Source organism: Bacillus sp. PAMC28748 (assembly GCF_014250415.1).
In the GTDB taxonomy this organism is placed as follows: Bacteria; Bacillota; Bacilli; order Bacillales; family Bacillaceae; genus Bacillus; species Bacillus licheniformis.
Genome location: NZ_CP060192.1, coordinates 2056325 through 2113995, shown reverse-complemented (window position 1 = coordinate 2113995; position 57671 = coordinate 2056325). Strand labels below are relative to the sequence as shown.

General features: G+C 48.6%; 52 protein-coding genes (2 of these 52 running past the window's edge). 19 read left to right on the top strand and 33 right to left on the bottom strand.

What is annotated here, in order from left to right; translation table 11 throughout:
• The 4 genes in view from lpdA to H7F26_RS10680 are tightly spaced (at most 22 nt apart) and all read right to left on the bottom strand, a layout consistent with a single transcriptional unit that may run on beyond the window.
• Positions 1-1031: the 5' portion of a dihydrolipoyl dehydrogenase gene (lpdA, locus tag H7F26_RS10695; RefSeq protein WP_003179861.1), read on the bottom strand. It extends 346 nt beyond the left edge of the window; only the first 1031 of its 1377 coding nucleotides appear in the window; the start codon lies at positions 1029-1031; its stop codon lies off the left edge, out of view.
• An 18-nt stretch (positions 1032-1049) separates the two neighbouring features.
• Complete coding sequence (locus tag H7F26_RS10690; protein WP_003179858.1) at positions 1050-2183, bottom strand: dihydrolipoamide acetyltransferase family protein; 1134 nt, start codon at positions 2181-2183, stop codon at positions 1050-1052.
• A gap of 22 nt (positions 2184-2205) precedes the next feature.
• Positions 2206-3240, bottom strand: coding sequence for an alpha-ketoacid dehydrogenase subunit beta (locus tag H7F26_RS10685; RefSeq protein ID WP_003179856.1), 1035 nt, complete (start codon positions 3238-3240; stop codon positions 2206-2208).
• Positions 3241-3261: 21 nt separating this feature from the next.
• On the bottom strand, positions 3262-4236 hold the full coding sequence (locus H7F26_RS10680) for a thiamine pyrophosphate-dependent dehydrogenase E1 component subunit alpha (RefSeq protein WP_061565929.1): 975 nt from the start codon (positions 4234-4236) through the stop codon (positions 3262-3264).
• A 209-nt stretch (positions 4237-4445) separates the two neighbouring features.
• Between H7F26_RS10680 and H7F26_RS10675 the strand changes: the two genes are divergently transcribed.
• From H7F26_RS10675 to H7F26_RS10655, 5 genes are all read left to right on the top strand, one after another.
• A complete protein-coding gene (locus tag H7F26_RS10675; protein ID WP_003179852.1) occupies positions 4446-4997 on the top strand; it encodes a DJ-1 family glyoxalase III in 552 nt (183 codons plus the stop codon).
• Positions 4998-5267: 270 nt separating this feature from the next.
• On the top strand, positions 5268-5642 hold the full coding sequence (locus tag H7F26_RS10670; protein ID WP_009329034.1) for a Na-translocating system protein MpsC family protein: 375 nt from the start codon (positions 5268-5270) through the stop codon (positions 5640-5642).
• 175 nt (positions 5643-5817) lie between these two features.
• A complete protein-coding gene (locus tag H7F26_RS10665; RefSeq protein ID WP_003179847.1) occupies positions 5818-7350 on the top strand; it encodes an NADH dehydrogenase subunit 5 in 1533 nt (510 codons plus the stop codon).
• Positions 7347-9968: a DUF2309 domain-containing protein gene (locus H7F26_RS10660; RefSeq protein WP_003179844.1), complete on the top strand. Its 2622-nt coding sequence runs from the start codon at positions 7347-7349 to the stop codon at positions 9966-9968. The genes H7F26_RS10665 and H7F26_RS10660 overlap by 4 nt, the downstream gene beginning before the upstream one ends.
• Before the next feature lie 11 nt (positions 9969-9979).
• The gene (locus H7F26_RS10655) at positions 9980-10486 is read left to right on the top strand and encodes a carbonic anhydrase (RefSeq protein WP_003179842.1); all 507 of its coding nucleotides are present in this window, start codon (positions 9980-9982) and stop codon (positions 10484-10486) included.
• A gap of 33 nt (positions 10487-10519) precedes the next feature.
• Here the strand turns inward: H7F26_RS10655 and H7F26_RS10650 are convergent, their stop codons facing one another.
• The 5 genes from H7F26_RS10650 to H7F26_RS10630 all read right to left on the bottom strand — a co-directional run bounded on the left by H7F26_RS10650 (position 10520) and on the right by H7F26_RS10630 (position 16193).
• The gene (locus tag H7F26_RS10650; protein WP_003179841.1) at positions 10520-11362 is read right to left on the bottom strand and encodes a PRD domain-containing protein; all 843 of its coding nucleotides are present in this window, start codon (positions 11360-11362) and stop codon (positions 10520-10522) included.
• 42 nt (positions 11363-11404) lie between these two features.
• The gene (locus H7F26_RS10645) at positions 11405-12781 is read right to left on the bottom strand and encodes a sucrose-specific PTS transporter subunit IIBC (protein WP_003179839.1); all 1377 of its coding nucleotides are present in this window, start codon (positions 12779-12781) and stop codon (positions 11405-11407) included.
• Between the two features lie 493 nt (positions 12782-13274).
• Positions 13275-14477 carry an MFS transporter gene (locus H7F26_RS10640; RefSeq protein WP_003179838.1) on the bottom strand — a complete coding sequence of 401 codons (1203 nt, stop codon included), beginning with the start codon at positions 14475-14477 and terminating at the stop codon, positions 13275-13277.
• Positions 14478-14581: 104 nt separating this feature from the next.
• Complete coding sequence (locus tag H7F26_RS10635) at positions 14582-14902, bottom strand: YckD family protein (RefSeq protein ID WP_011197663.1); 321 nt, start codon at positions 14900-14902, stop codon at positions 14582-14584.
• A gap of 76 nt (positions 14903-14978) precedes the next feature.
• Positions 14979-16193, bottom strand: coding sequence for a macrolide family glycosyltransferase (locus H7F26_RS10630; RefSeq protein WP_026080787.1), 1215 nt, complete (start codon positions 16191-16193; stop codon positions 14979-14981).
• Positions 16194-16300: 107 nt separating this feature from the next.
• Between H7F26_RS10630 and H7F26_RS10625 the strand changes: the two genes are divergently transcribed.
• Complete coding sequence (locus H7F26_RS10625) at positions 16301-16876, top strand: TetR/AcrR family transcriptional regulator (protein WP_003179830.1); 576 nt, start codon at positions 16301-16303, stop codon at positions 16874-16876.
• Between the two features lie 29 nt (positions 16877-16905).
• Here the strand turns inward: H7F26_RS10625 and H7F26_RS10620 are convergent, their stop codons facing one another.
• From H7F26_RS10620 to H7F26_RS10595, 6 genes are all read right to left on the bottom strand, one after another.
• A complete protein-coding gene (locus tag H7F26_RS10620; protein ID WP_026080786.1) occupies positions 16906-17631 on the bottom strand; it encodes a YfjL-like protein in 726 nt (241 codons plus the stop codon).
• Positions 17606-18190, bottom strand: a complete 585-nt coding sequence (locus tag H7F26_RS10615; protein WP_017474112.1) for a hypothetical protein — start codon at positions 18188-18190, stop codon at positions 17606-17608. The genes H7F26_RS10620 and H7F26_RS10615 overlap by 26 nt, the downstream gene beginning before the upstream one ends.
• The gene (locus tag H7F26_RS10610) at positions 18180-18326 is read right to left on the bottom strand and encodes a hypothetical protein (RefSeq protein WP_173400516.1); all 147 of its coding nucleotides are present in this window, start codon (positions 18324-18326) and stop codon (positions 18180-18182) included. Before H7F26_RS10610 ends, H7F26_RS10615 begins: the two co-directional genes overlap by 11 nt.
• 430 nt (positions 18327-18756) lie before the next feature.
• On the bottom strand, positions 18757-19236 hold the full coding sequence (locus H7F26_RS10605; protein ID WP_011197658.1) for a DUF6884 domain-containing protein: 480 nt from the start codon (positions 19234-19236) through the stop codon (positions 18757-18759).
• Positions 19237-19285: 49 nt separating this feature from the next.
• Positions 19286-20692 carry a 23S rRNA (uracil(1939)-C(5))-methyltransferase RlmD gene (rlmD, locus tag H7F26_RS10600; protein ID WP_017474111.1) on the bottom strand — a complete coding sequence of 469 codons (1407 nt, stop codon included), beginning with the start codon at positions 20690-20692 and terminating at the stop codon, positions 19286-19288.
• A 2-nt stretch (positions 20693-20694) separates the two neighbouring features.
• A complete protein-coding gene (locus H7F26_RS10595) occupies positions 20695-21558 on the bottom strand; it encodes a DNA-3-methyladenine glycosylase family protein (protein ID WP_017474110.1) in 864 nt (287 codons plus the stop codon).
• A gap of 133 nt (positions 21559-21691) precedes the next feature.
• Here H7F26_RS10595 and corA point away from each other — a divergent pair, with 133 nt between their 5' ends.
• Entirely contained in the window at positions 21692-22651 is a 960-nt protein-coding gene (gene corA / locus H7F26_RS10590) for a magnesium/cobalt transporter CorA (protein ID WP_003179814.1), read from the top strand.
• A gap of 57 nt (positions 22652-22708) precedes the next feature.
• Positions 22709-23305 carry a hypothetical protein gene (locus tag H7F26_RS10585; protein ID WP_003179812.1) on the top strand — a complete coding sequence of 199 codons (597 nt, stop codon included), beginning with the start codon at positions 22709-22711 and terminating at the stop codon, positions 23303-23305.
• Positions 23306-23489: 184 nt separating this feature from the next.
• Here H7F26_RS10585 and H7F26_RS10580 read toward each other — a convergent pair whose 3' ends face one another.
• The 3 genes from H7F26_RS10580 to H7F26_RS10570 form a co-directional block, all read right to left on the bottom strand.
• Positions 23490-24593: a glycerol dehydrogenase gene (locus tag H7F26_RS10580; protein ID WP_003179810.1), complete on the bottom strand. Its 1104-nt coding sequence runs from the start codon at positions 24591-24593 to the stop codon at positions 23490-23492.
• A 176-nt stretch (positions 24594-24769) separates the two neighbouring features.
• Entirely contained in the window at positions 24770-25561 is a 792-nt protein-coding gene (gene pdaA, locus H7F26_RS10575) for a delta-lactam-biosynthetic de-N-acetylase (protein ID WP_011197655.1), read from the bottom strand.
• Positions 25562-25670: 109 nt separating this feature from the next.
• The gene (locus H7F26_RS10570) at positions 25671-25856 is read right to left on the bottom strand and encodes an SE1561 family protein (protein ID WP_003179806.1); all 186 of its coding nucleotides are present in this window, start codon (positions 25854-25856) and stop codon (positions 25671-25673) included.
• A 143-nt stretch (positions 25857-25999) separates the two neighbouring features.
• Between H7F26_RS10570 and yfkAB the strand changes: the two genes are divergently transcribed.
• Positions 26000-27121: a radical SAM/CxCxxxxC motif protein YfkAB gene (gene yfkAB / locus H7F26_RS10565; protein WP_003179804.1), complete on the top strand. Its 1122-nt coding sequence runs from the start codon at positions 26000-26002 to the stop codon at positions 27119-27121.
• Positions 27122-27149: 28 nt separating this feature from the next.
• On the opposite strand, the gene H7F26_RS10560 is transcribed toward yfkAB, so the two are convergent.
• The 3 genes from H7F26_RS10560 to H7F26_RS10550 form a co-directional block, all read right to left on the bottom strand.
• Positions 27150-27941: a YfkD famly protein gene (locus H7F26_RS10560; protein WP_003179802.1), complete on the bottom strand. Its 792-nt coding sequence runs from the start codon at positions 27939-27941 to the stop codon at positions 27150-27152.
• Between the two features lie 66 nt (positions 27942-28007).
• A complete protein-coding gene (cax, locus tag H7F26_RS10555) occupies positions 28008-29063 on the bottom strand; it encodes a calcium/proton exchanger (RefSeq protein ID WP_003179800.1) in 1056 nt (351 codons plus the stop codon).
• Between the two features lie 104 nt (positions 29064-29167).
• Positions 29168-29548 carry an OsmC family protein gene (locus H7F26_RS10550; protein WP_017474108.1) on the bottom strand — a complete coding sequence of 127 codons (381 nt, stop codon included), beginning with the start codon at positions 29546-29548 and terminating at the stop codon, positions 29168-29170.
• 100 nt (positions 29549-29648) lie between these two features.
• Here H7F26_RS10550 and H7F26_RS10545 point away from each other — a divergent pair, with 100 nt between their 5' ends.
• Positions 29649-30827, top strand: coding sequence for an MFS transporter (locus H7F26_RS10545; RefSeq protein ID WP_003179795.1), 1179 nt, complete (start codon positions 29649-29651; stop codon positions 30825-30827).
• Positions 30828-31022: 195 nt separating this feature from the next.
• On the opposite strand, the gene H7F26_RS10540 is transcribed toward H7F26_RS10545, so the two are convergent.
• The 3 genes from H7F26_RS10540 to H7F26_RS10530 are packed head-to-tail and all read right to left on the bottom strand — an operon-like array spanning position 31023 to position 32677.
• Positions 31023-31838, bottom strand: a complete 816-nt coding sequence (locus H7F26_RS10540) for a YihY/virulence factor BrkB family protein (RefSeq protein WP_003179792.1) — start codon at positions 31836-31838, stop codon at positions 31023-31025.
• Complete coding sequence (locus H7F26_RS10535; protein ID WP_003179790.1) at positions 31835-32185, bottom strand: hypothetical protein; 351 nt, start codon at positions 32183-32185, stop codon at positions 31835-31837. The genes H7F26_RS10540 and H7F26_RS10535 overlap by 4 nt, the downstream gene beginning before the upstream one ends.
• A 21-nt stretch (positions 32186-32206) precedes the next feature.
• Positions 32207-32677 (bottom strand): low molecular weight protein-tyrosine-phosphatase, encoded by a 471-nt coding sequence (locus H7F26_RS10530; RefSeq protein WP_003179788.1) that lies wholly within the window; start codon positions 32675-32677, stop codon positions 32207-32209.
• A 183-nt stretch (positions 32678-32860) separates the two neighbouring features.
• On the opposite strand from H7F26_RS10530, the gene H7F26_RS10525 reads away from it, so the two are divergent.
• Together H7F26_RS10525 and H7F26_RS10520 are read left to right on the top strand one after the other, a co-directional pair.
• Positions 32861-34219 carry an alanine/glycine:cation symporter family protein gene (locus tag H7F26_RS10525; protein WP_003179786.1) on the top strand — a complete coding sequence of 453 codons (1359 nt, stop codon included), beginning with the start codon at positions 32861-32863 and terminating at the stop codon, positions 34217-34219.
• A 122-nt stretch (positions 34220-34341) separates the two neighbouring features.
• Positions 34342-34524, top strand: coding sequence for a DUF1128 domain-containing protein (locus tag H7F26_RS10520; protein WP_031314520.1), 183 nt, complete (start codon positions 34342-34344; stop codon positions 34522-34524).
• A gap of 40 nt (positions 34525-34564) precedes the next feature.
• Here H7F26_RS10520 and H7F26_RS10515 read toward each other — a convergent pair whose 3' ends face one another.
• Positions 34565-35080: a type 1 glutamine amidotransferase domain-containing protein gene (locus tag H7F26_RS10515; RefSeq protein WP_003179783.1), complete on the bottom strand. Its 516-nt coding sequence runs from the start codon at positions 35078-35080 to the stop codon at positions 34565-34567.
• A 228-nt stretch (positions 35081-35308) separates the two neighbouring features.
• Here H7F26_RS10515 and H7F26_RS10510 point away from each other — a divergent pair, with 228 nt between their 5' ends.
• Positions 35309-39646 (top strand): multifunctional 2',3'-cyclic-nucleotide 2'-phosphodiesterase/3'-nucleotidase/5'-nucleotidase, encoded by a 4338-nt coding sequence (locus H7F26_RS10510; protein WP_016886260.1) that lies wholly within the window; start codon positions 35309-35311, stop codon positions 39644-39646.
• A gap of 41 nt (positions 39647-39687) precedes the next feature.
• Here H7F26_RS10510 and H7F26_RS10505 read toward each other — a convergent pair whose 3' ends face one another.
• On the bottom strand, positions 39688-40371 hold the full coding sequence (locus H7F26_RS10505; RefSeq protein ID WP_003179779.1) for an NAD(P)H-dependent oxidoreductase: 684 nt from the start codon (positions 40369-40371) through the stop codon (positions 39688-39690).
• 130 nt (positions 40372-40501) lie between these two features.
• Between H7F26_RS10505 and H7F26_RS10500 the strand changes: the two genes are divergently transcribed.
• Complete coding sequence (locus H7F26_RS10500) at positions 40502-40894, top strand: winged helix-turn-helix transcriptional regulator (RefSeq protein WP_003179777.1); 393 nt, start codon at positions 40502-40504, stop codon at positions 40892-40894.
• Here H7F26_RS10500 and H7F26_RS10495 read toward each other — a convergent pair.
• The 5 genes from H7F26_RS10495 to H7F26_RS10475 all read right to left on the bottom strand — a co-directional run bounded on the left by H7F26_RS10495 (position 40891) and on the right by H7F26_RS10475 (position 46639).
• Positions 40891-41802: an alpha/beta hydrolase gene (locus tag H7F26_RS10495; protein ID WP_011197653.1), complete on the bottom strand. Its 912-nt coding sequence runs from the start codon at positions 41800-41802 to the stop codon at positions 40891-40893. The two genes, H7F26_RS10500 and H7F26_RS10495, sit on opposite strands and share 4 nt — an antisense overlap.
• 80 nt (positions 41803-41882) lie before the next feature.
• Entirely contained in the window at positions 41883-43178 is a 1296-nt protein-coding gene (locus H7F26_RS10490; RefSeq protein WP_003179773.1) for a nucleotide sugar dehydrogenase, read from the bottom strand.
• A gap of 85 nt (positions 43179-43263) precedes the next feature.
• Positions 43264-44328 (bottom strand): Gfo/Idh/MocA family protein, encoded by a 1065-nt coding sequence (locus H7F26_RS10485; protein WP_003179771.1) that lies wholly within the window; start codon positions 44326-44328, stop codon positions 43264-43266.
• Positions 44325-45434, bottom strand: a complete 1110-nt coding sequence (locus H7F26_RS10480; protein WP_003179769.1) for a DegT/DnrJ/EryC1/StrS family aminotransferase — start codon at positions 45432-45434, stop codon at positions 44325-44327. The genes H7F26_RS10485 and H7F26_RS10480 overlap by 4 nt, the downstream gene beginning before the upstream one ends.
• A 122-nt stretch (positions 45435-45556) precedes the next feature.
• Complete coding sequence (locus H7F26_RS10475) at positions 45557-46639, bottom strand: glycosyltransferase (RefSeq protein WP_003179768.1); 1083 nt, start codon at positions 46637-46639, stop codon at positions 45557-45559.
• Between the two features lie 194 nt (positions 46640-46833).
• Between H7F26_RS10475 and H7F26_RS10470 the strand changes: the two genes are divergently transcribed.
• From H7F26_RS10470 to H7F26_RS10450, 5 genes are all read left to right on the top strand, one after another.
• Positions 46834-49077: a glycosyltransferase gene (locus H7F26_RS10470; RefSeq protein ID WP_016886287.1), complete on the top strand. Its 2244-nt coding sequence runs from the start codon at positions 46834-46836 to the stop codon at positions 49075-49077.
• Positions 49078-49231: 154 nt separating this feature from the next.
• Positions 49232-50605, top strand: a complete 1374-nt coding sequence (locus H7F26_RS10465; protein WP_017474312.1) for a glycosyltransferase — start codon at positions 49232-49234, stop codon at positions 50603-50605.
• Positions 50606-50671: 66 nt separating this feature from the next.
• On the top strand, positions 50672-51646 hold the full coding sequence (locus H7F26_RS10460; RefSeq protein WP_003179761.1) for an NAD-dependent epimerase/dehydratase family protein: 975 nt from the start codon (positions 50672-50674) through the stop codon (positions 51644-51646).
• A 17-nt stretch (positions 51647-51663) separates the two neighbouring features.
• A complete protein-coding gene (locus H7F26_RS10455; RefSeq protein ID WP_016886263.1) occupies positions 51664-52206 on the top strand; it encodes an acyltransferase in 543 nt (180 codons plus the stop codon).
• The gene (locus tag H7F26_RS10450; RefSeq protein ID WP_003179756.1) at positions 52203-53294 is read left to right on the top strand and encodes a DegT/DnrJ/EryC1/StrS family aminotransferase; all 1092 of its coding nucleotides are present in this window, start codon (positions 52203-52205) and stop codon (positions 53292-53294) included. Before H7F26_RS10455 ends, H7F26_RS10450 begins: the two co-directional genes overlap by 4 nt.
• A gap of 177 nt (positions 53295-53471) precedes the next feature.
• Here H7F26_RS10450 and H7F26_RS10445 read toward each other — a convergent pair whose 3' ends face one another.
• Together H7F26_RS10445 and H7F26_RS10440 are read right to left on the bottom strand one after the other, a co-directional pair.
• Complete coding sequence (locus tag H7F26_RS10445) at positions 53472-55757, bottom strand: NTTRR-F1 domain (RefSeq protein WP_228767665.1); 2286 nt, start codon at positions 55755-55757, stop codon at positions 53472-53474.
• A gap of 233 nt (positions 55758-55990) precedes the next feature.
• Positions 55991-57671, bottom strand: partial view of an NTTRR-F1 domain gene (locus H7F26_RS10440; RefSeq protein WP_185855270.1) — the 3' portion only. It continues 1511 nt past the right edge of the window; only the last 1681 of its 3192 coding nucleotides appear in the window; its start codon lies off the right edge, out of view; the stop codon is at positions 55991-55993.

The following is a 57671-nucleotide window of genomic DNA, read 5'->3' as shown; positions in this document are numbered from 1 at the left end:
TAGATGCAGCGCGGAATAATGTCACTGTTGACCTTCATGTCTCTGCCTGAGGCATGGGATGCGGCGACGGTTCCTTCGTGAAAAGCGGCATGCGCCAGCTGAACCCCGCCTGTGATATCCCCGCACGCATAAATATGCGGGATGTTTGTCTGCATATGCTGGTTGACATGAATCCCTTTCCTGTCATATTGGACTCCGATATGGTCAAGCTTCAGATCATCAGTCCTCGGCTTTCGGCCGACGGCGACGAGACATCGATCAGCTTGAATATTAAAGCTGTCATCGCCATTTTTCAGAAAGACGCGCTGCCTGGCAGGATCAAGACGCTCCACTTGTACAGATGTGAAAACACGGACGCCGGACTCCTCGAGACTTGTGCGAAGAAAGGCGGCAATATCCGGATCTTCCTCAGGCAGAATCTGTTCCGCCTGCTCGGCTATGATCACATTCGCTCCCAGCCTGCTGTATATACTGGCAAATTCACAGCCGATGATTCCTCCGCCGATAATAAAAATCGTTTCAGGGATGGACGGCAATGACATGGCATCTCCGCTGTGGATGATCCAGCTCCCGTCAAAAGACGCAAAAGGCAGTGCGGCAGGTGCTGCCCCTGCCGCTATAATCACATGCCCGGCATTGATGACCTCCTGTTTTCCGTCCTTTTCAACAAGTATGTCGTGTTCGGACAAAAACGATGCTTTTCCTTGCAGAACCTTGATTTTATTTTTATTCATCAAATATTCAATACCCCCGGCGAGCCGCTGAATGATCTCTCTCTTACGGCTTTGGACGGCCTCCCACTGAACCGTCGGGCTTTCGCCTGACAGCCCGATTCCGAATGCGCCGGCGGATTTTATTTTCTCGAACATATCTGCGCTTTCAAGAAGCGCTTTGGTCGGTATGCATCCTTCATTTAAACACGTTCCTCCGAGGGAACCATCTTCAATCAGGATGACTTCTCTGCTATTTTTGGCCGCTGTAATCGCCGCCACGTAACCCGCAGGTCCCCCTCCTATAATTGCAAGTGTCACAGTCTATCCACCTTCTCTCTATAAAAGAATTGATGCCGGATCTTCCAAATAGTTTTTCACATCTGAAAGGAATGCTGCAGCAGGCGCACCATCAAGCGCGCGGTGATCAAAAGTCAGACTGAGCGGCAGAATGGCGCCCTTTGTCAGTTCTCCGTCTTGATAAACGGGTGCCGAATACATTTGGCCGACTCCGAGTATCCCGGTTTCCGGCGGATTCAAGATCGGGGTAAAGTGCTCGACACCATATGCGCCGAGGTTTGTAATCGTAAATGTCGATCCTTCTATTTCATCGTGTAGAAGCCGGCCTTCCCGCGCTTTTTTGGCGTACCATTTGATTTTCTTGGCCAATTCGATCAGCGGGAGTCGCTCGGCATGGCGGATGACGGGAACGGCCAGGCCTTCGTCCAAAGCGGCCGCCACTCCTAAATGAACATGCTCAAAGGTCGCAAGCCTTCCGTCTTGATAAACACTGTTCATGGCCGGATGATCCAAAAGCGAAAAAACAGCTGCCCTGGCGGCAAAATCAGTGATCGTCAGCTTCGTATCGTATCTGGATTGAGCGGTTTCATTAAGCTGTTTTTGCAGGACTGTTAATTTCGTGATGTCCGCCTTCATCGTAATCGTCAGCTGGGCGCTGTTTTGCAGGCTTTCCGTCATTCTTGCGGCTATCGTTTTCCTCATCGGGCTTGCCGGCGGCCGCTCTTCAGCTTCAGCCTTAGCCGCCTGCTTGTTCGGCCGGCCGGGAAGCGCCTGCAACACATCCGCTTTCGTAATTCTCCCCCCGGGGCCTGTGCCCTTCAGCGTTTTGATGTCTATATTTGCGCTTTGCGCAATTTTGCGCGCAGCCGGAGAAATTTTAATCCGTTCTTTCGTGGGATCCGGCTGTTTTGTTTGGCTCTCCTGCGTTTGTTCGTTTTCATTTCCGATGCGGCAGATGACGGTTCCCGGCGGCACTCCCTCTCCTTCAGATACTTGGATGTCCAACACGGTTCCGTTTGCCGGAGATTCGATTTCCATTTCGATTTTTTCGGAATTGATGCTGGCAATGCTTTCTCCTTTTTCAACGGCTTCCCCGACTTTTTTATTCCAGACGGAAACCGTACCTTCTTTCATCGACATCCCCAATTTCGGCATGACCACTTCGACAGCCATGTTCTCCTCTCCTTTCCAATCTTTACACCGTATGTGTTGATGTTTCTCCGAGCATCTCAAGCACGGTGTTCACGACTTTTTCCGGCGTCGGCAAATACAGGTCTTCAAGAGGCGGTGAAAATGGCACCGGCGTATGCGGAGCCGTCACCTTTTTAACCGGTGCGTCAAGCGAATCAAATCCTTTATCTGCCGCCAATGATGCGATATCCGCGGCGATGCTGCATCTCGGATTGGCCTCATCGACGATCACAAGCCTGTTTGTTTTTTCTACGGATGCAAGGACGGCCTCTTCATCAAGCGGCGAAAGGCTTCGCGGATCAAGGATTTCGGCTTCGATTCCCCGCGCTGAGAGCTGTTCCGCCGCTTGAAGCGCCGTATGAACCTGTTTGCCGATCGCAACAATCGTTACATCGGCGCCTTTCCGCTTGATATCTGCTTTTCCGATTGGAAGCGTGTAATATTCTTCCGGCACATCGCCTGTCATGTTGTACAGCGTTTTGTCTTCAAAAAAGATAACCGGGTCCTGATCTTCAATCGCAGCGAGCAATAATCCTTTTGCGTCGTACGGGGTCGACGGCACAATCACTTTCAGTCCGGGAATGCTTGTAAATAGGGCATACAAGCTTTGCGAATGCTGGGCGGCCGCCCTAAAGCCGGCGCCGTGGGTCGTCCGGATCGTAATCGGAACTTCCGCTTTGCCGCCAAACATGTAGCGGAATTTCGCTCCCTGGTTCAGCACCTGGTCCAAACATGTTCCGATAAAATCGTTAAACATCAATTCCGCGATCGGCCTTAAACCGGTTGAAGCAGCAGCCATGGCTGCGCCGATGTACCCCGCTTCACTGATCGGCGTATCAAGGACGCGCTCCCGTCCAAATTCCTGAACAATCCCTTTCGTGACGCCGAGCACACCGCCCCATGCTTCATCATCCTGCAGATGATCGACATTCGCTCCTCCTGCGACATCTTCCCCCATTAAAATGACGTGATCGTCCCTTCTCATCGCAAGTTTGATCGCTTCATTCAATGCGGCTGACATGCTGATTTCCCTCGTCATGTTTCCTTCCCCCTTCATGAATTAATAGGATACATATACATCCGTCAGCAGTTCGGTTTCTTCCGGATAAGCGCTTTTTTCGCTGAATGCGACCGCTTCCTCGACCGCTTCTTCAACTTCTTTTTCAATCCGCGACTGCTCTTCTTCACTCATCAGCCCTTTTGCCAGCAGTTCGCTTTTGAACACGGCAATGGCATCTTTTTCTTCCTGATGCACCGCTTTTTCTTCATTTGTTTTGTAGCGCTGGGCATCTCCTTCAAAATGGCCGTAGTTCCGGTATGTCATACACTCAATGAGCGTCGGTCCTTCTCCGTTTTTGGCACGCTCTATCGCCCGGCCCGCAGCCTGGAAGACCGCGGCCGCATCTTTTCCATCAACGCGAACGCCCGGAATCCCATAAGCGGCCGCACGATCTGCGATCGACTCGCAGCTTGACGCATAGGAAAACGGAGTCGCTTCGCCATACCCGTTGTTTTCGGCGACAAATATGACAGGGAGCTTCCAGATGGCGGCAAGGTTGATCCCTTCGTGAAATGTCCCCTGGTTGTTGGCGCCGTCGCCAAAAAAGCAAACGCTTACATTTTTAGTCTTTTTATACTTTGCAGTGAGAGCTGCTCCGCAGGCCAAAGGAAATCCCCCGCCGACGATTCCGTTTGCGCCTAGCATCCCTTTGTCAAAGTCTGCAATATGCATCGATCCGCCTTTTCCTTTACAAAGTCCTGCAGATTTTCCGTATATCTCGGACATCATGCCTTTCAAGTCGCACCCTTTTGCAATGCAGTGCCCATGGCCGCGATGTGTGCTCGTGATGGTGTCTTCATCATTCAGATGAGCGCAGACGCCCGCAGCGACCGCTTCTTCTCCGGCGTAAAGATGGACAAAACCCGGCAGTATTCCTTTAGCAAACAGCTGATGAACCTGATCTTCGAAATAGCGGATTTCCAGCATTTTTTGATACATCCACACTGCTTTTTCCTTTGTCAGTGCCTCTTCCATATGAAAAAACCTCCTGTCTTTTTTACTCACACGTTATGATGCAAAAATCGTGCCAGCTCTCCGAAGCGAACATAAGCCGCTTTTCAGGCGGACATCCTTTCAGAACAAGAGACAAAACGAGACAGGTGTCTCAATTTGTCTACTTCGTCAGTTGCGGAAATGTCGTTGCCGCGGTTAGAATGAACGGTAGAGACGAAGGAGGTTTTTTCATGAAGAAAGCGTATGTTTTTTTAATCGACGGATTCGAAGAAATTGAAGCGATAGCAACAATTGATGTTTTACGAAGGGCAGAAGTTGAGACCGTCACCGTCTCGCTTGATCCATCGCGCAGCGTGAAAGGCGGACATGACATTGTCGTCGAGGCAGACGTCATGTTTGACGATGCTGATTGGCAAGAAGCGGATATGCTGATTCTTCCGGGCGGAAATGTAGGCAGCAAAAAAATGCTGGAGCATCAAGCTCTGCATAAGACGCTGACAGAAGCGGCAAATGCAGGAAAATATGTTGCCGCCATTTGTGCGGCAACGATGACGCTCGGAAAAACGGGGCTTGTCAGCGGAAAAAAAGCGACCTGCTATCCGGGAGTTGAAGAACATTTAACAGGGGCGGATGTCACCGCACATGAAAACGTCGTCGTTGATGGAAATATCATTACTTCCAGAGGGCCGGCGACCACGATCCCGTTTGCCCTCAAGCTTGCCGAACTGCTGAACGGCAAGGAAAAAGCCGGTGCAGTCGCCAAGGGAATGCTCGTCTGCTAAGACGGCATTCCTCTTTTTTATCCAATAAAAGAACGGTATTGACATCATAAATCTTAAAAGATATGATATTTAAAAAGTAATTCCGTAAAATCAATAATCGTAATCTCATGCAAAAGAGCTTTAGCATTCGGCTATAATCCCATTATGGTCGCATGAAAAAGCAACCTTTACCATGCATGACATTAACATTTTGATAGGACGGTATATTTCATTTTCCCTATTCTCTTGTATAAGGAAAAGAAATATACCGTTTTTCAGGAGGATATAGCATTGGAAAAACAGAAAGTGACGAAGGGGTCTTTGGAGGCGGAGATAAGCAAAGCCTTAACCCAATGGGAAAAAGACTATTTGGGACGCGGATCCGTATCTGTTAAAACAGATATTATAAGAAATATGGTCATCGTTTCCCTGAACGGTATTTTGACGCCCGCCGAATACGAACTTTGCAGTACAAAAGAAGGCCTGCTGTCAATTAAAAGAACCCGCTCCGGTTTGGTGGAATCGGGTATAGAGCAGCTGAGCCGCATGATGAAGAAGCTGACCGGTGAAGAGACGATCAGCTTTCATACGGATATCAGCACGCGCACAGGCGAACGGATTATGGTGTTTAAATTGGCAAACGACCTGCAAAAAAAATTGTCATAGAAAAACGGAAGATCTTTAAAGCATGAACATGAGTTAAAGATAAGCCGGTATCATTCAGAAAGATTGGCTGAAATAGGCCAGTCCTGAATATACCGGCTTTTTTTACGTTTTCAGAAAGGAAGGCAAGATATGAAACAGTATGTTCTATTCCATCATCCCGACGGAGGGATGCCGGATGTTTGATATGCTAGATTCTTTATTTTGGCTGAAAATATTTTTCGCGTCGCTTGCGCTTTGTATGTTCAGCGCACTGCTCGTCCTGAATCGAAAGGTTCCATTGGCATATGTACGGATTCATGCCAAAATCATCGCCCTGCCTCCGCTTGCCGCGCTGGCAGCATTGATAACGGCAAATCCCGGGCAGGCTGAAGCTTCTTGGCGCTTGGATTCGCTTGCTTGGCTGATCGCCTTGTTTGTCTTGACTATCGGCTTCATCGTCCAGCGCTACTCTGTCCGGTATTTATTCGGCGACCGCTCCTACCGTAAATTTTTTGTGCTGCTGACGCTTACGACAGGAGGAGCTTCATGCGCCTGGCTGAACGATGATCTTCGCTGGCTCCTTTTATGCTGGGGGATCACGCTGCTCGGCTTGACTGCGCTAATCGGCTTAAACAGCGCGTGGCAGGCGGCGAAAAATGCCGCTTTGTATGCGGGCCGGATCTTTGCGCTCAGCTGGCTGGCGATAGCAGCTGCCGCTCTTTGGCTGTCTCTTTCGACGGGACACTGGCGATTATCATCCGCCATAGCGGAAGAAAGCCTTGTACAGCTCAGCTCATGGGAGAAAACCGGAATCGGCCTCCTCGTCATTTTAACGGTGATGATTCCTGCGGCACAGTGGCCGTTTCATCGTTGGCTGCTCGATTCAGCAATCGCTCCGACTCCCGTTTCCGCAGTCATGCACGCCGGACTTGTAAATGTAGGCGGCGTCATGCTGACTCGTTTTGCACCGATGTTCAGCGGTGATGTACTGCAGCTTATTCTGCTTGTACCCGCCGTCCTTTCCGTCTTGCTCGGAACGGGCATGATGATCGTCCAAACGGACTACAAGCGGCAGCTCGCAGCTTCAACGGTCGCGCAGATGGGTTTTATGCTCGTCCAATGCGCATTAGGGGCCTATATTGCGGCTGTTATTCACCTCATTTTGCACGGCCTGTTCAAAGCCGCCCTTTTCCTGCAAGCCGGATCAGCGGTGCGCCGTTATGAATCGTTCGCATCTAAACCGGGCAGACCGGCTCTTTTTTGGAACATGATAGGCGGCGTCTTTGCTCTTGCTCTCGTCATCGGAATCTGGGCCTCAGCTGCGGACGATGGCTATCAATTGATCAGCGCCCTTGTTTTAGGCTGGGCACTGTTCATTGCTTGGAGGCAGCTTGTCACAGCCAATTACGGACGCGTCACACGAATTGCCGGACTTTTCATTTTAACAGGGGCTTCACTCGCGTTTGCCATCATTCATTCCGTTTTACACGGGCTCCTGAAGGATGCTGTTGTACAGGGGGCTGAGCCGCCTGCAATGGCGGCCGTTTTGACGGCAGTCGTTTTGTTAGCCGGCAGTGCGGCCGGCGCGTTGATCGTTCGGCAGCGCTTTGCATGGTCCGGCGCACTTTATTTACGTCTTGTGAAAACGGGTGAACCCCATTTCGAATCGGTCGAAGAACGGCCGAATTATCTTGACCAATATCTTACTCAGGGAGGTCGCCAATCATGAAAGCAGCACCCACATTGTCTAAACAATTGATATTCCAATATGAACATCAGACTGCGGACTTTAATATGGATGAGTTGGTTCAATCAGCAGCACGGGTCATCGCGCCGCTTTGGCCGATTGAAACCTTTGCCGCTCGTCATCCGTGGATGGGCCTTGAAGAACAAACATTTGAACAGACGGCCCGGCAGCTTAAACAGCAGCTTCATGTTGATATCTACCCAAAGTCCTCCATTTTCCGTTCCGCAAAACAACGGGGAGAAATCGTTGAGACGATTCTTGAAAAAAAGCTGATCAATTGGCTCGATTCACATCAGCCCGGCATGCAGAGGGAAACAGCGGAGGCATTTTGCAAAGCCGCCCTCAAGCTGGACGAAATACCTGGACAGCTCTTGAGATCCCGGCAAGTGAAAAAGCTTGCCAAACAAGCGGCCCGCGGGACAATCGATGGCCGAAAAACAAGCTTTATCAAACCGCTCAGCGTTTTTGCCGGACAGAAAAGTGCTCACCTCCTTGACCATCATGTGATTAAATGGTGCAAGCTGTTCCTTGATGAATCACAATCGGCATGGCGGCTTCCGCATCGTGAGAAAGGGTTTTACAGCGCATGGCGGCAGCTTGTTGAACATGATCCCGCTCTGTCGCGCGCAGAACGCCAACGCCTGAATGGATGGCCGGAAGAGCCGCGGGACGCTATGAAAAAAGCGCTCCGAGCGTTTGATATTTCCAATGCAGACGTTCAGGCATACCTTGAAGCTCATCTGCTTTCTCTGCCGGGATGGGCCGGGATGATGCTTTGGCGTTCTCAGCAATCGCAGGACGAAGAAGAACTGCTGCTCGAGTATTTGGCTGTCCGGCTTTCAATGGAATGGATGCTTATTGAGCCTTATTTACCGATGCCTAAGCCGAATCCTGAAAAAGAGATGCAGCTCGTTCCTTTGATTGCGTCCTGGCTGCATTGGGGCGGCCTTACGCCTGAAGAATGGCTCGAACTTTCCGCAGCAGAGCAAAAAGCGAGATTAACACTCGCCCGCCGCTTTGATGATATAACGCGCAGGCGTCTCTGGCTGGAAGCTTGGGAACAAACATACGCCGCTGAGGTAAGGAAGCTCATCACGGCAAACAAACCTGCCGCTGCTGACAAAAGCGAAACGGTGCTGGCCCAATTCGCATTTTGTATTGACGTCCGTTCAGAGCCGTTCCGCAGGGCATTGGAAAAGTCAGGCCCTTTTGAAACATATGGAACAGCGGGCTTTTTCAATATGGCAATCGAAACGTGCGAACTAGGCACTAAACACAGCCACAGCTCTCTGCCGGTCATCCTAAAACCGCAGCATCGAGTAGAAGAAACGGCCGAAGAATTACCCTTTAAGTCGTATCAAGAACATAAAAAAGCGGCAGCCTCACTGAGCTCCGCCTTTAAAACGATGAAACAGAATCTATTGGCGGGCATGCTGCTTCCCGAAGTGAGCGGGCCTTGGCTGAGCCTGCAAATGGCCGCGCGCAGCCTTGTCCCCCGCGCAGCCGGGCAAGCATTCAGAAATGCGCGGAAAACATGGCTGAAGAAGCCTCAGACAAAGCTCTCGCTTGATCGCATGGAAACATCTGAAGCCGGCATTCCAGTCGGATTTACGGAAGAAGAAAAAGCCGCTTATGCCAGACAGGCATTGAAGATGATGGGCATCACAGACCGGTTCGCTCCGCTGGTTGTCATTTGCGGGCACGGCAGCAGAAGCACGAATAACCCTTATGCCTCTGCACTGGACTGCGGCGCCTGCGGGGGCGCCTCAGGCGCTTTCAACGCACGCGTCCTAGCCGCTTTATGCAATCTTCCAAGCGTCAGACAGAGGCTTCGCTCCGACGGCATTTTTATTCCGGATGATACGGTATTCGCTGCCGCAGAGCACATTACAACTTTGGATGAACTGCACTGGCTCTATGTACCTGAGCTGCCGGCTAAAGCTCAACAAGCGTTTGACCGCATCAACTCTGTGCTTCCCGATGTGAGCCGTACTGTCGGAGCCGAACGCTTAGAAGAGCTGCCGCAGCTCGGCTATCAAAATCCGCGGAATGAAGTTGAGCGCTTCGCCGAAGATTGGAGCGAAATCCGTCCCGAATGGGGGCTGGCCCGAAATGCCTCATTCATCATCGGCACACGCCGGCTTACACGGGGGGCCGACCTTGAGGGAAGGGCTTTTCTGCACAGCTATGACTGGCGGAATGACGAGGACGGCTCCATCCTTAGCGGCATCATTTCAGGGCCTGGAACAGTGGCCCAATGGATCAATCTGCAGTATTACGCGTCAACCGTTGCACCGCATTATTATGGAAGCGGAAATAAAGCAACTCAAACCGTCACTGCCGGTCTCGGCGTTATGCAAGGAAATGCAAGCGATCTTTTGGCCGGTCTCCCATGGCAGTCCGTCATGCGGTCAGATGACGAAATCTATCATGCGCCTCTCAGGCTGCTGATCGTGATTGAAGCGCCGGATGATGATATCGAACGGCTCCTTGACCGCGATCACAGCTTCCGGCAAAAGGCGGAGAACGGATGGATTCATCTGGCATCTATTAATCCGGAGGGAAAATGGAAGAACTGGACAAACACGATAAATGAATGAGGTGAAATGTCATGGAAGAAAACAAAAAAATACTCATGATTATCGGAATGGAGAAACAGCTTGAACAGACCATCTGCCGGGCAGCAAATATTCAGCCGGAGGACGCCCTCGTTTTAAAAAGCGTCTTCCCTGATATTTCACAGCCCTACGGTGATTTCATGAGGGATATCATCACCCTTGTCCACCGGAACAAAGCGGAAGAAATCTGGATTGTCCGCGACAAATACGAACCATCGGCAGATGAAGATATTTCTGACCTTTTAAATAGAGACAAAGATTTAAAAGATAGAATGCAAACTTTAGAGTACCTTTTCCAAAACTGCAGTCCGGAATTTACGCAAGGCAGCATTGATGAATGGCTGTCACCGAGCGAAAACGTGGCCGAAGGTGTACAAAAAAGCGTCGCCGCCATCCGCAGGCACCCGTTAATCCCTTTGCACGTCAAAGTGAAAGGATTTCTAATCGATAAATCGGTTTTAACGGAAGTTGAAGCTTTAAACAAAAACGGAGCCCGTTAACAGGGCTCCGTTTTGTCTTAAACGCAGGCATCTTTACACGACAGCAGACCGCTGATAAAATCTCTGAATATGCATGGTAATGTAGCACAGCTCTTTTTCCGGAAATTCAAAGCCATACTCCCGCTTCACAAATGCCCCGATTTCTTCTGCGCACATAAACGCTTGTCCAAACTTCTTTTTAATGAGGCTGATCATCTCACCATCCATTTCGTAAAATGTCTCTCCCGACTCGATATGCTGAATGGCGAAACGGAGATGGTTGACAAGCCGCTCATACGAAATCGTCTCATCCTTTATTTTAATGTTGAGTTTGTTTTCGATGATCTCGATAATATCCTTGATCATCGTTGTGAGATCGAGCGTTTTTGTCATATCTCCCGCGTTTGTTTTGGCTGTGTGGATATGCAGCGCAATATTGGCGACTTCATCCTCGGGGATATCGATCTTCAGCTTTTCTTTAATGAGAGCCTTTGCCCAGCGGCCGATTTGAAATTCTTTCGTGTAGAGGACTTTGACTTCTTGAAGCAGCGGATTTTTAATGACCATTCCCTTGCTTAACCGTTCTATCGCGAAGGATAAATGATCTGAAAAGGCGACATGGATTCGCTCATTGATTTTGATCCCGAGCTCTTTTTCCGCATAAGAAATAATATCCTCCGCCACCTGAATATGATCTTCCGGCAATGTTTTTAAGATCTCCTCGAATTGGCGGTATTCTGATGAATCTTTCATCACGAATATTTTTTCAATTTTAGATCTGTCGACAATATCATTCTTCTTTTTTTGAAATGCGATTCCGGACCCTAATACGATCTTTTCCTCGCCGCGATCCTTTACGACGAGCGCATTGTTGTTTAAGATTTTTTTTACTTTCATAGCTGCCTTCCTTTCATCCTGTTTTAATGAATGAAAACGGAATTATTCTTTTTCATCTTTAAAGCCAAGACACAAAGTCGCAATGAATGCTGAAATCACCGCAATCGCAAAAGCGATTAAATAATGAATGAGATTGGCGGTGCCAAGAGGGAGAATAATTGAAATCATCGGGATGCCGGACAATCCGTAAGAATTTGCCGCCACGTGTGTGAAGACGGCGTATGCACCTCCGAGTGCGCCTCCGATCGATGCGCCGATAAACGGCCTGACGAGTTTCAGGTTGACGCCAAACATGACCGGTTCGACGATTCCCAAAAAGGCCGTGAGAGAAGCCGGAATCGCAATCTTTCTGATGCCGGCATTCTTTGTTTTCAAAAATACGGCGAGTCCCGCTCCTCCCTGCGCGACATTGGCCATCGACCATATTGGAAGCAGAAAATTGACCCCGTATTCGGGATCTGCGAGCAGCGACGCTTCAATCACATAAAAACTGTGGTGAAGGCCGCTCAAAACGAGTAAGGCGTAAAGCCCGCCAAATAAAAATCCGGCGCACGCCCCCGCAAAATGATAAACAAACCCGAGACAGTCGCTTATGAAATGGGCGATCATCAGTGAGAGCGGGCCCATGATAAACAGCGCGGCAAACCCGGAAGCCATGACTGTAATAAACGGGGCAACGATCAAATCTAAAGAACTGGGGACGATTCTTTTCAAGAATTTTTCGATTTTGCTCATCATGTAGACGGATAAGAGAATCGGAATGACTGTCCCCTGGTATCCGATCAAAGGGACTTCAAGGCCGAATACTTCGATGGATTCCGGCTTTTGGCTGCCGAGCATTGAAGGATCGAGCAAATCAGGATGGGTCAAAATACCGCCGATGACGGCGCCTAAAAATGGATTGGCTCCAAACTGTTTAGCCGCACTGAACCCGATCAGCACAGGCAAAATGACAAACGCTGAGCTTGAAAAAATGTCGAGCATTTTCATCAGCGGGCCGCCATAAGCGCCGAGGCTGAATTCTTTAAGCACACTAATGAGACCCATGAGCAATCCGCTCGCAACGATTGCAGGAATGATCGGCACAAAGATGTCTGACAGCCTTTTGGCAAATCGCGTCAATACGTTCATGTTCGGCCGCGCCTCCCGACGGGCTTCTTCAAAAGGAGCCGGATCGCTGTATTGGATCATTTCCTTATAAATTTTATTGACCACACCTGTACCGAAAATGATCTGGAACAAACCGTATCTGAAAAAAGTCCCCTGCACAGACTCCATCTTTTCAATAGCAGCTATATCGATTTTTTCTTCATCCCTGACATTGAAGCGCAGCCTTGTCGTACAATGGCTGATGCTGATGATATTCTCCGCGCCTCCAATGAGGGGCAAGAGTTCTCTTGCAATCTCTTTATGCTGCACCCGCACCTACCTCCTCCAATTTTTCTATCCTATCAAATCAACAGAAGACGATCAAAATGAAAAATGTGTCATTACGTCTAAAGCCCCCTGGCGAAAGAAACAAAAAAAGACCTAAAACATGCGAAAGCATCAGCCGATAGGCGCAAAAAAGCACACTAAGGGCTGCGGTTCCTTTAGCACATTTTAGGTCTTGCCTGCCTTACCAGTAACAATCCCGGCGATATTGGTTCTTAATATGATTCTATTCTCTTCGGCCATGGACATCAATAGTGCAAACCACCTATATATCCTGCATATATAAAAAAGAGAAGGCGCTACAAGCGCCTTCTCTACGTATTCAGGTGGCAATTGCGCGTTCCTTGCAGCCGGGCCGTTCTTCCCCCTTCTAAACCCATACTGTCAATCTCAATGTTTTCATAATGGCTTTCTTTTTCAATTCAATCAACTCTTTCCAAATTTTCGCGTCCGTCTATTATGACGCAGAATTCAGACATTAGGCAAGCTCTTTCTGCTTCGTCTCGGTCCCCAAAAAGATGATGGCTGCGACGGCCGCAACAACGGCGATGCAGAAGATGAAAAAGATCATTGAAATCTCTGTTCCCCGGGCGACGAGATAGCCGACAAGAAGCGGGCCCAGGATGCCGCCGATTCGGCCAAAGCCGGCTGCCATTCCTGCGCCGGTCCCCCTGATTGACGTCGGGTATTGTTCCGGGGTATAAGCGTAAAGCGCACCCCACGCACCAAGGTTGAAAAATGATAAAAACATGCCTGACACAAGCAAAAGCGCCAGCGATTCAGCCGATCCGAAGAAGTAGGCGCTGACAGCCGTCCCCAGCAAGTAGACGGTAAGCACCATTTTCCGACCGGCTTTTTCAATCAGCCATGCCGCGGAGAAATAGCCGGGCAGCTGAGCCAGCGTCATAATCAGGACGTACTCAAAGCTCTTGATCATGCTGAATCCTTTCATCACCATGACGCTCGGCAGCCAAAGAAACATGCCATAGTAGGAAAAGACGACGCAAAACCAGACGATCCACAGCATGGCCGTAGGCCGGGCATATTTGCGGGACCAGACGCTTTTCACATTTTCCATGATGGTCGGCTTCCTTTCCTGCGCAAGCTTCTCATATTTCGGAGAATCCGGCAGGGCAATCCGCAAATATAAGGCGTAAAAAGCCGGTATCGCAGTTATCAATAAAGCAATCTGCCAGCCGTAGGCCGGAATAATAAAATACGAAATGAGCGCTGCAGCCAGCCAGCCGAATGCCCAGAAACTTTCGAGCAGGACGACGACTCTTCCCCTCCGATCAGGCGCAACGGTTTCAGATACGAGCGTAGATGCGACTGGAAGCTCTCCCCCGAGCCCCATTCCGACGAAAAAGCGCAGCACTAAAAATGCCCACAATGTCGTCGTTAAAGCGGACAACCCGCTGCCGATCGAGAAAAACAGCAGCGTAATAATAAAAACATATTTTCTTCCGACGCGGTCAGCCAAAAGGCCAAAGACAAATGCCCCGACAGCCATGCCGATTGAGTTGACGCTGCCGATCCAGCTCATTTCCTGCGGCGTCAACTTCCATTCCGCGTGCAAAGCGGCGATAATAAACGATAATATACCAACGTCCATGGCATCAAAAAGCCAGCCGAGGCCTGCGATGCCAAGCAGTCTGCGCTCTGAAACAGGACGGTTCTTCATACTCACAACACCTCTTTTACTCTCTTAGCAGTTTACATGAGTATTAGTTTACACCTGTCTTTACACTTTTGTCACGAAGAAAATGAGGCGCCGTCTTTTTCAGTTTAATGAATGTGATGCGGGCGAAACTTTTCTTTATGGTGCTTCCACTTTGGCAAAAATCCGTCTTCCCGCTCTTTTTCATAGCGCTTTTCAATATGAGACTTGATTTCCTTTCCCCTTTCCTGATCAAGTATTCCGTACTCCACATACTTATTGATCAGCTGTTTTTTCTTTTCCATAATGTCCTTTTGCAAAGAAGCCAGTTCATTTTTCTGCTTGTCCGTCAACTCTTGATAAACGCGTGTTTCCCCGTAGGCAGAGGGCATGACAGCCGTACATGACAGCGGAATGACGAGAAGCAGGCAAACGCACAGTTTGCGCATCATGCAACATCCTTTCTGATCTATGATTCATTCTATTTTTTTCTTTTTTGCGGTGTTTATGCATAAAAAAAGCCGCTTAGTAGCGGCTTTCTGTTATGGCTGCAGCGGCTTTTTTCCGCGCCGTATATTCATCAATACGCGCCAATGCATCTTTAATGTCCATGCAGTTGCTGAAGCTTTCATCAATTTTTTGAATACCTTCCTGATATTTTCCGTCAGTGAGCACTTGTTCTGCTGCATCTCTCAATCTTTCAGCATTCACTTCTTCTGCAAACAGAGGATATCCCGCATTCAGCTCTTTCAAGCGCTGGGCGATCATCGGCTGATCTTTATCATGCGGAAGCACGACCATCGGGACACGGTAATGGATGCCTTCATTGACGCTGTTCATGCCGCCGTGCGTGATGAACACATCGGCCTCTTTAAGCACCTCTAATTGCGGCACATACGGGGCGATGATAAAATGCTCCGGCACTTCTTTAATTTCCGCGTAGTCCGATTTTTCGCCAGCGGCGATGACAACCTTGCCGTCGAAATCACGGAAAGCATCAATGCACATATTGAAAAAATCCGCAGTTTTGCCAAGTACGGTTCCCATTGAAATATAAATGACTTTCTCATTCTTCAACGATTCTACCGGAAAATCGGTCTTGTCCAGGCGCTTTGGAAAACGCGGGCCGATAAACAGCACATCATCCCCAAAACGGCCGCTGTCAGGCTGAAAATACCGGCTTGTATACACAACGGTCAGCTCCGCCTGATTGCTCATAAACTGTCCTGTATGCCTAGGCGAGACGCCGTACTTTTCTTTCAGTTCCGTAAGCAGGTCCTCACATTCTTTGTCCAAGTGCAGCTCCGCGCCTGAATCCGGATGCAACGGCAGAATCTTCATATGTTCTTGTCCGAAGAGAAATGAAGCCGACGAAGCGATTCCCGGAATGTTCAAATAATCCCTGACCAATTCACCCGCACCGAATGTGTCATAATACACGACATCGAACGAAATGCTTTTGGACAGCTCTTTTACAATGTCTAGAATATACAGCGAGGTTTTGAGATGAATTTTTAAAAATTCAAGAAGGCCGGACGGTGAATTCGGATCAATATGCGCGTTTCTCACCAGATCTTTGTATAAATGAACGGTAGCTCCGACGCCCTCCAGCCTGTCTTTATACTTTTCTGTTGAAAGATAGTGCACATTGTCGCCTCTGTCAGCAAATGCTTTGGTGATCCCTAATGTAGGATTGACATGACCTTCCGCCGGAAAATTGACGATTAGAATATTTTTCATGATCATAACTCCTTTTTATCCTTTTTGAAACAGGTTGACATCAATTGAGCGCCTGATTAGACTGATGTTAGTTACTACTAACTATCATAAAATGGGGGTAAACACCTTTGCAAGAGACGAACGAACGGATCATATCTGCTGCTTTAGACTTAATGCAAAAATACGGATTCAAGTCGGTGACAATAAAGGATATCGCGCTTCATTCAGGCGTCAGCGAGATGACGGTCTACCGCCACTTCAAAACTAAGCTTGGACTTTTGGAAGCGGCCGTTCAACAATTTTCTTATATACCAGCCTTTCAGCGCGTATTTGAAAACGATATCACTTGGAACCTGGAGAAAGACTTAACATTGATTGCAGAATCGTATTTGCTTCATATGGAAAAAAACAAGCCGCTCTACCTTATCGCTGTTCAAGACGGCGGAAGGATGACTGATCTTTTCGGTTCTCTGTTAAAGCATATGGAGGAGCTCCTTTGTTATTTAACAGACTACTTTCGGACGATGCAGGACAAAAACCTGATGAAAAAGGGAGATGCAGATTCACAGGCCTTCGCTTTTCTGTCATCTTTATACGGATACTTCTCGTCTGGCGCATTGGCTGGCGGCCGTTTTCAAAAAGTCGCTAAAGACACTTATATTAAACAGATAACCGCCGCCTTCTGCGGCGGCTTGCATGTATGATATCATCCTTCAAACTGAAGGATGGATCGTTAATCATTTAGCTCTTCAACATCCTTCAGCTTGATTTCCGTATTTTTTTCAAAGGAGGTGCTGTATTTAAGATAGCCGATCTCCTCGTCTTTAATATCTTCCCCATCAAAAATGTTGGCATTAATCGTCACGCTTTCGTAGTCGTACCCTTCTTCATTCAACAGGCGCTGAATCTTTTGCGCCGTATTGTATACTTCTTTTCGGCCGGCATTTTCGGCATCAAGTAAAATATGAATCTGCATCGGCTTGTCTAAGCGGATGCTTTTCTCCCATTTTGCGTCATTTTTCAGCTTTCCTTTTAATACTTCCACATGCACGTCAACGTCTTTCAGTTGGTCTATGCTTTTTGATAAAAGCGCTTTGATTTCTTTTCCTGCTTCTTCTCCAAGCCGCTCCATCAGCGGTTCATTGAGGTTCTCTTCATAGATTCCGTCCGTGTATACTTCAGGTTGAACAAACCCTCTCAAAGTAAGCAGATAGGGATCTTTGCGCTTTGGATCACCGGTGTCAGTGACTTCAAATACATATTCCGTGAACTTGAAATTATAGATGCCGCTGTCGATCCGCAAGTCTTTTTCAGGATAGCGGTCAGTCAAATAATGCTCAAGCGCCGTTTGAGACAGCTTCTTGCTTACGGGATTTCCGTTGAAGGCGTTGTAAGCGGCAAGCACAAAGGAAACGAGCAGCACAATCAACACGCTATACAAGACTTTCTTTTTCATCATATCTTTCCTTCAGCTTTAAGAACAGCCAGCCGATCATCATCCCAACCGCGGCGAAAAAACAGTGAATAACAGCGAGCACGAAAGCGCCAAAGACGGCATACAGCAGGTGCTCCACAACCCCTGTACCGCCGGATGCGTCCCATTCGGCCAGAATATCCCCCATCCCCCAAACGAAAATCGGCGCATAGGTGAGGAGCATTACGAGTTTCATATCCCGGAAAAACAGATACCCCGCAAACCCAAGCACGGCGTACCACAAAATAAAGCCGAAGCTTTCATTTAACAGGGATGTGCGAATCGCGAGAAAAAATGAAATCGCCATAAACATCAGCTGGTACAAGGAGAGCTTTCGATTGATTCTTTTAAACATTTGCCCTTCATGAACAGACGACTCGATATGTTCCTTCGGAAGCTCGTCTTCCGACATCTTCAAAAGCTTTTGAAGCTCCTCATCGTTTTCGGCCGCTTCCTCAATCCATTCAGCCGTCTCTTTGCTTAACAGCCCCTCATGGTATAAAGGAAGCAAATCTTCGAATATACTGCGTTCCTTATCCTTCATCATACCCCTCCATTTCTTGCTGAAGCTTGACCTTCGCCCTGTGAACCCCCACCATGGCATCGTTTTCGGTTTTGCCTGTGAGCATGCCGATTTTCGTAGATGCGGAGGCTGACAATCTCCTGTAAATTCTCATCAAGCCGGTTGATTTCCTCGAGAAGCCGCCGCTCTTTCACGGTTTTCAGGAAGTGTTCTTCCGGAGATAAGCAAGCAGCCTTAACTTGGTGAATCATTGTGTTTGCCCCGGCTTTCGACGCTCCTGAACGAAAGTGTTTTTTTAGCAATCGCAAACACCCGTGTTTTGATTGTCGGCTTTCCCAAAAATGTGTGGGAGCCAGCCTTTCACAGCCTGATAAAATGCTTCCTGTGTTAAATCTTCCGCTGTTTCTTTAATTTTTCCATTCACTTATTAGTACCGCTGACCTTCTTTTCGTTACAAAAATCACATAAAAAAAAGAGACAAAAATGAATATTTCATTTTGCCTCCCGATATCCCAATCGCCAAACAAACATCTTCCGGTCTCTCGGATGATGCCCTGTCCTTTATTTTGAGGGCCCTGCCAGCGATTTTAAAAAAACTCATTTTTTTCATGTTCACCAAGTTCCCGGCCTTCATCGACAGCCCGCTTCAGCGCCTGCAGCATATAGCCGATTCCCCGATATCCCGCCAGCGGGTATATGATCTGCTGTCCGCTGCCAAACACGTTCCTCAGTACAGGCCTGTATTTTTTTCCGCCGAGCATGACGATTTCATCGCAATCCATCAGGTTTTTCCGTTCACCTTGAGCCTTCAGCCCGCCATCCGGCATAATCTCTGGGTGGCGCATCCCAAATGTGACGTCATAGTTTTCAGGAACGATATCTTCAGGTTTTAAAAAACCGTGTTTTGCTGAAAGAATCACCCAATCCGTAAAAAATGTCTGCGCATATGCGCGGCACGCCCGGTGAAATGGGCTTAGATAGACATCCTTTGCGGCGGACGGGCCGATGTCCGGATCAACATCCCAGATTTTTTTCGCCCCGCACGGGATGATGCAAAGTCTTTTCATCATGTATCCCCCTTTTGTTTCCGCTAAAAAACGCCTTTAAAAAGGCGTTTTATTTCAGCTTCAGCGATACGACCGATTCGACGTGCGCCGTCTGCGGAAACATATCGACAGGCTGAATGTATTCTACATGGTAATCCTTCGCAAAGTACTGCAAATCTTTCGCAAGTGTTGACGGATTGCATGAGACATAAACGAACCGCTTCGGCTTAACCTGCCTGATCGTATCAAGGAACGTGCGGTCACAGCCTGTTCTTGGCGGATCGACGATGACGACGTCGGGCCTGAAGCCTTCTTTTGTCCATTTCGGCAGCCAGTGCTCGGCCGTTCCTGTTACATAGCGCGCATTTTCGATTCCGTGCTTTTTGGCGTTTTGGTTTGCGTCATCAATCGATTCTTTGATGACGTCCATGCCGCGGATTTCTTTTGCCCCGTCGGCGATCCACATTCCGATCGTGCCGACGCCGCAATATGCGTCGACGACTTTTTCGCGCCCGGTCAGTTTTGCCGCTTTTTTCACTTCGTCATACAGCTTGACTGTCTGGATCGGATTGAGCTGAAAAAAAGCGCGGGCGCTCAGCTCAAATGAAACCTCTCCGAGAAATTCCTGAATGACCATATTGCCGGCTAAGAGCCTTGTATCATCGCCGAAGACAACCGATGTTTTGGCTTTGTTGACGTTTTGAATCACAGATGTCACTTCAGGCAGACGCTTCTTGATTTCTTCTGCAATGAGCTCCTTGCGCGGCAGGTCTTCTTTTGACGTGACAAGGACAACCTGCACTTCCCCCGTCTCGAAGCCGACCCTCGTCACGATCGTGCGGACATCGCCCGTGCGCTTCCGTTCGTTGTAGACGGAAATGCCGAAGTCTTCAAGAACCTGCTTGACGGTTTGCGTCGTTTTGTTCGTCGCCGGATGCTGAACAATGCATTCCGTAATCGGGACAAGACGGTGCGAGTCAAGGCCGTACAGCCCGGCCACCATCTTTCCGTTTTTCGAAAGCCCGAGCTGAAACTGGCTTTTATTCCGATAGTGCCACGGGTTTTCCATGCCGATCGTCGGCCTGATGTCCATTTTGCCGATGTCAAAACGGGTGTGCCGTTCGAGCGATTGAATGACGATGTCCCGTTTTCCTTTCAGCTGCTCTTCATAAGCCAGATGCTGGAGCTGGCAGCCCCCGCATTGCTCATAGATGATGCAGGGCGGCTTGACGCGGTGCTCTGAACGTTTGCGCACCTTTTTGACCCGCCCTTCGGAAAATTTCGGATGAACCTTTGTCGCCTCGACGACGACTTCTTCTCCCGGCAGCGCGCCGGGGACGAAGACGACTTTTTTCTTGAAGTAGCCGACGCCTTCGCCATTGATGCCGAGGCGCTTGATCGTCAGCGGAAATTGCTGTCCGACTTTTAATTCTGCTGATGATCCTTTTTTGTCACGTTTCACTGATGTTCTCTCCATTTCTACTCGATGCTCCTCCATAAATACAAGGAAGCATAGCTTAAATGAGGGTGCCATTCTTTGCTCATTTCAAGCATTTGTTCTTTTGTCGGTTTATCGTTTAAGCCAAAATGGCGTTTGATGGCATTTTGGATGCCGATATCGGCTGCCGGAAACAGATTGGGACGGCCGAGTCCGAACAGCAGAACGTTTTGGACGGTCCACGGGCCGATTCCTCTGATTTTCACCAGCTTTTCCATAATATCTTCATCTGATAATTGATCAAGCTCATCAAGATCTAAACGGCCGTCTGCGATCATCCTTGATGTATCGATGACATATTCAGCCTTTCGCATGCTGAATTGAAGTTCGCGCAGGTCGTTGTAGTCAAGCTGTGCAATCGTTTCGGGAAGCGGATAAAACCAGACCCCGTCCTTTTGCTCTCCAAAAGTGTGAACGAACCGCCCCGTGAGCGTATAAGCAAAAGACAGGTTCAGCTGCTGGTGGATAATGCATTTCATCAGGCAATGATACAAATGAAAATCGAGCACCAGCGGCGTTCCGGCATGCTCCTCAAAAATCGATGATAGGCTTGATTGTGAAAAGTGATCCAGTACAGGCTGAAGACTTTCTTCCCATCTGAAGATCCGTTTCACTTCTTTTATCATGTCATCTCGATCGTCTATTCCGCTGACGGCAAACGCCGGGGCTTCAGCAGTTCCCGTCGCCTGCACAGCGACAACCCGAGGCTCTTTGTTTTGATTGCGGAGCGGCAGCTTGACCTCCCTTTTGTCGAGGTTGACCGCATTGAGCGGATCAAGCGAAAGCCTGTCCAACACGCGGTCAAAATGATAAGGCGGTGTTACGCTTACAGTTTCCTTCCACATCGCTTCCCATCCCTTTTTCTTCTTTGTCCACAGTATACCATGTTTCAAATTCTCTTAAAAAAGAACAACATTTTATTTTTCATCGAATGAATCACAGCACAGCGCAGCATCCTATGTAAGCGGAGGGGTATCGATGATTAAACATTTTGCGATGACAAAGGACGGACGGCTTTTATCCGACAACAAAGCAGAAAGGCTGACAGATCAAGATATTGAGTGGTTTTGGACCGATTTCGATCAGCCTTCGGAAGAAGAAGTCTCCTTGCTCAAAAGCCATTTTCACTTTCACCCTTTATCGGTCGAAGACTGCGTACATCGCTTGCAGCGTCCCAAGCTCGATCAATACGAAGATTATCTTTTTTTCGTCATACATGCGTTGAATCAAAAGACTTTGGCGTCTGAAGAAGTTGATTTATTCGTTGGAAAGGATTTCATCGTTACATTTCATTTTCATCACTCAGACGGCATTGAAAAAGTAAGAAGACAGCTTTCGGAAAACAGCGAGTTGTGGAAAAACGGACCGGGCCACATCGCCTATATGGTCATGGATACGCTTGTGGACGAATATTTCCCGATTCTTTACAAAATAGAAGACCGCCTCAATGAAATTGCCGAAAGCGACAGCAGGAAAACGTATGGAACGCTGATGAACGAGGTGTTTGATATCCGTGGCGACCTTTTAAAGCTGAGGAAAACAATCATTCCGATGCGGGATTTGCTTTACCGGATTTTAAACATTGAAATTTCAAAAGAAAACCGCGAACGAAAAGCGTATTACAGCGACATTTACGACCATCTCTTGAAGCTGGCCGAAATCGTCGAAAACAACCGTGACATGACAGCCGATTTGAGGGACAGCTACCAGACGCTCAACTCCAACCGGATGAACGCCATTATGATGACGCTGACGATCGTCTCAACGATTTTTATTCCGCTCACCTTCATTGCCGGAGTGTACGGCATGAACTTTGACAACATGCCTGAACTGCATTGGCGCTACGGCTATTTTTTCATCCTCGGAATAATGGCAGCCGTTGTCGCCGGCATGATCTTCTGGTTCCGGCATAAAGGATGGTTTGACATTTTCAAGTAAAACCGGAAACCTTTTTCCTCTCTGTTCGACTATTTCTACAACTGAGGAGGGAAAGAAATGAAGGTACATACAGGGCTTGCCGGCATCATCATGATCGTTATCGGGCTGTTGATCAGCGCCGAGAATCATCAAGGCGCGTCTGTAGCAGACGCGCTTTCGGGCTTTTTAAAACTGCCCATCCGGAATTTAGTGGTTCTGATCTGCATGTTTATGATCATCGCCGGCTTCATTATGGCGTGGCGCCATTATTATGGAGTACCGTGGATCCGCTTTAAGCTGTTTTTGTTTATCATCGGTAATTCAGTATTTTACCCGCTGGTCACAGAACAGCTGATGTTCTTTCAAAAATGGAATGCACAAGGCGATAGCGCCGTGGAATATATGAAAAGGGGAAGCGCTTGCAGCTATCAGGGCGATATGGAAGCAGGAAGCATGGACTGTGAGGTGAAAGTCAACAACTACGGGAAAAAGACCGCACGCGTCCAGCTCACCCCTGATATAATAAATGAATTTGACTTTCAGCCGGAAGAGCTGGAACTGTCGCCGCATTCACAGGAAACGTACAGCGTCACCTTTACGGCTCCGGGAAATGAGGATGCATTTGCATCCGGAATTGAAGAAGAGCCGAGGTTGAAGATTAAAGTGGTGAAATGAACGGCTGTCACACGAGTCAAACAGCTCGTTTTTGGGAAACTGCTATAAAAGAAATTCATAATTTTACTCTGGGAAACGTACCACACAATTCATATTCAAAAGCACGGACAGACCGCCGATTCACAAACTAATATACTAACCCAAAGCAGAAAGCCGCTCCTTCACGGAAACGGCTTTTCGTCTATTAATCGTGATAAGATTCTGCAATCGCGTTGGCGGCGACGATCGCATTGTAGACGTCGTCAGGGGTGACTGGGAACGGCATGTTGCCCATTGTGTCGCCTTCCGCGCAAGCGCTTTGAGCGACTTGGCGCCATTCTTCTTCGACAAATTCGTCGACTCCGAGGTCTTTTAATGTCAACGGAAGACCGACGCCTTTGATAAAGTCAATAACGGTCTCCAATTCTTCGGCCGGCGCGTTTTCAAGAACAAGCTGCGCCAAAAGGCCGAACGTGACTTTTTCGCCGTGCTGAGCCCTGTGCAGAGAAGGAACGGCTGTCATTCCGTTGTGGATCGCGTGTGCGGCGGCAAGACCGCCTGATTCGGCACCGACGCCGCTTAAATAGATGGTCGCCTCGATTGTATCTTCGACCGCTCGTGTGGAAACGCCGTGCTTAACCGCCTGCATCGCTTTCACACCGTTTTCCAACAGCGTATCATAGCAAAGACGGGCAAGTCCCAATCCAGTTGTTGAAGGCTTCATCAGCACGAGGTTATCGCCGTTTGCTTTAAAGCAGGCACGCGCTTCAAAATACGTCGCCAAGGCGTCACCGATACCGGCTGCGAAAAAGCGCGGCGGCGCGGATGCCAAAATCTCAGAGTCCGCAAGAACGACATCTGGGTTCGTCGGCAAAAACAGATAGCGGTCAAACGATCCGTCGTGTTTATAAATGACGGCAAGGGCCGTACATGGAGCATCCGTAGAAGCAATTGTCGGGAAAATCACAACCGGCAGCTTCTCGTAATAAGCGGTGGCTTTTGCGGTATCAAGCGTTTTACCGCCTCCGATCCCAACGATGATATTAGCGCCTGCATTGCGTGCAAGCTCCCGGTTGCGATCGATTTCTTCCTGTGTGCATTCGTAATTGAATTTTTCAAAAACGGCTTGATTGCCGGCTTTCTGAATCGAATTCCCCGCTTCTTTTTGAGCGCGTTCCAAAATGAATTCATCGCAAATGATATATGCGTTGTCGCCAAAATCTTCAATGTAGTCGTTCAAGTTCTCCAGCAGTCGTTTTCCTGTAATAAATTTTTTAGGTGATGTGACTGATTTTACTGATTTTGACATGGTAATTCCCCCTTCACTATCAATGATATACCTATTTTCTTTTTAAATCCAGTAATATATGTATATAAAATGGATTTTTATTCTATAGAATTGACTAGGGGAAATAAAAAGAGCCTGAAGCATCAATTTTTTCAGCCAAAGCAAAACCCCGGCAAAGCGGCCGGGGCATTGTTCTTTCAAAGGGTCTCAAGCATCATAGATTTTTCAAACATCAGGTCATCGAGGCTTTTAAATGTATAACCTTCTTTTTTCAAGTCGGTGATCGCCTGATCAAGCGCTTCGGCATTGTCTCTCGAGACGGTGTGAAGCAGATAGATGGCGCCGGGGTGAGCCTGTTTCATCATATTGTCGTACGCATAGCGCCACCCTTTTTGGGCATTGATTTTCCAATCGACAAAAGCAACAGACCAGAATACCGTTTGATAGCCGAGCTTTTTCGTTTCTTCGAGCACCCGCTCGCTGAAAATGCCCCGAGGCGGTCTCAGGTAGAGGTTGTTTTTTTCGCCTGTGATTTTGTAAACCTCCTCATCGACCGATTCCAATTCCTCTTGAATGACGCGGCTTGTTTTCGTCGTCAGATCCGGATGGTGATATGAATGATTCCCGATGATATGCCCCTCCTCGGCCATTCGCTTGATCAGCTCCGGCTGATCTTTGACAAAATGGCCCGTCACAAAAAAGGCCGCTTTGACGTTTTGTTTTTTCAGAACATCGAGCACCTGAGGGGTGTAGCCGTTTTCATAGCCGTTATCAAAGGTCAGATAGATCGTTTTTTCCTTTGTGTTGCCCAAATAAAAGGCGTCGTACTGCTGTAAAAGGTTGGTCAGCTCTTGACCCGCATCTGCCGGCTGATGGTTTTTGCTTTTTGAAAAACCCCAATGGATCGCCTTGTTGGAAATCGCTTCAGCATTGCCGCTGAACGCCAGCGTCAGCAGGAATCCGCAGCATATGGCACAGATTCGTTTCATCATCTTCTCGCTCCCAGTTTTATTTTTTCTTATTGTGCAGAAGGGCTGAGCATTTCATACCAAGCAACACTTGGAAAACAAAAAAAACCGCGGCAGAGAATGCGCGGTTTTATTTCCAGTCTTTTTTAAAGCGCTCGTATTTGGCTTCCAAATCGTCGAGCATGCTGATCAGTCTGTCAATATCTTCAAGGTCGGTCGATTCCGGGTCTAAAGAATCGATGACTGACATAAACATATCCAATCTGTTTTTCAAATAATTGACTTGCTGTTCTTTGTCATGTACTGCGTTACCCATGATTCTCCTCCTTTTGTTCCTTTATCGTAGCCTATAAACGGCCTTTTTTCAATCATCCATGACTTGCATGCCTCAAGGATCAGGTCTAAAATGAATAGTTGGGCTATATTAGTATGTCCTATCATAAAGGAGTTAGATATGTCATGACAGAAAAAATGCAGGCTCGTCCGATCACCCCGGAATATGATCCGTGGGAAGCCTACATGGACGTTGACCAATTTGGAGATATACAGCTGACGAACGTTGAATTTACGACGACGACTCTTTGCAATATGCGCTGCGAGCACTGCGCCGTCGGGTATACGCTCCAGACGAAGGACCCGGACGCGCTGCCAGTCAGCCTTCTGTTGAAACGGCTTGATGAGATTCCCCGCCTTCGTTCTTTAAGCATTACGGGCGGCGAGCCGATGCTCTCATTAAAATCTGTAAAGGAATATGTCGTTCCTTTATTAAAATACGCTCATGAACGCGGCGTGCGGACGCAGATCAACTCAAACTTGACGCTCGATATCGGCCGCTACGAGCTGATCATCCCCTACCTGGATGTGCTTCATATTTCCCACAACTGGGGAACGGTCGAAGACTTTGCAGAAATCGGCTTCGCTATGATGGATAAAAAGCCGACGTTTGCACAGCGGGCGCGCTATTTCGAAAAAATGATCGAAAACAGCCGGACGCTTGTTGATGAAGGGGTCATGGTCTCCGCCGAGACGATGCTCAACAAACGGACGCTTCCTCATATCGAGCATATTCACCGGCAAATTGTCGAAGACATGAAATGCCAGCGCCATGAGGTCCATCCGATGTATCCGAGCGACTTTGCAAGCGCACTTGAATCTTTAAGCTTAAAAGACATGAGAAAAGCGATCCACCGCCTTCTTGACATTCGCGACGAAAATACGTGGATGCTGTTCGGCACTCTGCCGTTTTACGCGTGCAGCCCTGATCCTGAAGATCACGCCCTCTTACAGCGGCTGCGCGAAGCGAAAAACGTCACCGTCAGAAACGACCCTGACGGCAGATCGCGCCTGAACGTCAATATTTTTGACGGCAATATCATCGTGACCGATTTCGGAGATACTCCGCCGCTCGGCAACATTCAGACAGACAGCCTGCCAAGCGCCTACGCGAAGTGGAGAAAAACAGAGCTTGCCAAAGAACTCAACTGCCACTGCCCGCACGTCCGGTGCCTCGGACCGAATGTGCTCGTCAAAAACAGCTATTATCAAGATGTTGATTTTACTTCCAGAACAGCAAGAGTATGAAAAAAGCAAGCCGCAAAGGCTTGCTTTTTTATTTCGGCTGATGGCTGAGCTGAAAGCCGAATGTCAGGTGATCCTGTACAGGAATCCAAGCGCCGATTCCTTGCGAGGTGATATTTTTGACGACTAGCTTTCTTTTGTTGCCTTTTAATACGATGTACACTTCGCCGTAGGTGACTTTTCCTTTTTCATTGACGGCAGGTGCATAGGCGTGTAAATTTCCCAGTTTTTTCGGCTGCACTTTATAAATCTGATCGCGTTTTGTACCGGAGCCGACCACTGTTTCAAAGGCGAGCGGCAGCTTTGTTTTTTCCATGGCTTTGAGCATCATCATATTTTTGACATCTTCCGCCTTTGGAACTTTCGCTGTTAAGCCGCCTTTGATTTTGCTCGTCTGTTCCTGGGAATACGTGAGTTCTGCAGGTGCTTTCCCGCCCCGGTTGTCAAAGCGGTTTGTGTTGATTTTGCGGTATTCCCAGTTCGCAACGGTTTCATTCGAGGTGTAACCTAGCGCCCATCTGCCCAAATAAATCGTCGCCCGATAGCCGATTGCCAGCGGTGTGCCGGAAATGCTTGACTCATTCAGCATTTTAATCAGATGCGGATTTTCAATCGCAATATCGGTTGTTTTCAGCAGCTCTTCGGCTAATTCGCTCGGCTGCAGCCTCGGCTGATCCTGAGAGGCGTTAGGGTATGTGTTCTCTTTGGAAATATTCGTGACAGAGCTTGGAATCTTGATCGGCTTGGCTGCGTCAGCTTCCTGTACAGCGAAAAAACTAAAGGATAAAAACGCAGTCAGCGTAAAACACAAAAGCTTTTTCATACTATCACTCTTTCTGTTTCTTTTTCCTTATTGTTTTCCGGATGCTCTCTGTTTATCCCGATTTTTTTAAAGAAGGAAAAAACCGATTCCCATGATGATATAAGCGGCCAGCAATGTCGCGCCTTCAAACCAGTTCGTGTCCCCGTCGTTGGAAATGATGATCATCAAAAGGACGGCGGAAGCCATGGCGACCAGCTCCGGCAAGGTAAAGACGAGCGGCATGCTCGTTGGAAAAAACAAAGAGCTGATGACAAGAACAGGGGCGACAAACATCGCGATCTGAAGCGTTGATCCGATCGCAATTTCAACCGCGACATCCATTTTGTCCTTATAGGCCATAATGACGGCGGAAGCATGCTCTGCCGCGTTTCCGACGATCGCGACAATGATGACCCCGATGAAAAGCTCCGACCAGCCGAATTGTTCGGCCACCGTATCAAACGTATGGACGAGGTGCTCGGAAATGTAGGCGACGGCAACAGTTGCCAAAAATAAGATCAATGTTGCGCGCTTTCCCGACCATTCCGGCTCTTCATGCGATTCTTCCTGCTCATTTTGATTCGTCTGGTAAACCCCGCGGTGGCTGACAAGCTTGAAATAAAGTGCAGCCAGGTAAAGCAAAATCATGATGATGCTGATGCCGACGCTCATCGACAGCTTCCTCGGCTCTGTCATTTCAGCTGAAAACACTTCAGGGATAACGAAAGCGACAATCACCGCGAACATGAGCAGACCTGAATTGTGTCTCGCATCATACACGTTGAATTCCTGGCGCTTATATTTCAGGCCCCCGATGAAAAACGAAAGCCCGGCGACCAGGAGAAGGTTGCCCAAGACAGATCCTGTCAGCGATGCGAGCACAATTCCGATCAGTCCTTCCCGCAACGCGAAAATCGAAATGATCAGCTCAACGGCGTTTCCGAACGTCGCATTTAAAAGGCCTCCGATCCTCGGTCCCGCAATGATCGCAAGGCTTTCGGTGGCTCTTCCCATATAGCTTGCAAGCGCGATGATCGTCAGGCAGTATATGATGAACAATAAAACCTGCGGCCAATGCAGAAGGCTCCCTGCGACAGAAAGTGGAACACCTGCAGCCATCATCCAAAAGAAAAAACGGCTCATTTTTCATTCCTCTTTTCTTTTTTGGTGTAGGTTATTTTTGTGCGAACTTTTCGCTTTATATACGGCATACTGATCTATTCCGCAGCGGCGCATGTTTTTAAACATCAGCGAATCTCAAATGTTTCGGTGATGTCAATACTGTTTTCAACAGACCTCACCATGGCGCAGTTTTTCAGCGCTATTCTCAGCGCCTTTTTGATTTGTTCTGTACCGAGGTTTTCTCCCTTCAATATGAAGTGAAGATGGATGCTTTTGATGCGGCCAGCCTCTTCGGAAATGCGTTCTTCTTTTGTTTCGATGATCATATCTTTCAGCTGTATCCTTTTCTTTTCCAAAATTTTATGAAGAACGGTTCCGCTGCATGCCGCAATCGAAGCGGCCAGCAATTGATAAGGCCTGAATCCCGCTTCTTCATTGCTTGATATTTTAAGCTTCCCATATTCCAGATCAGCCTCAAAGCCGTTCTGATTCCACACGATTTCCATGAATCACACCTCTTATGAAAGAAAAAGAAAAATCGCCTTGCCTGAAAACTTCTGAAAGTTGTACGATCAAAGAAGGATTACGGATAAGGAGAATCGGCCGATGACTAGATTTCACTTTTTCATTCTCGTTTTGATTGTCAGTATATCAGGTTTTTCGCAAGGGATGCTCCTTCCGGTCATCTCTGTTATTTTCGAACAGGAAGGCCATTCGGCTGCACTGAACGGGCTTCATGCGACAGGCCTCTACATCGGCGTCCTGATCGCTTCGCCTTTCATGGAAGCGCCGCTTCGCAGGCTCGGTTTTAAACCGCTGATTGTCATCGGCGGGGTGATGGTGTGCGCGAGTTTGTTCGCCTTTGTTTTTATTCAGTCGTTTATCGTTTGGTTCTTTTTGCGGCTCTTGATCGGAATCGGGGATCATATGCTGCACTTTTCAACGCAAACTTGGGTGACCACATTATCGTCTGAAAAAAAACGCGGCCGCAATATCTCTTTGTACGGCCTTTCGTTTGGTTTGGGATTTGCAGCCGGGCCTTTTTTAACGCCGCTTGTCAACATCGCCCCATCATTGCCGTTTATCGTCTCAGGTGCGTTCAGCCTGCTGGCATGGCTGTTTATTTTTTGCCTGCAAAACGATTTCCCTGAGAAAAGCGGCTCTGAAAGCCGCAGCGATAACAGCTTGAAGCGTTTCGCTCAAGCCTTCCTGCTTGGGTGGGTCGCGTTTTTGCCGACATTCGGCTACGGCTTTTTGGAAACCGCCCTGAACGGCAATTTTCCCGTCTATGCGCTCCGGTCGGGCATTTCCGTCGAAGGCGTATCGATCATTCTTCCGGCTTTTGCGATCGGAAGCATCGTCTTTCAGTATCCGCTCGGCGTGTTGAGCGACAAGTACGGAAGGCGAAATGTACTCCTTGTCATATTGGCTGTCGGGGCAGGCTGCTTCTTTGCTGCGGGCTTTTCCGAATCCGTTCTTCTGCTTGCGGCATGTTTTTTCATAGCCGGAATGGCTGTGGGATCAACTTTTTCACTCGGCATCAGTTTTATGGCCGACCTGCTTCCAAAACGCCTTCTCCCGGCCGGGAACTTGATGTGCGGAATTACATTCAGCTTCGGAAGCATTTTCGGTCCGGTTGCAGGCGGGTGGTATATGCAGATATTCCATAACAGCAACCTGTTTTATTTGATTACATGCGTGATGGTGTTGATCTGGATCGGGGTGCTCTTTGGCAAAACGAAGAAAAACGGCGCTCTCGAACAATCTGAGGCGGCGCCAATGTAAAAAAGGCCGGCTGCTGGAGCCGGCCTTTTAAGGCAATTTTTAATGATATCCGTTTTGTCCGTTGGCGCTTCCGCTCGTTTTGTTCTTCGGACTTTGCTTTGAATTTTGTTTATTATGGCTGCCGCCTTTTTTCGTGTGTTTTGCCATGATGATCCCTCCGCTTTTGAACTCATGAAACGTTCATATATAGATTGCTCAATTCCGCGGATTTTCTTCAGGAATGATTTTACGCTTATGTAAAAGGGCATTGATTTCCCCTCCAAGAATAATCATCATTCCGCTTAAATAAAACCAGATCATCAGGACGATGATGCCGCCGAGGCTTCCGTATGTCGCACTGTAGTTTGCAAATTCGCTGACATAGTATGAGAACAGGACGCTGACGAGGATCCAGCCGGCGGTCGCTGCAACAGCTCCCGGAAGCACGAATTTAAATGACAGCCGTTTATTCGGAGCAAAAAAGTACAAAGCCGTAAAGACGATCAGCAGCACAAGCGGGCTGATTCCCCAGCGAAGCGCTGACCATGCCGTCAGAAACATCTCCGGCGTACCGTCCAGATTGGCGATAAAATGGCCGATGGCCCTCCCGAATACAGGCAGAAGAAGCGCGACCAATATTGTGAAAACCATCGCGGCGGTCAAAAGGAGCGATGTCAGCCGAACCATGATAAAAGAGCGGTTTTCCTCTACTTCATAAGCATGGTTAAAGGCCCTGACAATCGCGTTCAATCCGTTTGATGCAGACCAGAGCGCCGCAATGATCCCGAAAGAAAGCAGGCCCCTGTTTCCGGTATTCAGGGTCTCTTCAATGACGGACATCGTGTCTTCTGGGGCATACTGTTCGATCAGCCCGATGACATCGCCCGTTTTGACAGGCAGGTAGCCGATCAATGTCAATAGGAAAATCATAAACGGAAACAGAGACAATAGAAAAAAGTAGGCAAGTTCCGCCGATTTGCTCGGTCCTTCATGAAGGAAAAAACGCCAGCCCAGCTCTTTCAAAAAACTCATTCTTTTTCCGGCTCCGTACGTCCTTTGGATTTGGCTGTGAAGTGATCCCTCGTTTCCTCAATCAGGCCGATCACTTTTGGCGTCGTTTCCTTCAGCTCTTTTATCTGTTGATTTAAGAAGCTCAAATCATCCGATATGGAAGCCGTCAGCTTTTTGGCTTCGTCCATTTTTTCTTTCACGCATTCGGTGAGCATGCCGGGATTTGCACGGTAAAGGCGGACTTTGTTTTTGCACGCGGTAAGCTTTGCACCGCACGCTTCCCTAGTCGGTTTGTGCAGCAGTGACATAACCGCCCCGACCGAAGCGCCGAGGAGGATATTTCTGATGAAAACGCGGTCGTTTTTCATAAAAAATCTCTCCCTTCGTTTTTATAGATTGTGTTCTTTTCGAATGTCCTTCAGCAATTCGCGGCACCCTTTCGCGACGAGTTCGTACACCTCTTCAAAGTTCCCGGTGTAGTATGGATCAGGAACATCTGCCGTCTCACAGTCTTCGACATAGTCGAGCAGCCTCCGGATGACGGCTTTGCTCCCGTAGCCGGCAAGGCTTCTCACATGGCCTGCATTTTCGGCATCCATTGCGATGATATAATCGAACGCTTCCGGGTCCTTGTCAGTAATCTGCCTTGCATACAGGCCTTCGCAGCTTATCTTTTTTTCAGACAGCAGCGACCTTGTGCCTTCATGAGGCGGTTTGCCGACATGCCAGCTTCCTGTGCCAGCCGAATCGGCTTCGATCCGGTCCTCCAGTCCGCTTTTTTTGAGCATATCGTTAAATACAGCTTCTGCCATCGGAGATCGGCAAATATTGCCGAGGCAGACAAATAACACTTTGATCATCACTCAGGAGCCTCCTCTATTCTTTCCCCACTTTTCAGAAAGAAAAAACACTTTTGCTTTTATACTAAAGATTTTTCTGTTTTTTTCAACTTTGGGAAGAAAAGATGACAATGCTATTGACAAATCTAACAAACTTTCAGAATATTCTAGTTAGACACAAAATTAAAGGGGGATATTTCGCCTATGGAATTTATTTCACATATTGTAGATACAATGAACGGTTTTTTATGGGGGCCTCCGCTTTTGATTCTCATTGTTGGAACAGGGATTTATTTGACTTTCAGGCTGGCTTTTTTGCAGGTCAGACTTTTGCCTTACTCTTTAAAGCTCGCCTTTTCAAGGCATCAGGATAAATCCTCCGAAGGCGATATTTCCCACTTTCAGGCGCTGATGACCGCCCTTGCCGCTACGGTCGGCACAGGGAATATCGTCGGCGTCGCCTCAGCTGTTATTGCCGGCGGGCCGGGCGCCGTATTTTGGATGTGGCTCGCCGCCTTCTTCGGAATGGCGACGAAATATGCTGAAGCGGTGCTTGCTGTCAGATTCCGCGTGAAAGATAAAAACGGCGAAATGTCAGGCGGTCCGATGTATTATTTGGAACACGGCCTCAAGCAAAAGTGGCTTGGCGTGTTATTTGCCATATTCGGGGCGCTTGCCGCTTTTGGAATAGGCAATATGGTTCAGTCAAATTCTGTATCCGGAGTCATGAGCTCCACTTTTTCCGTTCCTGCCTGGGTAACCGGCATTATTGTCACGACTTTTACCGCCCTTGTCATTCTCGGGGGAATTAAAAGCATCGGCAGAGTCACCTCGCTGTTCGTGCCGGTCATGGCTTTATTTTATGTCATCGCCGGATTGATCATTCTTGTCACAAACTTTGAACTTGTCCCCGGCGCTGTCGGTTTAATTTTCTCTGACGCGTTTACCGGGCAAGCCGTGGCAGGAGGCGCGATCGGAACCGTGATCCGCTGGGGCGTAGCGCGGGGCGTATTTTCAAATGAAGCAGGTCTCGGCTCGGCGCCGATCGCCGCAGCCGCGGCAAAAACCGATATGCCGGCCCGCCAGGCGCTTGTCTCTATGACCCAGGTTTTCATCGACACATTGATTGTCTGTTCGATTACGGGGATATCAATTGTCATGGGAAATATGTATCTGACAGAAAAAACCGATGCCCTGACATCGATGACATTCGCACACTTTCTTGGTCCTGCGGGATCGACAATCGTCGCGATCGGACTGCTGCTGTTCGCCTACTCGACGATTTTGGGCTGGTCGTACTACGGAGAAAAATGCTTCACCTACCTGCTGAATGAAAAATATGCGATCGTCTATCGTATCATCTTTGTGATCGCCGTCTTTTTCGGAGCGGTCTTTAAAAATGACTTCGTCTGGGCGCTTGCCGATATGCTGAACGGCCTGATGGCAATTCCGAACCTGATCGGCCTGCTCGGTTTGACAGGCATTGTCGTCTATGAATCCAAACAGATCCTCGCCAAAATCAAAGCCGAAAAAGAAGAAAAGCAAAACAGCGTATCTGTTTAAGCCAAATGCTTTTTGACAGCCGTCCTTTTCTTCTCGCTTAATTCTGTTACAATAAAGACTACGAAATCAGTGAGAAAGGATGTGCCTTCTTGTCAGATCAAAAAACAGCCGAGCTGAACAAAATGATCGAAGAGATCTCACAGAAATTAAACATGCTGAACATCGGCGTCATTAAAGCTGAAGACTTCAGCAATGAAAAGCTTGAAGACCTTGAATACCTGCACCAAATGGTGATGAAAAAGAAATCTTTCAGTCCGAGCGAAATGCAGGCAATCGCAGAGGAACTGGCCGCACTCCGAAAATAAACATAAAAAAAGACCGGAAATCTATTCCGGTCTTTTTTCATCAGCCGAGCAGCTTCAAAGATTCTCGTGTAAACGCAGGGATGTCGTCAGGCGTCCGGCTTGTGACAAGCTGGTTCTGGCAGACGACAACTTCCTCGTCCTTAAATTTGACCCCGGCGTTTTCCAAATCGACTTGAATCGATGTGTAGCCTGTCGCACCGCGACCGTCCAGAGCCTTGGCGGTGATTAAAAGCTGCGGGCCGTGGCAGATCGCAAACACCGGTTTTTTGTCATCCATAAAGGATTTTGCAAACGATACGAAACGCTGGTCGGCTCTAAGAATATCCGGCGAAAATCCGCCCGGAATCAACAATGCGTCAAAATCAGCCGGGCTGACTTCGTCAATGGACGCATCTGTTTCCACTTGCGCCTCGCCTTGTTTGCCTTTCAGCGTTTTGCCTTTTTCTTTTTCAATAACCGTAAGCTGGTGTCCGGCGTCTTTGAACGCTTTCGCAGGCTCGGTATACTCCGAATCCTCAAAGTAATCTGTCAGAACAACTGCAATTTTTTTGCTCATATTGATCACCCTCCCAGAAGCTTCTGTCTACATAAATCTATTTACCCCTGCCACACTAAATAAAACATCCCCACGCCCTCGCGACAAAGTACCTAAGTCACCCGGCAGACAGAGACAGACTTTGGAATCATTTTCTGAGTGTTTACAATATTCGCAACGAAAGTTCTACAAAACTTTACAAAAAGTTCTTACAATAGAAATTGTTACTCTAATCTGAAAGGTGGAGAAATGGTGGGAATACAGAAAAGACGGTTTTCAAGGAAAAACATTCTCCGTATTCTGCTAACCTCAGTGATGATACTCAGTTTACTCATGCCAAACACCCAGACATATGCAGAAGAACAAAACGAACACCCGCTGATCAGCCTCAGCATCTTGGGTACGACAGATATCCACGCCCATATGATGGATTATGACTACTATGCCGACAAAGAAACGGCTGAATTCGGACTGGCACGAACGGCTCAGCTGATCGAAAAGTACCGGAGCCGGAATCCTAACACGATTCTTGTCGACAACGGCGACTTAATTCAAGGAAACCCTCTAGGGGAATACATCTTCAAACATGAACGTGAATCGATTATCTCCGGAACGAAAACACACCCGATCATTGATGTCATGAACAAACTGCAATATGACGCCGGCACGCTCGGAAACCACGAATTCAACTACGGCCTTGAATTCCTTGACGGCACGATAAAAGGGGCCGAATTTCCCATCGTCAATGCCAATATTAAAACACCGGACGGAAAGAACAAATATACGCCATATCATATTGAAGACCGGACGGTGACGGATGAAAGCGGCCGAAAGCACCAGCTTAAAGTCGGCTATATCGGCTTCGTTCCGCCTCAGATTTTAACATGGGATAAAAAGCACCTGGACGGCAAAATCACAGTGCAGGACATCACCGAATCAGCGAAAGAAACGATTCCAAAAATGAAACAGGAAGGCGCCGACGTGATCATCGCGATCGCCCACTCCGGAATTGAAAATGGCGAACAGGCGGCGGGAGCCGAAAACGCCGTATACGACCTGGCTCTCAAGACGGAAGGAATAGATGCGATCATCTCCGGACATCAGCACGGTCTGTTCCCCGGCACCGACTATCCCGGTAACGGCGTGATCGACAACCAAAAAGGAACGATCAACGGCATTCCTGTCGTCATGCCGAAGAACTGGGGCAGCCATTTAGGAATTATCGATATGCAGCTTGAACTGGACGGCGGCAAATGGAAAGTGAAAGATGCCAGCGCAAAAACGGAAGCGATTGCCGGAAATGTGATGTCGCGAAACGAAACCGTCGTTTCCGCGATTAAAGATACGCACGAAAAAACGCTCGAATACGTCCGCGCGCCGGTTGGCCAAACAGAAGCTGATATTAACAGCTTTTTCGCGCAGGTAAAAGACGATCCTTCAATCCAGATTGTCACAGACGCACAAAAATGGTATGCGGAAGATGTCATGAAGGGAACGGAATACGAAAACCTGCCGATTTTATCAGCGGGCGCGCCGTTCAAAGCAGGAGGACGCAACGGTGCTGGTTATTATACAAACATTAAAGCAGGAAACCTTGCGATCAAAAACATCGGCGATTTGTATTTGTACGACAATACGCTCTATATCGTCAAACTGACGGGAAGCGAAGTGAAGGACTGGATCGAAATGTCGGCCGGGCAGTTCAATCAGATCGATCCTTCAAAATCGGGTGAACAGGCGCTCCTCAATCCCGATTTCAGGTCGTATAATTTCGATGTCATTGACGGTGTGACCTACCAGATCGATGTCACACAGCCTGCAAAATACAATGCCTCAGGCGGGGTGAAAAATCCGCAGGCGAACCGCGTCAAACAGTTGTCTTACAACGGAAAACCCGTCCGCGACGACCAGGAATTCCTTGTCGTCACAAATAATTACCGCGCCTCCGGGGGCGGCGGATTCCCGCATCTGACTCAGGACAAAGTCGTTTATGCGGCGGCTGATGAAAACAGGCAGGTGCTCATGAACTACATTATGGAGAAGAAAACGGTCAATCCCGCCGCCGACAACAACTGGTCGATCGCTCCGATTAAAGGAGCCGACGTGACATTCGAGTCTTCCCTCCTTGCCAAACCGTTTGCTGAAAAAGCGAATGACATCGATTTTGTCAGGGAATCCGAAAACAAAGGATATGGCGTCTATAAGCTGAACTTTGACGGTTCAGAGCCTCCAGTTGATGATGAAAACTGGACATTAACCGTCATGCACACGAACGACACGCATGCCCACCTTGATGGAGCGGCAAGGCGCGCTGCCAAAGTGAAAGAAATCCGCAGTGAAACAGAAAACAATGTGCTGCTCGATGCCGGCGACGTCTTTTCCGGCGATCTGTATTTTACAAAATGGAACGGACTCGCCGATTTGAAACTGATGAACATGATGGGCTATGACGCCATGACCTTCGGCAACCATGAATTTGATAAAGGGCCTAAAGTGCTCGCAGACTTTCTCAGCGGAAACTATACAGCCGTAGACCCGTTAAACAGACACCAGCTGGAAAAGCCCGATTTTCCGATCGTCAGCTCCAATGTGGATGTATCAAAAGAGCCGAAGCTGCGAAGCTTTCAGAAAGAGCCTGCAGTCTTAGCAGCGGGAAAAAAGAAAGAAAGCGGCATCTATCCTTATATTCTGCTTGATGTAAACGGCGAACAAGTCGGCGTATTCGGCTTGACGACGGAAGATACGTCATATACATCAAGCCCCGGTCCGAACATTGCGTTTCATGACGCTTATCAGTCAGCAGAGAAAACGGTGAAGGAACTGAAAGAAAAAGAAAAGGTCAACAAAATCATCGCCCTCACCCACCTCGGCTACAACCGGGATCTGGAGCTTGCCAAGAAAGTGAAGGGCATCGATTTGATTATCGGCGGGCATACGCATACACTTGTCGATCACTTGAAAGTGGTGGAGAACGAAGAACCGACAATCGTCGCTCAAGTGAAAGACTACGGACAGTTTTTGGGAAGGGTCGATGTGGTGTTTGATGAGAACGGCGTCGTTCAAACGGACCAATCAAGGTTCAATTTGATCGCGATCGACGACAAAGTGGACGAAGACCCTCCTGGGAAAGAAGTGCTTGACGGCTTTAAAGAAGATATTGACGAACTGAAAAAGAAAAAAGTAGGCTATGCCGATGTCCCGCTGGACGGAAAACGCGAGCATGTCCGCTCAAAAGAAACCAACCTCGGCAATTTTATCGCGGACGGCATGCTGAAGAAAGCAAAACAAGCCGGCGGAGCTGACATCGCCATCACAAACGGCGGCGGAATCAGAAGCGGTATTGCCAAAGGCGAAATCACACTCGGCGATGTGCTGACGGTCATGCCGTTCGGCAACACCCTTTATGCCGCTGATTTGACGGGGGCGCAAATCAAAGAAGCGCTTGAGCACGGGGTGAGCCAAGTCGAAGAAGGCGGAGGCGCGTTTCCGCATGTTTCGGGTCTATCCTTCACCTTTACACTGAGCAAGCCAAAAGGTGAGCGAATCCTTGATGTGAACCTAGTCAATGACAAAGGGGACGCTGTTCCGCTCGATTTGGACAAAACCTACCGTGTCGCTACAAATAACTTCATGGGCGGCGGCGGAGACGGCTATTCCGTTTTTAAAGAAGCGAAAAACGGTGTCGATCTCGGCTTTACCGATTACGACATTTTTACAGAGCAGCTTGCCTTATACGATTCTGTTTCACCGAACATCGAGAACAGAATCACAGAAGTGTTCCTTCCCGACCGTCAGGCAGACGGCACTTGGACGCTTGCGGAAAAGCCGTTCGAAACATACGGGAAAAACGCAAATCAGGCGATTGCCTATTTCCCTGACACAGAAAAGGAACACATCAAGCTGAATATGACAAAAGCACAGACTGACCTTGTCAAAGAAAGAACCGGTGATCCAAGCATCACCCTGAAAAACGATCGCATTGCGATGCAGCTTCCAGCCGTTAATCTGGCAAGCGAAAAGACAAAAATCAGCATTAAAATCGCCAAGGATATCAAACAGGCGGTCACAAAGGTATATGATTTCAACATTCAGCAGAATGGTAAAACGGTCAGCACATTTAAAGAGCCTGTCGGACTGTTGTTCCAAGTCGATGCTCCTGATAAACATTTGAGCGTCTATTATGTCGACCGCAAAAACAACAGCTTCACAAAAGTAACAAACGGCTATACGAAAGGCCGTACCGTTGCAGGCTATGTCGACCATTTCAGCGAGTATACCGTGATGAATGACAATGATGCCGGGTCGCCTTCCCTTCCGCCGGGTTCCGGCGATGATGACACTCCGGATGGCGGCAGCGGCGGTGAACCCCCTGCTTCGCCCGGCGCCGGCAGCGGCGGAGACGGATCAGGCGGTCATGACAGCGGCGGAGCAGATGACGGAAATGAACCTTCCGATGGTTCAAACGGCGGTTTTTTGCCTGACACCGCTTCAAACGCCTATCATTGGCTGATGCTCGGCCTGCTGTTGCTTATATCCGGAAGCGGCCTGTACCTTTACCAAAGGAAGCGGCGCAAGCTCCAGATCTAAATATAAAAAGTGCGGTCTGCTTATGCAGAACCGCACTTTTCTTATTCGACCCATTTCACGATTTGATCAAGCGCCCGTCTCGTCTTCGGACGCGGCTCTTTCACACGGTATCCGAAAGCGGCCATGACCGAGATGTCAAAGCGGCCATCCTCCAACACCCCTTCTTTTTCAAGGATGTCGTGGACTTTGTCGTAGTTAAAGCCTTCAATCGGGCAGGAGTCAATGCCGATCAAAGCGGCAGCCGTCATCATGTTGGCGAGCGCGATGTACGTTTGCTTTGATACCCAGTCAAACATCGCCCTGTCGCTTTCGTACAAATGAAAATCGCCGTCTTGGAAACTTTCCAGAACGCCGTCTTCTTTCAGCATATTTTCAATGATGTCCTCCGGCATTTTTTTCACATGCTTTAATTGATCTGCAACATAGCCGGAATCACGTCGCATTTCCTTAGCCGTGCGTCCGAGCAGCAAAACGAAATGGCTGGCTGTCGGAAGCTGCCCCTGTGCACCCCATGAGACTTGACGCAGTTTTTCACGCAGCTCTTTATTTTGGACGACGACAAATTGCCACGGTTCGAGGCCGACCGAGCTTGGCGACAGTCTGCCCGCTTCTAAAATGAACTGAAAATCCTCATCTGATATCTTTCTGTCCGGATCAAATTCTTTTGTCGCATGTCTAAATTGGAATGCGTCAAGAATCTCTTGCTTCTTGGATTGCTCTGTCATATTATGTTCTCTCCTTTTCTCTATAGTTTATATTCCTTTCTCAATTTCATTCTAATCATTATAATAGCAATAAGAAAGTACGCACATTTTTGTGGCATAGTATCATTTTTTATACTAAGGAGAGAAGAAAATGAAAAAACATCCGGCAGCATGCGAAGCACCGGACGGTTATTCATGTCCGGTGGAAGCAACGATCGATATCATCGGCGGCAAATGGAAAAGCGTCATTCTGTATCACTTGATCGATGATAAAAAACGCTTTAATGAACTGCGGCGCTTAATTCCCGGCGTGACTCAGCGGATGCTGACCCTCCAGCTTCGAGAGCTTGAGCGCGACGGCATCGTCTGCCGTACAATTTACAAACAGGTTCCTCCGAAAGTCGAGTACAGTTTAACCGAGTTCGGCAAGACGCTGATCCCGATCATCCGGCAAATGATGAATTGGGGAACGTCCTACGCCGGCAAAATCAAGGAAGCGCGCCAAAGATCGGCAGCCGCTGAAAAACTGGAATCGCAAGGCTAATTGGCCGGCTCGATTTTCAAGATAAAGTCTTTGATTTTATTTAAGTATTCCTCAGGATTGTGGCGAAATCCGCCGACATGTCCGGCGCCTTCAATCCAGTACAGTTTCTTGAATCCCTTTTTCCTCTCATACAGGCTTTTGGCCATTTCCGGCGGAACAAGCTGATCCTTTGTGCCGTGGATGATCAACAGCGGCGTGTCTGACTGCTCAAGGTTGCTGACCGGCGATATATCAGCAAGGCTCCAGCCGTGGCGCCGCTTGATCAGCCCGCTTGCCAACGGGATGAGAAACGGCACGGACAATTTGACGGCGGCTTTCAGCTGAAAGCGGCATAGCTCTGTTAAATCGCTGAAGCAGGAATCGGCAATACAAAACTTGATTCTCCGATCCTGTTTCATCAGCTCGATGGCAGCCGCCGCTCCGAGCGATTCGCCAAGCACCCCGATCCAAAGATCTTTGCCGAACCTGTTCTCAAGCTCGTCAGCCCACCTCGCCAAATCATCCTTTTCGTAAAACCCGTAGGAAACGTGTGAACCGCCGCTCAACCCGTGGCACCTGCTGTCGCAAAGCAGGACATTGTAGCCGATGGACTGAAACAGCTCGACGTATTTATACCCGCCAAACAGCGACCACTTGATGCCGTGGGAGATGATGACGGCTTTCCTGCTCTTTTGAACGGGAAATAGCAGCGCATGCAGCCGGCATCCATCCCCTGCTGTCAAAAACAGCTCTTCTTTGTCGTGGGACTCAAACACGTCATCGATGATCTCGCCGTGTTTGAGTCCGCTGAAAAAAGTTTCTTCATATGTGCTCCGGTTCGGCAAAACAAACAAATAGCTGACAATCAGACTGACGGCGAAAATACTGATCCCAATCCCAGAGACCATCAACAGAATTCCGATCCACACGGCCCTCACCCTTTTCGTTCTTGTTTTAACTTATTGTATTCCGAACGGATCTGGGCGTGAGTCGCTGCAGAAAAATTGATTCAGGAGCGCCCGTTTCCGAGCTGGATGACTTTTGCTTTTCCGGCTGCTTCCCTCAGCACTCCTCTCGTATCAAATATCACGTTTGCATGGTTTAATAACAGCTCTTTCGGGAGTGCGTCATGATCAGTTAAAATGACAACACAGTCATACTCTTTCAGCATCTTTGAATCTATCGGCACGCTTGCTAGCTTTTTGCCGCTGAGGTCGAGGTCCGGAACGTGCGGATCATGGTAGGAAACATCTGCTCCCATGCCGATCAGCTTCTCTATAATATCAAGCGATTTTGATTCGCGGACATCCGCGATATTTCGTTTATAGGTGACGCCGTAGATTAAGATGCGGGCGTCTGTCGCCTTGTCTTTCCCTGCCAGCTGCAAGGAGCGCTCTGCGATATAGCGGACGATTCTATCATTTGTCGCTTCCGACAGCTCGATAAAGTCGCTCGATAATCCGCTTTGTTTCATGACAAACTGCAAATACAGCGGGTCGACGGGGATGCAATGGCCGCCGATGCCGGGGCCTGGATAAAAAGCCGCAAACCCATACGGCTTCGTGCTTGCCGCCTCGATGACTTCCCACACATTCACCCCGAGCCTGTCGCATATCATCGCGAATTCATTAATGAATGAAATATTAATAAACCGGTACGTATTTTCGAGCAGCTTTGTCAGCTCCGCTGTTTCTGGCGATGTAACAGGCACAACCTCTTCATAAATGCCGCTGTATAATTGATGCACCTTTTCAAGGCATGCATCCGTCGCTCCTCCTACTACCTTCGGCACGACCTCAATCGGGAACTGATTGCCCGGATCAACGCGTTCTGGAGAATAAGCCAAGTAAAAATCCTTCCCGCATACAAGGCCGCTTTTTTCCAGGATCGGTTTGACGATGTCTCTTGTCGTACCCGGATATGTCGAGCTTTCCAACACGACGAGCTGCCCTTTTTTCAAGTGCGCTCCAATCAATTGCGCCGCTCTTTTCACATAATTCAAATCAGGACCCGCATCATCATTCAAAGGCGTCGGCACGCAGATGATGACGGCATCCGCTTCACCGATTAAACTGTAGTCCGAAACAGGACGAAAGAAACCGGTGCCTATTCCGTCCTGCACCGCTTGATCGTTTATATCCGAAATATAGCTGGTTCCTTTCCGCAATGCCTCGACTTTCTTTTTGTCCAAATCAACACCGATAACCCGCATTCCTTTTGATATCAACAACATGGCCAAGGGCAGACCGACAAACCCCAAGCCGATGACCGCTATCGTTTCGTTATGAATTTCCTGTTTGCTCATTTATCAACTCGCCCCTTCTGTACATTCCTTTAATAAACTATGTTTCAAATCTTTTTTTGAAAGGGACGATCTACCAAAACAAAACCTATTTATTTTTCATATCAGTTGTTTGAAATGAAGAAAGAGGCAGCTGCACCGGTTGCTTCTGCAGCACAGATTGATAGATTCCAAAGATGGTTTCAATCGCCTTTTTTCCTTCATAGCCGTCAACCAATAGCGTGTCTTGGCGCTTGAGGGCGCTTATAAAGTTTTGATACATTGCGGTTTGTTCGCCGCCGATGTCAATCAGCTTTGCCGCTTCTTCAGCATCCGCCTTCTCCCCGTGGATGTACCAGCGGCTGATCCGGTTTAATGCCGGACCTTCCAATGAAATCGTTCCATTTTCTCCAAAAATCGAGAGAGAGCTTCCGATATTGTTTGGCTGTGTGACGATATTCGCTTCTACTACACCTTTCGCCTGACTGGCAAACGTCAGAATACCGACAGCAACATCTTCCGTTTCTTTAGCTCCGGAGCCGCCCAGCATATCTCCGTAAACGCCTTTTACATCACCTAAAAACCATTGCAGCAGATCGATCAGATGTATCCCTTGATTGACCAGCATCCCGCCGTCTTTTTCCCAGCTTCCCCGCCAGGATGCCGCTTCATAATAAGCGGGGGACCTGTTTAAGCGGAGCGATACCGTGCCCAAGTAGATCTTTCCCAGCTTTCCTTCCTCAATCGTTTCCTTCAGTTTTTTCATGATCGGCCGGTGGCGCATCTGGTGGCAGACCATGAGCTTCAGCCCGTTCTGCTCCGCCAGTTCTATAAGCTCATCGGCATCCCGTAATGACAAGGTCATCGGTTTTTCGACGATGACGTGCTTGCCTGCCAGCAGCGCATGTTTGGCCATTTCGGCGTGCAGTCCCGAAACCGCCGCAATAATGACCGCTTCAATTTTAGGATCTGAAAGCAGCGCTTGATACTGCGGATAGCGGGTCATTCGGCTTTCCTCACCGGCGAGGGAAGCATAGTATTCTTCCGCTTCCTTCATTCTTTCTTCCTGCAAATCACTGACGGCCGACAACTTTGCATCATCGCACTCGGCCAGTGCTTGAAGATGTTTTCTTGACATATAGCCGCAGCCGATTAAACCAAAATGAACCGTCACTTTTCCCCTCCTCCTTTTTTCAGCAGCGCAGAAATAATCTGATCTTGTTCCTCGGCGGCTAGAAAAGGATCCATCGGAATGGCGAAAAGGGTTTCGGACAAGGACTCGGCTATAGGAAAATCGCCTTTTTTGTACTGCAGTGAAGAATAGACCGATTGCAGATGAAGGCAGCAAGGATAATACACACCTGAATGAATGTCCTGCTCTTTCAGCGATTGTATGATGTAGTCGCGGTTTTTCGCGCCGATACAATAGAGATGATAGATATGTGTGCGGTCCTCTTTCTCTGCCGGCAGTGTGAGGTGCTCCGCCGTTTTCAAACCTTCTCTGTAGCGGCTGGCCACTCTTCTTCTTTGTTCATTCCAGCCGTCGATTTTCTCAAGAAGAATGAGTAAAGCTGCGGCGTGTAATTCATCAAGACGGCTGTTGAAACCGATTTTGTCATGGAAGTATTTTTTGCTAGTGCCATGGGTTCTGAGTGTTCTTAATTGCCGGGCTGCATCCGGGTCTGAAATCGTCACCATTCCCCCGTCTCCCAATGTTCCCAAGTTTTTTGTAGGGAAAAATGAAAAACAGGCGGCATCCCCGATGCTGCCGACAGGCCGCTCTTTATACGATGCGCCGAACGCTTGGCAGGCATCCTCAATCACAAGCAGTCCGTGTTTTTTGGCAAGCTCCATGATCTCGTCCATATCAGCCGGCTGTCCGAAGATATGGACGGGAATGATCGCTTTAGTAGCAGGGGTGATCTTTTCTTCTATTTTTTTCGGATCAAGATTGTATGTTTCAGGATCGACATCAGCAAACACAGGTTCAGCCCCCACCCTTGAGACGGCTTCGGCGGTGGCGAAAAAAGTGAACGGGGTCGTAATCACTTCATCCCCTTTGCCGATGCCGAAAGCTTCAAGCGTCAGCACCAATGCATCCGTTCCGTTGGCGACCGCGACCGCTTCTTTTACACCAAGCTTTTCAGCTATTCTTTTCTCTAATTCTTCAACCTTTGGCCCCAATATATATTGGCCGCTGTCCAGCACATGTTCAAACTCTTTTAAAATATCCTGTTTTACTGTTTGAAATTGACGTTTTAAATTGACTAACGGGATCATCCTTTGTTCCTCCTCTAAATTCAAAAAGTTCCAAAATAAGTTATGATGCCTGCCGCTAAATTGGCACGGCTTGATTTTATTCATAAAAAAAAGACCTACTTGTTCAGTAAGTCTTTACAATGCTAATTGTTAATGCCTAATTTCCCTTCCAGCAGCTGTTTGTTATGAAGGACGGATTTGTCTTCGGGACGGTATTTCCTCGCCTCTTCATTATGATGATACGACTTTTCAAAGTCTCCTAAATTGTAATAGCACACACACATTTGCAAATGAGGGTACCAAGTATAGTATGCCGGATAGGTGAAGCTCCATTTATTTGAATCAGGCACCAATGTTGTGGCCAGCTCATACCAGTAGATAGCGGCCTTGTATTCCCGCCTCCGCTGAAAGTTATAGCCGATTCTTGAGCATGTTTCGGCACGAGGCGTTTTAGAAAATTCAAATGACTGGAACAGAGATCTCAGCTCATTGTCCATGTCGCCGAGAAAGCGGTGGCAGTCGGCTTTGTTGATGCAGGCGTATACTTTGTCTTCAATCCATCCTTCTTTCATTTCAATGTTTTTATTGTAGCTTTCAATCGCTTTTTCGTAGTGTCTGTTTTCTCTTAATTCATTACCGTAGTAAAAATAGTCGCGCGGGGTAAACGTGTCGCCGCGATCAATCTTCTTTTGGTAAATATTGAGGTTTCGTCCGACAGAGTGGCGGATTTTTTTATGCGTCACTGAAATATCGGCATTGATGATGTTCCCGAATACCTCCAAATATTGATGGCAGTCGCCTTTCCATTTAAAGTTCTTCTCCCTTTTCACCAGACGGTTGCGGCGGTACCTTAATGTCACATTTCCGAATTCGTCGGTTCCAGCATCATAGTACATAGACACGGAATCAACGGAAGGATCAAGCGTTTCCTTCAACTCTTTCAGTTTTTTCTGATCTTCTTCAAGCAAAACATCATCCGCATCCAGATAGAGAATATAATCCTTAGTGGCGTGTTTGAACGATTCATTGCGGGCAGCCGCAAAATCGCCGATCCATTCAAAGAAAAAGACGCGGTCTGTGTATCGCTTCGCAATCTCTACAGTTTTATCTGTCGACCCCGTATCAACAATATTAATCTCATCTACAATGTCTTTCACTGTATCAAGGCATCTCGCTAATACTTCTTCTTCATTTTTGACAATCATACATAGACTGATTGTAACCAAAGCCTTCACTCCCTGAGACTCTTTTTTAAAATCTACCCATAAAATATGAAACAGCAGCTGATCGCGTTTGTGCCACTATCACTGTTTTATATTTTCAAGGCTGCGCCATTTCCAAAGTATTTTTCATAGAACTTTCTTTTTTCGTTTGAATATAGATACTACTAGCGAAAATGTGTTTAACCAGGAGGTTTCAGATGGATAATGAATTGGAATATCTGCTAGACTCTGTTGGGCTTAGCTGGAGAGAAACTGAAATATCCCAACTGATTTTTCATCACAAATGGCACGATGCTGCGCAGAAGCTTGAAGAGAAGCTGAAAGCCGCTCCCTTCGATCCCGGCTTGCTGATAAGCGCTGCTTTTGTCTGTGAAAAAAAGCAGCAGGCTCAGAGAGCGTCTGAATTATATGATGATGCCCTCCTATTTGTCAGGCGCGAACATCGACCTCGCCTCATGAAGGAGAAAGAAGACCTTTTCAAAAAAATGGTCAGGCGTCCAAAAATCATTTTTTTCGTCAAACCGGATTTGGACCGGTTTTTGAATTCTGTCGTTGAGCACCTTTCCGGAACTTACCGGACAAAAAAAATCGTGGTTCATGACCTGAATCAAATCGACGCTGGCATGCAATGGGCGGATATTTGCTGGTTTGAATGGTGCGATGATTTATTGATCCACGGGAGCAAAGTCCCTTCTGCAGCGGCTAAAACATTAATATGCAGACTCCACAGCTATGAAGCATTTACTTTTTATATTAAAAAGGTATATTGGCAAGCGGTGGACCAAGTGATTTTTGACGGAGAGCATTTGCGGGAATACGTATTGGATCAAGTCAAGGCGTTGAAAAAAGAGAAAACGGCCGTCGTTCCAAATGGAATCAAGCTAGATCAATACACTTTTAAACAAAGGCAAAAAGGCTTTCACATCGCTTATGTCGGCTATATCAACTATAAAAAAGGGCCGATGCTTTTGCTGCAGGCTTTCAAAGCACTGATTGACAAAGACCCAAGATACAAATTGTTTATCGCCGGGACGTTTCAGGACGCCCGCTATCAGTTGTATTTCAATCAAATGATTGATGAGCTCCGGCTGACTGACAACGTCCAATTTGACGGATGGCAGGATGATATGAATCAATACTTGGAAGATAAGCATTACCTGATTTGCACGAGCCTTCTTGAAAGTCAGCATATGTCGGCCATGGAAGCGATGGCTAAAGGCATAAAACCGCTGATTCACAATTTTTACGGCGCAAAGACGATATACGATGAATCAGTTGTTTGGAATACAATAGATGAATTCGTGGCCATGATCACAAGCGGTGATTATACATCTCTCCATTATCGGTCGTTTATTGAAGAGCATTATTCATATGACCTGAGCATGCGCAAAATTGAAGAGATGATTTCAGGCTTTGCAAAGCAGTCAGAGTTGACGGTTATGCCAAATCCGCCGCTGATTACGGTAGGCATCATCAACTATAATTACAGTAATTTTATTGATGAATGCCTTCAATCCGTTTTAAATCAACTCTACCCTAATATCGACATTCTGATCGTTGACGACCATTCAACTGACGGCTCCATGCAAAAAATCAGCAGCTATCAAAAAACGCATCCGCACATTCGAACGATATGCCACAGCGAAAATACAAAACTTCCTGATCTCGCTTTTAAGGAAATCTTCCAAGAGGCAAAGGGAGAATATGTTTTGCTTTTAAGCGCAGATGATTTCCTCCCGCACAATTTGGTGATCCATGACTTTATGCAATGCTTTTTTGAAGAAGAGGGATTGGATTATGTTTACGGCGACCTTTTGCTCGTTGATCAACACGGGAAAAATGCGGGTCTGTGGACATATCAAGAGTATGGCGATGAGGAGCTGGTGAGGACGATTTTTCAAAGGGGCGGCTCAGGCATTGTCCCGATGGTGGGCATGTTTAAAGCATCTTATTATCAGCAAAAAGGCTTCACTTGGCTGGTTGATCCGCAAAAGCCGCTTGCAGGGGATGTGCTGAATTGTTTAGCCAATACGAAGCGCGGCTGGAAGCGGCGCTATTTAAAAAAACCTGTATTATGCTACCGCCGCCACCAAAAAAACATTTCCTACCAATTGCATAAAAGAATTCAATCGCTTGTGTACGTCATGGATTATATTGTGAAAGAATTTGACGAAAGCGTCTATTTTCCTCATATCAAATGGAAGGAGCTTGAGGAAAATCAAAGACAGTCCTTGAAATATTTCAGCATCGGGAAAACCTTTTGGAGAATGGCCCGGAGATACGCACAAAACGGATATACCCGGCATCTAGACCATGACGGCAAAAAAGAATGCATTCAGCCGCTCCTGAACAAAATGGATGAGTACTTCCAATTAAGCCTCGCTTCAGACAATCAGTATGAACGATATATGAAAAATATTAAAAAAATCCAGCTGATATAAAACCTTCCGTTCTTTGGAAGGTTTTTCTCTTGCACTCTCGCACAAATACACAGTCATATAGATTCATTTATACGTATGATAGAGCGCACAAAGTGTTTTGTATTCTGCTATTTAAAAGGAGAAATTGAATCAGCATGATCGATGGGAGGTCATCATGAAAGATTTCAAATCAGATATCATTCATTGTCTGGAACAAAAAGAGTGGAACAAAGCCATGAAGCGCCTAAAGGAGTGGGAAGCCGAGGGATCGCATAACGAGCCTGACTTTTATTTTCTTCAAGCCTCTCTTTCTGTTTATCTCGGCCATGACCATAACGCTTGGCTGTGGCTCTGGAGAGGGCTAGATCTTTTTCCTGAAAACAGATCTTTAAATCTGCTGATGGGAAAAGTGTGCCTGCGCACCGGAAGGGAAAAAGAAAGCGCAGCCTATCTTCAAAAAGGAGATGGAGCAGAAACCGCAAGCGCGCCGAAGCTTGACCTTCCTGTTGACGAAAAAACCGAACCTCCGGCTGGGCAAATCCGCATTTTGCAAGGCACAATGGAAATCGCCAATCAAATGAATACCTTGGCTAAAGGGCTCTCACAGCATGGCGCGCTTGCCCACACTTTAAATTACTATCCGTATTATTTAAATTACGCTGCCGACTACACCTGGTCATTGCTGAAAGAACGCAATACGCCCGCCATGAATGCGAAGCTGAGAAGGCTTGCCAATGATCTCCTGCCATCCTATGATTTGTTCCATTTTCATTTCGGCACAAGCTTCACGCTGGACATGTCGGATTATCCCATTTTAAAACAGGCTGAGAAACCAATGGTCATGCATCATTGGGGCAGCGATGTGAGGCTTTATTCAACATTGGCTAAAACAAATCCATACGCCGTTGTTAAAACGAAAAACGAAGCTCGAATTCGATACCACCTCAAACGAATTTCCCAATATGTCCAGCACTGCATCGTCGCCGATATGGAGCTTTACGAGTATGTAAAAGACTATTATGAGCATGTCCACATGATTCCGACCATGATCCAGCTTGACCGCTATACTCCCGACTACAGGTCAAATGAAAAGCCGCTCATCGTTCATGCCCCCACCTCTCCCGGAATAAAAGGAACCCGCCACATCCTTAAGGCGGTGGAATCTTTAAAAGAAAAATACGATTTTCATTTTCACCTAGTACAAGGGGTTTCTCATGAACAGGCAAAGAAAATCTATCAAAAGGCGGATTTGATCATTGATCAGCTTCATATCGGAAGCAACGGATTATTTGCCGTCGAATCGATGGCAATGGGGAAACCCGTTATCTGCTGGATCAGTGATTTTATGAAGGATCACTATCCTTCCGAACTGCCTCTCATAAGAGCAAATCCCGCCAACATTACAGAGGTGATAGAAAGTGTACTGAAAAACCGGGATATGCTGCCGGAAATCGGCCAGAAAGGAAGAAAGTATGCAGAAGTTCATCATGATATGGTGAAAAACAGCAAAAAAACATTGGCTGTTTATCAGTCGCTACTTTCGGAATGAAGTTGAACAACTTTCCCGTCGCGGGATTTGTATGTCAAAAAAACGAAACAAGCAGGTGAACAATTGATGAGCAATATGACAGAGTTATCCGGCCAGCATATTTTCATAACTGGCGGAGCAGGCTTTATCGGATCCTCTTTAATAGGAAAGCTGATAGAGCGCAACAGCGTCACCGTATATGACAATTTTTCAAGAGACTCCCTCCGGTATAAGCCTTACCGGGACCATCCTCACTTGAAAGTGGTGCAGGGAGACATTTTGGATTTGAACGCGCTTAAAAAGGCGATCCAGGGGGCCAGCCACATTGTCCACGCCGCCGGCATCGCTGGGATTGACACGGTCATTCAAAACCCGGTTAAAACGATGCAGGTCAACATGATCGGTTCAGCCAATCTGCTTGAAGCGGCTGCCGGTTTAACCGAATGCAAAAGGGTTGTCTGTTTCAGTACAAGCGAAGTGTTCGGCCAAATCGCTTTCAGAGCGCGCGAGACCAGTCATACTGTTTTAGGAGCGGTGGGAGAAGCCCGCTGGACATATGCTGTCAGCAAACTCGCCGAGGAGCATATGGCATATGCCTATTTTAAAGAACTGGGGCTTCCGACCGTCACCGTCCGCCCTTTTAATGTTTATGGACCGGAACAAGTCGGCGAAGGCGCCATCAAAACGATGGTTCACAGAGCTCTGTTGGATGAGCCGATCTATATTCACGGCGATGGAACGCAAATCCGGGCCTGGTGTTACGTAGATGACATGATCGACGGAATTTTGCGCTGTTTGACGATGAAAGAAGCCGTCGGAGAGTCTTTCAACATCGGCAATGAACGCACTGTGATCACCGTATACGGATTGGCAAGCACGATTATCAGAGTTCTCGGATCAAAATCACAAATCTTCTTTGGGGAGAAAAAAGAAGCCGATATTGAACTGCGCATCCCTCAGGTCAATAAAGCAAAAGAGATGCTCGGTTTCAGCGCTAAAGTTGATCTGGAAGAAGGCATCAGAAGAACAGCTGAAAGCATTAAAAAAAATTTGGAGCAATAAGAAAGGAGGCGCTTTTGTTGAAACAATGGAAAAGCGAAGGAAAAGGTGAATTCACTCTTTCCCAGCTTGGGGGCTGCGGCGAAAACGTCGTTATCGAAGACGGGGTCCGCATTTTTCATCCGGAAAACATCTATATCGGAGATAACGTTTATATCGGCCATGACACGATTTTAAAAGGCTATTATAAGCATGACCTGGTCATCGGTTCAAACAGCTGGATCGGACAGCAATGTTTTATACACGGTGCCGGCGGGGTTACAATCGGAGAATTTGCAGGAATTGGTCCGAACGTCCGGATGCATGCCGCTTACCATACCGATCCTGATAAACCCGACAGTACCATTTTGTTTTCGCCGCTTACATTCGCTCCTATTCATATTGAAGAAAACTGCAACATCGGGATCGGTGCGTCTATCCTAGCAGGCGTTACGATAGGCGCCCACTCCAAAATCGGAGCAAATGCCGTCGTCAATCGCAATATTCCCCCGTACAGCATAGCAGTAGGCGTGCCGGCAAAGGTGATTAAAAACCGAAGAATGAAAGATGAGGATCTCTCATGATCAGATTGATCGAGCCGTATATTACATTTGAAGAAGTGCAAGCAGAATTAAAGGAGATATTTTCCTCTGGCATGCTGACAAAAGGCCCTTATGTCAGAACATTTGCTGATCATATGAGACAGTATGTCAGTGCAAAGCATGCTTTTTTAACAACATCGGCAACAACGGCTTTATCGATGTGCCTTAAAAGCCTGAACGTGCAACCCGGAGATGAAGTAATCGTCTCAGACTTCTCGTTCCCCGCCACTGTCAATGTAATAGAAGATTTAGGAGCCAAGCCGGTTTTTGCCGATGTTGATCTTGAAACATTTAACATGCTTCCAGAAGAACTGGAAAGTCAAATCACGTCCCGTACAAAAGCCGTTCTTTTTGTAGATGCTCTTGGAAACCCGACAGGCATCACCAACATTAAGCAAATTTGTAAGGAGTACGGCTTACCCCTTGTGGATGATGCCGCTTGTGCGATCGGCAGCAGCGAATACGGCTGTAAATCCGGAAAAATTGCCGATCTCACCTGTTTCAGCTTTCACCCAAGAAAGCTGCTTACGACAGGCGAAGGCGGGGCAATTACAACCGACCGGGAAGAGTTGAAAGACTGGCTTTCGGTCAAATTAAACCATGGCGCTGCCATCTCTGACGGAAAATTGGATTTTATAGATTTCGGCTACAACTACAGATTATCCGATATCCAAGCCGCTCTTGGAATTAAACAGCTCCAAAAACTTGATGACATCATTCATCGGAGAAACCTTCAGCAGAAAGCATATAGTGAACAGCTTGAACCCCTCGGATTCCAAAGTCAACAAATCGGTCCTAACGTTGTACACAACATACAATCCGCCGTTTTCAAAGTTCCAAAAAACATCGTTCGCGACGAATTGATTCAATATTTGAGCGACTGCCATATAGAGTCGACTTTCGGAACTTATTGTTTAAGCGGCACTACCTATTACCGCCGCAAATACAGGCAGATTAAACCGAATTCCATTTTTCTGGAACAAAATACGATCACCCTTCCCTGCCATGATCAAGTCAATGTGGATCAGGTAGTCTCAGCCATTCAATCATTTAGCCAACGTAAAGGCTAATCAATCAAAAACATCCCTTTCACAAAATAGTGACAGGGATGTTTTTTTATTCTTAGAAATAAGCAATAGAAAAAAGGCAGTAAACCATAGGTTTACTGCCCCCTGAATCATTCGCATAGCATTCCAGCGAAGTTCCGGAAAAACAAACGGAAAATATTTGCTAATAGTCGTTAAATATTAAGCGCCGGTTGGACCTGTCGGGCCAGTTGGACCTGTCGGGCCAGTTGGACCTGTCGCTCCGGTTGGACCTGTTGGACCTGTCGCTCCCGTTGCTCCGGTTGGACCTGTTGCTCCTGTCGGGCCGGTTGCTCCTGTCGCTCCCGTTGCTCCCGTCGGGCCGGTTGCTCCCGTTGCTCCGGTTGGGCCTGTCGCTCCGGTTGCTCCCGTTGCTCCGGTTGGGCCTGTCGCTCCGGTTGCTCCCGTTGCGCCTGTCGCTCCCGTTGGACCTGTTGGGCCTGTCGCTCCGGTTGCTCCCGTTGCGCCTGTCGCTCCCGTTGGACCTGTCGGGCCGGTTGCTCCCGTTGCTCCTGTTGGACCTGTTGCTCCCGTTGGACCTGTCGGGCCGGTTGCTCCCGTTGCTCCTGTTGGACCTGTTGCTCCTGTCGCTCCGGTTGCTCCCGTTGCTCCGGTTGCTCCTGTCGCTCCGGTTGCTCCCGTCGGGCCGGTTGCTCCTGTCGGGCCGGTTGCTCCTGTCGGGCCGGTTGCTCCGGTTGCTCCTGTCGCTCCGGTTGGACCTGTTGCGCCTGTCGCTCCCGTTGGACCTGTCGGGCCGGTTGCTCCGGTTGGACCTGTTGCGCCTGTCGCTCCGGTTGCTCCCGTTGCGCCTGTCGCTCCCGTTGGACCTGTCGGGCCGGTTGCTCCCGTTGCTCCGGTTGCGCCGGTTGCTCCGGTTGCGCCTGTTGCTCCCGTCGGACCTGTTGCTCCTGTCGGGCCGGTTGCTCCTGTCGCTCCGGTTGCGCCGGTTGCTCCCGTCGGACCTGTTGCTCCTGTCGGGCCGGTTGCTCCCGTTGGACCTGTTGCGCCTGTCGGGCCGGTTGCTCCCGTTGCTCCGGTTGCTCCGGTTGCTCCTGTCGGGCCGGTTGCTCCCGTTGCTCCGGTTACGCCTGTCGGGCCGGTTGCTCCCGTTGCTCCGGTTGGACCTGTTGCTCCCGTTGGACCTGTCGGGCCGGTTGCTCCCGTTGCGCCTGTCGCTCCCGTTGGACCTGTTGCTCCTGTCGCTCCGGTTGCTCCTGTCGCTCCTGTGGCTCCCGTCGGACCTGTTGGGCCTGTCGCTCCGGTTGCTCCCGTCGGGCCGGTTGCTCCAGTTGGGCCTGTTGGGCCTGTCGCTCCCGTTGGACCTGTCGGGCCGGTTGCTCCGGTTGGACCTGTTGCGCCTGTCGCTCCAGTTGCTCCCGTTGCGCCTGTCGCTCCCGTTGGACCTGTCGGGCCGGTTGCTCCCGTTGCTCCGGTTGGACCGGTTGCTCCCGTTGCGCCTGTCGGGCCGGTTGCTCCCGTTGCTCCGGTTGCTCCTGTCGCTCCGGTTGCTCCCGTTGCTCCCGTCGGACCTGTTGCTCCTGTCGGGCCGGTTGCTCCTGTCGGGCCGGTTGCGCCTGTTGCTCCCGTCGGACCTGTTGCTCCTGTCGGGCCGGTTGCTCCTGTCGGGCCGGTTGCTCCTGTCGCTCCGGTTGCTCCCGTTGCGCCTGTCGGGCCGGTTGCTCCCGTTGGACCTGTTGCTCCTGTCGGGCCGGTTGCTCCTGTCGCTCCGGTTGCTCCCGTTGCGCCTGTCGGGCCGGTTGCTCCCGTTGGACCTGTTGCTCCCGTCGGACCGGTTGGGCCGGTTGCTCCTGTCGGGCCGGTTGCTCCCGTCGGACCGGTTGGGCCTGTCGCTCCTGTCGGGCCGGTTGCTCCCGTCGGACCGGTTGGGCCTGTCGCTCCTGTTGGACCGGTTGGACCTGTCGGGCCGGTTGGGCCGGTTGGACCTGTCGGGCCGGTTGGACCTGTTCCTCCGCCTTCTACATCTAATAGTGCTACATCATCTACAATGACATTCGCTGTACCTGCCTGCGGCAAAGTATTAATCAAAATGAAAGCCATAGTAGAGCCAGCTGGAGCTGGGGTCGTCGTTTGATAGACTTCAAGCCATGTATTATTTTGGACAATCGGTAGTCTGTTGAACGGGATATTTAAAAAGAGACCTTGGCCTAAAAAGTTAAATGAACTATCAAAATAAGACACTTGAATTTGCACCTGAGGCGATGGAGCAGGAAAACCTTCTTTAGCTAGAGAAACTAAAAATTCCAATCCTTCTCCTGCATCTACTGGAACAAATTGTGCAATAAAAGAAGTAACAGCCCCGCCCAGTAATCTTGCCGACCAAAAACCTGAATGAGAAAATTGAGTTGTGACGGTTGCATTTTGGCCTACCCAGGGTGGAAGTGCCCCGTTTTCAAAGCTGCCGTTTACAACCAAATTTTGGATCGACATCTAGGATTTTACCTCCCTTTCACTAGATTAGCTTCAATTCCCTTTTCGAGAATGAAGCTAACATATACTATGTCTCCTTGCTAAGCTCGGTCACGTTATTTTCCATACGATTAAAACACATTTATAGAAGTTAAATCCGAGTGAATCAAACTATATTAACTTTAAAGCAACGTTCTTTCACTTAATATGAAACTTCAAAAGGGGAAAGCTCCATTTAGCTTTCCCCCCTCCCTTTAAGGGAACCGAATGAGATTTAAATCTCTATTAAATGCTGCAGCGGAAGTAACATTTGAAGCCGTTGTTACCGCTACCCTAACTGAATAATCAACTGTTGCGGTGGCAGGAACTGTATCAACAATTGTGCTGGCTAATGGAAACCTTTGAGTGCCGGCAGCCGCGAGACTCCTATTAAATATTCTTGTTTGAACTAAAGTTCCTCCTCTATATAGCCTTATTTCAAAAATTATATTACTGTTTGCAGTATTTACAGCTTCTATAGCCAATGCATAATCCACCTTAATATTTTGCCCACTAGTGACCGATACATTAGGAACCGATACAACAGTTACTTCTGTATTTAAAGGAACCGTTGGCGGATTGTAAACAGTAGTAGACCCAAATAGATTGTTAAAGAATATAGCAGTTTGTGGACTGGCTGGTCCTGTTGGTCCTGTTGGACCAGCTGCTCCCATTGTTCCTGCTTCACCCGGCGGACCCGTTGGACCCTGTGGACCTGTTGGGCCGGTTGCTCCTGTGGTTCCGGTCGCTCCCGTTGGGCCTGTTGCTCCTGTCACTCCGGTTGGACCTGTTGCTCCTGTTGGACCTGTCGCTCCGGTTGCCCCGGTTACTCCTGTTGGACCTGTCGCTCCTGTTGGACCCGTTGATCCTGTCGCCCCTGTTGGACCCGTCGCTCCCGTTGCGCCGGTTGGACCTGTCGCTCCGGTTGGACCCGTTGGTCCTGTCGCCCCTGTTGGGCCCGTCGCTCCCGTTGCGCCTGTGGCTCCCGTTGCCCCGGTTACTCCTGTTGGACCTGTCGCTCCGGTTGCCCCGGTTACTCCTGTTGGACCTGTCGCTCCTGTTGGACCCGTTGATCCTGTCGCCCCTGTTGGACCCGTCGCTCCCGTTGCGCCGGTTGGACCTGTCGCTCCGGTTGGACCCGTTGGTCCTGTCGCCCCTGTTGGGCCCGTCGCTCCCGTTGCGCCTGTGGCTCCCGTTGCCCCGGTTACTCCTGTTGGACCTGTCGCTCCTGTTGGACCCGTTGATCCTGTCGCCCCTGTTGGACCCGTCGCTCCCGTTGCGCCTGTGGCTCCCGTTGCCCCTGTCGGGCCGGTTGCGCCTGTCGCTCCCGTTGGACCGGTTGCTCCTGTCGCTCCCGTTGCGCCGGTTGCCCCTGTTGGGCCTGTCGCTCCCGTTGCGCCTGTGGCTCCCGTTGCCCCGGTTACTCCTGTTGGACCTGTCGCTCCTGTTGGACCTGTTGGACCCGTTGATCCCGTTGCGCCTGTGGCTCCCGTTGCCCCTGTCGGGCCGGTTGCGCCTGTCGCTCCCGTTGGACCGGTTGCGCCTGTCGCTCCCGTTGGACCGGTTGCTCCTGTCGCTCCCGTTGCGCCTGTCGGGCCTGTTGGTCCTGTTGCTCCTGTTGGTCCTGTTGCTCCCGTTGCGCCGGTTGGACCTGTCGCTCCCGTGGCTCCGGTTGGACCCGTCGCTCCCGTTGCGCCGGTTGGACCCGTCGCTCCCGTTGCGCCGGTTGCCCCTGTTGGACCTGTCGCTCCGGTTGGACCCGTCGCTCCTGTTGCCCCGGTTGCTCCCGTCGCTCCTGTTGCCCCGGTTGCTCCCGTCGCTCCTGTTGCCCCGGTTGCTCCCGTCGCTCCTGTTGCCCCGGTTGCTCCTGTTGCCCCTGTTGGACCCGTCGCTCCC

What these genes read in the sequence shown, in the direction of transcription:
- H7F26_RS10490 (WP_003179773.1), bottom strand. Translation starts at nt 43,178, where the DNA reads ATGAGCAAACAGGAAATTCATAACGAAACGATAGCGGTCATCGGCTTG.
- H7F26_RS10615 (WP_017474112.1), bottom strand. Translation starts at nt 18,190, where the DNA reads ATGAAGGATAAGGAACGCAGTATATTCGAAGATTTGCTTCCTTTATAC.
- H7F26_RS10450 (WP_003179756.1), top strand. Translation starts at nt 52,203, where the DNA reads ATGATCAGATTGATCGAGCCGTATATTACATTTGAAGAAGTGCAAGCA.
- yfkAB (WP_003179804.1), top strand. Translation starts at nt 26,000, where the DNA reads ATGACAGAAAAAATGCAGGCTCGTCCGATCACCCCGGAATATGATCCG.
- H7F26_RS10560 (WP_003179802.1), bottom strand. Translation starts at nt 27,941, where the DNA reads ATGAAAAAGCTTTTGTGTTTTACGCTGACTGCGTTTTTATCCTTTAGT.
- cax (WP_003179800.1), bottom strand. Translation starts at nt 29,063, where the DNA reads ATGAGCCGTTTTTTCTTTTGGATGATGGCTGCAGGTGTTCCACTTTCT.
- H7F26_RS10535 (WP_003179790.1), bottom strand. Translation starts at nt 32,185, where the DNA reads ATGAAAAACGACCGCGTTTTCATCAGAAATATCCTCCTCGGCGCTTCG.
- H7F26_RS10620 (WP_026080786.1), bottom strand. Translation starts at nt 17,631, where the DNA reads ATGATGAAAAAGAAAGTCTTGTATAGCGTGTTGATTGTGCTGCTCGTT.
- H7F26_RS10520 (WP_031314520.1), top strand. Translation starts at nt 34,342, where the DNA reads ATGATCGAAGAGATCTCACAGAAATTAAACATGCTGAACATCGGCGTC.
- H7F26_RS10655 (WP_003179842.1), top strand. Translation starts at nt 9,980, where the DNA reads ATGGAAGAAAACAAAAAAATACTCATGATTATCGGAATGGAGAAACAG.
- pdaA (WP_011197655.1), bottom strand. Translation starts at nt 25,561, where the DNA reads ATGAAACGAATCTGTGCCATATGCTGCGGATTCCTGCTGACGCTGGCG.
- H7F26_RS10595 (WP_017474110.1), bottom strand. Translation starts at nt 21,558, where the DNA reads ATGTGGAAGGAAACTGTAAGCGTAACACCGCCTTATCATTTTGACCGC.
- corA (WP_003179814.1), top strand. Translation starts at nt 21,692, where the DNA reads ATGATTAAACATTTTGCGATGACAAAGGACGGACGGCTTTTATCCGAC.
- H7F26_RS10605 (WP_011197658.1), bottom strand. Translation starts at nt 19,236, where the DNA reads ATGAAAAGACTTTGCATCATCCCGTGCGGGGCGAAAAAAATCTGGGAT.
- H7F26_RS10515 (WP_003179783.1), bottom strand. Translation starts at nt 35,080, where the DNA reads ATGAGCAAAAAAATTGCAGTTGTTCTGACAGATTACTTTGAGGATTCG.
- H7F26_RS10665 (WP_003179847.1), top strand. Translation starts at nt 5,818, where the DNA reads ATGTTTGATATGCTAGATTCTTTATTTTGGCTGAAAATATTTTTCGCG.
- H7F26_RS10510 (WP_016886260.1), top strand. Translation starts at nt 35,309, where the DNA reads ATGGTGGGAATACAGAAAAGACGGTTTTCAAGGAAAAACATTCTCCGT.
- H7F26_RS10470 (WP_016886287.1), top strand. Translation starts at nt 46,834, where the DNA reads ATGGATAATGAATTGGAATATCTGCTAGACTCTGTTGGGCTTAGCTGG.
- H7F26_RS10680 (WP_061565929.1), bottom strand. Translation starts at nt 4,236, where the DNA reads ATGGAAGAGGCACTGACAAAGGAAAAAGCAGTGTGGATGTATCAAAAA.
- H7F26_RS10675 (WP_003179852.1), top strand. Translation starts at nt 4,446, where the DNA reads ATGAAGAAAGCGTATGTTTTTTTAATCGACGGATTCGAAGAAATTGAA.
- H7F26_RS10585 (WP_003179812.1), top strand. Translation starts at nt 22,709, where the DNA reads ATGAAGGTACATACAGGGCTTGCCGGCATCATCATGATCGTTATCGGG.
- H7F26_RS10460 (WP_003179761.1), top strand. Translation starts at nt 50,672, where the DNA reads ATGAGCAATATGACAGAGTTATCCGGCCAGCATATTTTCATAACTGGC.
- H7F26_RS10660 (WP_003179844.1), top strand. Translation starts at nt 7,347, where the DNA reads ATGAAAGCAGCACCCACATTGTCTAAACAATTGATATTCCAATATGAA.
- H7F26_RS10580 (WP_003179810.1), bottom strand. Translation starts at nt 24,593, where the DNA reads ATGTCAAAATCAGTAAAATCAGTCACATCACCTAAAAAATTTATTACA.
- H7F26_RS10635 (WP_011197663.1), bottom strand. Translation starts at nt 14,902, where the DNA reads ATGCGCAAACTGTGCGTTTGCCTGCTTCTCGTCATTCCGCTGTCATGT.
- H7F26_RS10540 (WP_003179792.1), bottom strand. Translation starts at nt 31,838, where the DNA reads ATGAGTTTTTTGAAAGAGCTGGGCTGGCGTTTTTTCCTTCATGAAGGA.
- H7F26_RS10500 (WP_003179777.1), top strand. Translation starts at nt 40,502, where the DNA reads ATGAAAAAACATCCGGCAGCATGCGAAGCACCGGACGGTTATTCATGT.
- H7F26_RS10505 (WP_003179779.1), bottom strand. Translation starts at nt 40,371, where the DNA reads ATGACAGAGCAATCCAAGAAGCAAGAGATTCTTGACGCATTCCAATTT.
- H7F26_RS10630 (WP_026080787.1), bottom strand. Translation starts at nt 16,193, where the DNA reads ATGAAAAATATTCTAATCGTCAATTTTCCGGCGGAAGGTCATGTCAAT.
- H7F26_RS10685 (WP_003179856.1), bottom strand. Translation starts at nt 3,240, where the DNA reads ATGACGAGGGAAATCAGCATGTCAGCCGCATTGAATGAAGCGATCAAA.
- H7F26_RS10690 (WP_003179858.1), bottom strand. Translation starts at nt 2,183, where the DNA reads ATGGCTGTCGAAGTGGTCATGCCGAAATTGGGGATGTCGATGAAAGAA.
- H7F26_RS10640 (WP_003179838.1), bottom strand. Translation starts at nt 14,477, where the DNA reads ATGAAGAACCGTCCTGTTTCAGAGCGCAGACTGCTTGGCATCGCAGGC.
- H7F26_RS10570 (WP_003179806.1), bottom strand. Translation starts at nt 25,856, where the DNA reads ATGGGTAACGCAGTACATGACAAAGAACAGCAAGTCAATTATTTGAAA.
- H7F26_RS10445 (WP_228767665.1), bottom strand. Translation starts at nt 55,757, where the DNA reads ATGTCGATCCAAAATTTGGTTGTAAACGGCAGCTTTGAAAACGGGGCA.
- H7F26_RS10480 (WP_003179769.1), bottom strand. Translation starts at nt 45,434, where the DNA reads ATGATCCCGTTAGTCAATTTAAAACGTCAATTTCAAACAGTAAAACAG.
- H7F26_RS10465 (WP_017474312.1), top strand. Translation starts at nt 49,232, where the DNA reads ATGAAAGATTTCAAATCAGATATCATTCATTGTCTGGAACAAAAAGAG.
- H7F26_RS10550 (WP_017474108.1), bottom strand. Translation starts at nt 29,548, where the DNA reads ATGGAAATCGTGTGGAATCAGAACGGCTTTGAGGCTGATCTGGAATAT.
- H7F26_RS10530 (WP_003179788.1), bottom strand. Translation starts at nt 32,677, where the DNA reads ATGATCAAAGTGTTATTTGTCTGCCTCGGCAATATTTGCCGATCTCCG.
- H7F26_RS10650 (WP_003179841.1), bottom strand. Translation starts at nt 11,362, where the DNA reads ATGAAAGTAAAAAAAATCTTAAACAACAATGCGCTCGTCGTAAAGGAT.
- H7F26_RS10525 (WP_003179786.1), top strand. Translation starts at nt 32,861, where the DNA reads ATGGAATTTATTTCACATATTGTAGATACAATGAACGGTTTTTTATGG.
- rlmD (WP_017474111.1), bottom strand. Translation starts at nt 20,692, where the DNA reads ATGGAGAGAACATCAGTGAAACGTGACAAAAAAGGATCATCAGCAGAA.
- H7F26_RS10545 (WP_003179795.1), top strand. Translation starts at nt 29,649, where the DNA reads ATGACTAGATTTCACTTTTTCATTCTCGTTTTGATTGTCAGTATATCA.